Origin of the sequence: Clostridium sardiniense, from assembly GCF_050584765.1 — a bacterium.
GTDB lineage: Bacteria > Bacillota > Clostridia > Clostridiales > Clostridiaceae > Clostridium > Clostridium sardiniense_A.
The window spans coordinates 68224-125894 of record NZ_JBNOOR010000002.1 but is presented as its reverse complement, the minus strand read 5'-3'; the positions used below and the strand labels follow the sequence as shown (position 1 = coordinate 125894).

General features: G+C 27.5%; 59 protein-coding genes, 2 pseudogenes and 1 riboswitch (2 of these 62 only partly in view). Of the genes and pseudogenes, 45 read left to right on the top strand and 16 right to left on the bottom strand.

Annotation, left to right across the window (positions count from 1 at the left end; genetic code table 11):
* From ACQPUW_RS10330 to ACQPUW_RS10320, 3 genes are all read left to right on the top strand, one after another.
* On the top strand, positions 1-638 hold the final stretch of the coding sequence (locus ACQPUW_RS10330) for a Na/Pi cotransporter family protein (RefSeq protein ID WP_430837411.1). It extends 967 nt beyond the left edge of the window; 638 of the gene's 1605 nt are visible here — the last part of the coding sequence; its start codon lies beyond the left edge, outside the window; its stop codon occupies positions 636-638.
* Between the two features lie 184 nt (positions 639-822).
* Positions 823-1293, top strand: coding sequence for a GNAT family N-acetyltransferase (locus tag ACQPUW_RS10325; protein ID WP_430837410.1), 471 nt, complete (start codon positions 823-825; stop codon positions 1291-1293).
* A 185-nt stretch (positions 1294-1478) separates the two neighbouring features.
* Positions 1479-2516, top strand: coding sequence for a nucleoid-associated protein (locus ACQPUW_RS10320; RefSeq protein WP_430837409.1), 1038 nt, complete (start codon positions 1479-1481; stop codon positions 2514-2516).
* A 198-nt stretch (positions 2517-2714) separates the two neighbouring features.
* Here the strand turns inward: ACQPUW_RS10320 and argH are convergent, their stop codons facing one another.
* Together argH and ACQPUW_RS10310 are read right to left on the bottom strand one after the other, a co-directional pair.
* A complete protein-coding gene (argH, locus tag ACQPUW_RS10315; protein WP_430837408.1) occupies positions 2715-4103 on the bottom strand; it encodes an argininosuccinate lyase in 1389 nt (462 codons plus the stop codon).
* A gap of 13 nt (positions 4104-4116) precedes the next feature.
* Positions 4117-5337 carry an argininosuccinate synthase gene (locus ACQPUW_RS10310; RefSeq protein ID WP_430837407.1) on the bottom strand — a complete coding sequence of 407 codons (1221 nt, stop codon included), beginning with the start codon at positions 5335-5337 and terminating at the stop codon, positions 4117-4119.
* Positions 5338-5575: 238 nt separating this feature from the next.
* Here ACQPUW_RS10310 and ACQPUW_RS10305 point away from each other — a divergent pair, with 238 nt between their 5' ends.
* A complete protein-coding gene (locus ACQPUW_RS10305) occupies positions 5576-5911 on the top strand; it encodes a DUF1540 domain-containing protein (protein ID WP_430837406.1) in 336 nt (111 codons plus the stop codon).
* Between the two features lie 39 nt (positions 5912-5950).
* Here the strand turns inward: ACQPUW_RS10305 and ACQPUW_RS10300 are convergent, their stop codons facing one another.
* The 3 genes and pseudogenes from ACQPUW_RS10300 to ACQPUW_RS10290 form a co-directional block, all read right to left on the bottom strand.
* Positions 5951-6331 (bottom strand): DUF4363 family protein, encoded by a 381-nt coding sequence (locus tag ACQPUW_RS10300; protein WP_430837405.1) that lies wholly within the window; start codon positions 6329-6331, stop codon positions 5951-5953.
* Positions 6328-6531 (bottom strand): annotated as a pseudogene (locus tag ACQPUW_RS10295) (YetF domain-containing protein); the annotation flags it as partial. The pseudogene ACQPUW_RS10295 and the gene ACQPUW_RS10300, both read right to left, overlap by 4 nt.
* 261 nt (positions 6532-6792) lie before the next feature.
* Positions 6793-7290: pseudogene (locus ACQPUW_RS10290) on the bottom strand (DUF421 domain-containing protein); the annotation flags it as partial.
* Between the two features lie 153 nt (positions 7291-7443).
* Here ACQPUW_RS10290 and ACQPUW_RS10285 point away from each other — a divergent pair.
* On the top strand, positions 7444-9102 hold the full coding sequence (locus ACQPUW_RS10285; RefSeq protein WP_430837404.1) for a nucleoside kinase: 1659 nt from the start codon (positions 7444-7446) through the stop codon (positions 9100-9102).
* An 84-nt stretch (positions 9103-9186) separates the two neighbouring features.
* Here ACQPUW_RS10285 and ACQPUW_RS10280 read toward each other — a convergent pair whose 3' ends face one another.
* Together ACQPUW_RS10280 and ACQPUW_RS10275 are read right to left on the bottom strand one after the other, a co-directional pair.
* Positions 9187-9684 carry a hypothetical protein gene (locus ACQPUW_RS10280; protein ID WP_430837403.1) on the bottom strand — a complete coding sequence of 166 codons (498 nt, stop codon included), beginning with the start codon at positions 9682-9684 and terminating at the stop codon, positions 9187-9189.
* 137 nt (positions 9685-9821) lie between these two features.
* Positions 9822-10307 carry a DUF986 family protein gene (locus ACQPUW_RS10275; RefSeq protein WP_430837402.1) on the bottom strand — a complete coding sequence of 162 codons (486 nt, stop codon included), beginning with the start codon at positions 10305-10307 and terminating at the stop codon, positions 9822-9824.
* A 179-nt stretch (positions 10308-10486) separates the two neighbouring features.
* On the opposite strand from ACQPUW_RS10275, the gene ACQPUW_RS10270 reads away from it, so the two are divergent.
* Positions 10487-10828 (top strand): hypothetical protein, encoded by a 342-nt coding sequence (locus tag ACQPUW_RS10270; protein ID WP_430837401.1) that lies wholly within the window; start codon positions 10487-10489, stop codon positions 10826-10828.
* A 35-nt stretch (positions 10829-10863) separates the two neighbouring features.
* Here the strand turns inward: ACQPUW_RS10270 and ACQPUW_RS10265 are convergent, their stop codons facing one another.
* Entirely contained in the window at positions 10864-11346 is a 483-nt protein-coding gene (locus ACQPUW_RS10265) for a hypothetical protein (RefSeq protein ID WP_430837400.1), read from the bottom strand.
* Between the two features lie 279 nt (positions 11347-11625).
* On the opposite strand from ACQPUW_RS10265, the gene sdaAB reads away from it, so the two are divergent.
* The 12 genes from sdaAB to asrC all read left to right on the top strand — a co-directional run bounded on the left by sdaAB (position 11626) and on the right by asrC (position 23430).
* A complete protein-coding gene (sdaAB, locus tag ACQPUW_RS10260) occupies positions 11626-12309 on the top strand; it encodes an L-serine ammonia-lyase, iron-sulfur-dependent subunit beta (RefSeq protein WP_430837399.1) in 684 nt (227 codons plus the stop codon).
* On the top strand, positions 12309-13187 hold the full coding sequence (gene sdaAA / locus ACQPUW_RS10255) for an L-serine ammonia-lyase, iron-sulfur-dependent, subunit alpha (RefSeq protein ID WP_430837398.1): 879 nt from the start codon (positions 12309-12311) through the stop codon (positions 13185-13187). Before sdaAB ends, sdaAA begins: the two co-directional genes overlap by 1 nt.
* Before the next feature lie 100 nt (positions 13188-13287).
* Positions 13288-13399, top strand: a riboswitch (TPP riboswitch).
* Positions 13400-13480: 81 nt separating this feature from the next.
* Complete coding sequence (gene thiW, locus ACQPUW_RS10250; protein WP_430837397.1) at positions 13481-14014, top strand: energy coupling factor transporter S component ThiW; 534 nt, start codon at positions 13481-13483, stop codon at positions 14012-14014.
* A gap of 17 nt (positions 14015-14031) precedes the next feature.
* Positions 14032-14838: a bifunctional hydroxymethylpyrimidine kinase/phosphomethylpyrimidine kinase gene (thiD, locus tag ACQPUW_RS10245; protein ID WP_430837396.1), complete on the top strand. Its 807-nt coding sequence runs from the start codon at positions 14032-14034 to the stop codon at positions 14836-14838.
* Between the two features lie 59 nt (positions 14839-14897).
* The gene (gene thiM, locus ACQPUW_RS10240; RefSeq protein WP_430837395.1) at positions 14898-15722 is read left to right on the top strand and encodes a hydroxyethylthiazole kinase; all 825 of its coding nucleotides are present in this window, start codon (positions 14898-14900) and stop codon (positions 15720-15722) included.
* Complete coding sequence (gene thiE, locus ACQPUW_RS10235) at positions 15709-16329, top strand: thiamine phosphate synthase (protein WP_430837394.1); 621 nt, start codon at positions 15709-15711, stop codon at positions 16327-16329. Before thiM ends, thiE begins: the two co-directional genes overlap by 14 nt.
* Before the next feature lie 55 nt (positions 16330-16384).
* Positions 16385-16891, top strand: a complete 507-nt coding sequence (locus ACQPUW_RS10230) for a hypothetical protein (RefSeq protein WP_430837393.1) — start codon at positions 16385-16387, stop codon at positions 16889-16891.
* A 149-nt stretch (positions 16892-17040) separates the two neighbouring features.
* Positions 17041-19398 carry an ATP-binding protein gene (locus ACQPUW_RS10225; protein ID WP_430837392.1) on the top strand — a complete coding sequence of 786 codons (2358 nt, stop codon included), beginning with the start codon at positions 17041-17043 and terminating at the stop codon, positions 19396-19398.
* Positions 19399-19628: 230 nt separating this feature from the next.
* Entirely contained in the window at positions 19629-20336 is a 708-nt protein-coding gene (locus ACQPUW_RS10220; RefSeq protein ID WP_430837391.1) for a nitrite reductase, read from the top strand.
* Positions 20337-20539: 203 nt separating this feature from the next.
* Positions 20540-21580: an anaerobic sulfite reductase subunit AsrA gene (asrA, locus tag ACQPUW_RS10215; protein ID WP_430837390.1), complete on the top strand. Its 1041-nt coding sequence runs from the start codon at positions 20540-20542 to the stop codon at positions 21578-21580.
* A complete protein-coding gene (gene asrB, locus ACQPUW_RS10210; RefSeq protein ID WP_430837389.1) occupies positions 21573-22367 on the top strand; it encodes an anaerobic sulfite reductase subunit AsrB in 795 nt (264 codons plus the stop codon). The genes asrA and asrB overlap by 8 nt, the downstream gene beginning before the upstream one ends.
* 13 nt (positions 22368-22380) lie before the next feature.
* Entirely contained in the window at positions 22381-23430 is a 1050-nt protein-coding gene (gene asrC / locus ACQPUW_RS10205; protein WP_430837388.1) for a sulfite reductase subunit C, read from the top strand.
* Between the two features lie 312 nt (positions 23431-23742).
* On the opposite strand, the gene ACQPUW_RS10200 is transcribed toward asrC, so the two are convergent.
* Positions 23743-24408 (bottom strand): hypothetical protein, encoded by a 666-nt coding sequence (locus tag ACQPUW_RS10200; protein WP_430837387.1) that lies wholly within the window; start codon positions 24406-24408, stop codon positions 23743-23745.
* Positions 24409-24611: 203 nt separating this feature from the next.
* Between ACQPUW_RS10200 and ACQPUW_RS10195 the strand changes: the two genes are divergently transcribed.
* From ACQPUW_RS10195 to ACQPUW_RS10180, 4 genes are all read left to right on the top strand, one after another.
* Positions 24612-25385 (top strand): ABC transporter ATP-binding protein, encoded by a 774-nt coding sequence (locus tag ACQPUW_RS10195; RefSeq protein WP_430837386.1) that lies wholly within the window; start codon positions 24612-24614, stop codon positions 25383-25385.
* Between the two features lies 1 nt (position 25386).
* The gene (locus tag ACQPUW_RS10190) at positions 25387-27207 is read left to right on the top strand and encodes an ABC transporter permease (protein ID WP_430837385.1); all 1821 of its coding nucleotides are present in this window, start codon (positions 25387-25389) and stop codon (positions 27205-27207) included.
* A 159-nt stretch (positions 27208-27366) separates the two neighbouring features.
* Positions 27367-29244, top strand: coding sequence for an FUSC family protein (locus ACQPUW_RS10185; RefSeq protein ID WP_430837384.1), 1878 nt, complete (start codon positions 27367-27369; stop codon positions 29242-29244).
* A 170-nt stretch (positions 29245-29414) separates the two neighbouring features.
* Positions 29415-29978, top strand: a complete 564-nt coding sequence (locus tag ACQPUW_RS10180; protein ID WP_430837383.1) for a beta-class carbonic anhydrase — start codon at positions 29415-29417, stop codon at positions 29976-29978.
* A 52-nt stretch (positions 29979-30030) separates the two neighbouring features.
* Here ACQPUW_RS10180 and ACQPUW_RS10175 read toward each other — a convergent pair whose 3' ends face one another.
* Entirely contained in the window at positions 30031-30444 is a 414-nt protein-coding gene (locus ACQPUW_RS10175; RefSeq protein WP_430837382.1) for a hypothetical protein, read from the bottom strand.
* Between the two features lie 251 nt (positions 30445-30695).
* Between ACQPUW_RS10175 and ACQPUW_RS10170 the strand changes: the two genes are divergently transcribed.
* The 5 genes from ACQPUW_RS10170 to ACQPUW_RS10150 all read left to right on the top strand — a co-directional run bounded on the left by ACQPUW_RS10170 (position 30696) and on the right by ACQPUW_RS10150 (position 34705).
* A complete protein-coding gene (locus tag ACQPUW_RS10170; RefSeq protein WP_430837381.1) occupies positions 30696-31397 on the top strand; it encodes a response regulator transcription factor in 702 nt (233 codons plus the stop codon).
* A 108-nt stretch (positions 31398-31505) separates the two neighbouring features.
* Entirely contained in the window at positions 31506-32429 is a 924-nt protein-coding gene (locus ACQPUW_RS10165) for an ATP-binding cassette domain-containing protein (RefSeq protein ID WP_430837380.1), read from the top strand.
* Positions 32422-33156, top strand: coding sequence for an ABC transporter permease (locus tag ACQPUW_RS10160; protein ID WP_430837379.1), 735 nt, complete (start codon positions 32422-32424; stop codon positions 33154-33156). The genes ACQPUW_RS10165 and ACQPUW_RS10160 overlap by 8 nt, the downstream gene beginning before the upstream one ends.
* Positions 33157-33178: 22 nt before the next feature.
* Positions 33179-34078: a sensor histidine kinase gene (locus ACQPUW_RS10155; protein ID WP_430837378.1), complete on the top strand. Its 900-nt coding sequence runs from the start codon at positions 33179-33181 to the stop codon at positions 34076-34078.
* Between the two features lie 114 nt (positions 34079-34192).
* Positions 34193-34705 (top strand): hypothetical protein, encoded by a 513-nt coding sequence (locus tag ACQPUW_RS10150; protein WP_430837377.1) that lies wholly within the window; start codon positions 34193-34195, stop codon positions 34703-34705.
* A 30-nt stretch (positions 34706-34735) separates the two neighbouring features.
* Here ACQPUW_RS10150 and ACQPUW_RS10145 read toward each other — a convergent pair whose 3' ends face one another.
* The gene (locus tag ACQPUW_RS10145; protein ID WP_430837376.1) at positions 34736-35095 is read right to left on the bottom strand and encodes an SdpI family protein; all 360 of its coding nucleotides are present in this window, start codon (positions 35093-35095) and stop codon (positions 34736-34738) included.
* Positions 35096-35197: 102 nt separating this feature from the next.
* On the bottom strand, positions 35198-35614 hold the full coding sequence (locus tag ACQPUW_RS10140) for a hypothetical protein (protein WP_430837375.1): 417 nt from the start codon (positions 35612-35614) through the stop codon (positions 35198-35200).
* A gap of 205 nt (positions 35615-35819) precedes the next feature.
* Here ACQPUW_RS10140 and ACQPUW_RS10135 point away from each other — a divergent pair, with 205 nt between their 5' ends.
* The 4 genes from ACQPUW_RS10135 to ACQPUW_RS10120 all read left to right on the top strand — a co-directional run bounded on the left by ACQPUW_RS10135 (position 35820) and on the right by ACQPUW_RS10120 (position 38748).
* Positions 35820-36464 carry an N-acetylmannosamine-6-phosphate 2-epimerase gene (locus tag ACQPUW_RS10135; protein WP_430837374.1) on the top strand — a complete coding sequence of 215 codons (645 nt, stop codon included), beginning with the start codon at positions 35820-35822 and terminating at the stop codon, positions 36462-36464.
* Between the two features lie 171 nt (positions 36465-36635).
* Positions 36636-36947: an ArsR/SmtB family transcription factor gene (locus ACQPUW_RS10130; RefSeq protein WP_430837373.1), complete on the top strand. Its 312-nt coding sequence runs from the start codon at positions 36636-36638 to the stop codon at positions 36945-36947.
* 20 nt (positions 36948-36967) lie between these two features.
* Entirely contained in the window at positions 36968-37378 is a 411-nt protein-coding gene (locus ACQPUW_RS10125; RefSeq protein ID WP_430837372.1) for an arsenate reductase ArsC, read from the top strand.
* Positions 37379-37422: 44 nt separating this feature from the next.
* Positions 37423-38748 carry an MATE family efflux transporter gene (locus ACQPUW_RS10120; RefSeq protein ID WP_430837371.1) on the top strand — a complete coding sequence of 442 codons (1326 nt, stop codon included), beginning with the start codon at positions 37423-37425 and terminating at the stop codon, positions 38746-38748.
* Positions 38749-38817: 69 nt separating this feature from the next.
* Here the strand turns inward: ACQPUW_RS10120 and ACQPUW_RS10115 are convergent, their stop codons facing one another.
* Positions 38818-39153, bottom strand: coding sequence for an SdpI family protein (locus tag ACQPUW_RS10115; protein ID WP_430837370.1), 336 nt, complete (start codon positions 39151-39153; stop codon positions 38818-38820).
* A 128-nt stretch (positions 39154-39281) separates the two neighbouring features.
* Here ACQPUW_RS10115 and recQ point away from each other — a divergent pair, with 128 nt between their 5' ends.
* The 3 genes from recQ to ACQPUW_RS10100 all read left to right on the top strand — a co-directional run bounded on the left by recQ (position 39282) and on the right by ACQPUW_RS10100 (position 42906).
* Positions 39282-41048, top strand: a complete 1767-nt coding sequence (recQ, locus tag ACQPUW_RS10110) for a DNA helicase RecQ (RefSeq protein ID WP_430838083.1) — start codon at positions 39282-39284, stop codon at positions 41046-41048.
* An 82-nt stretch (positions 41049-41130) separates the two neighbouring features.
* Positions 41131-41790 (top strand): hypothetical protein, encoded by a 660-nt coding sequence (locus tag ACQPUW_RS10105; protein ID WP_430837369.1) that lies wholly within the window; start codon positions 41131-41133, stop codon positions 41788-41790.
* 93 nt (positions 41791-41883) lie between these two features.
* Positions 41884-42906 (top strand): serine hydrolase domain-containing protein, encoded by a 1023-nt coding sequence (locus ACQPUW_RS10100; protein WP_430837368.1) that lies wholly within the window; start codon positions 41884-41886, stop codon positions 42904-42906.
* Between the two features lie 41 nt (positions 42907-42947).
* Here the strand turns inward: ACQPUW_RS10100 and ACQPUW_RS10095 are convergent, their stop codons facing one another.
* Positions 42948-44111: a cation:dicarboxylate symporter family transporter gene (locus ACQPUW_RS10095; protein ID WP_430837367.1), complete on the bottom strand. Its 1164-nt coding sequence runs from the start codon at positions 44109-44111 to the stop codon at positions 42948-42950.
* Between the two features lie 529 nt (positions 44112-44640).
* Between ACQPUW_RS10095 and ACQPUW_RS10090 the strand changes: the two genes are divergently transcribed.
* Positions 44641-47439 carry a YfhO family protein gene (locus ACQPUW_RS10090; protein WP_430837366.1) on the top strand — a complete coding sequence of 933 codons (2799 nt, stop codon included), beginning with the start codon at positions 44641-44643 and terminating at the stop codon, positions 47437-47439.
* Positions 47440-47503: 64 nt separating this feature from the next.
* Here ACQPUW_RS10090 and ACQPUW_RS10085 read toward each other — a convergent pair whose 3' ends face one another.
* Positions 47504-48112, bottom strand: a complete 609-nt coding sequence (locus ACQPUW_RS10085; RefSeq protein WP_430837365.1) for an SAM-dependent methyltransferase — start codon at positions 48110-48112, stop codon at positions 47504-47506.
* A gap of 195 nt (positions 48113-48307) precedes the next feature.
* On the opposite strand from ACQPUW_RS10085, the gene ACQPUW_RS10080 reads away from it, so the two are divergent.
* The 10 genes from ACQPUW_RS10080 to ACQPUW_RS10035 all read left to right on the top strand — a co-directional run bounded on the left by ACQPUW_RS10080 (position 48308) and on the right by ACQPUW_RS10035 (position 57241).
* Positions 48308-48433, top strand: a complete 126-nt coding sequence (locus ACQPUW_RS10080; RefSeq protein WP_430837364.1) for a CPC_1213 family protein — start codon at positions 48308-48310, stop codon at positions 48431-48433.
* Between the two features lie 153 nt (positions 48434-48586).
* Complete coding sequence (locus ACQPUW_RS10075) at positions 48587-49123, top strand: hypothetical protein (RefSeq protein WP_430837363.1); 537 nt, start codon at positions 48587-48589, stop codon at positions 49121-49123.
* Positions 49124-49252: 129 nt separating this feature from the next.
* Entirely contained in the window at positions 49253-49756 is a 504-nt protein-coding gene (locus tag ACQPUW_RS10070; protein WP_430837362.1) for a PH domain-containing protein, read from the top strand.
* A 2-nt stretch (positions 49757-49758) separates the two neighbouring features.
* Positions 49759-51252, top strand: a complete 1494-nt coding sequence (locus ACQPUW_RS10065) for a PH domain-containing protein (RefSeq protein ID WP_430837361.1) — start codon at positions 49759-49761, stop codon at positions 51250-51252.
* Between the two features lie 135 nt (positions 51253-51387).
* Positions 51388-53310: a PrkA family serine protein kinase gene (locus ACQPUW_RS10060; protein WP_430837360.1), complete on the top strand. Its 1923-nt coding sequence runs from the start codon at positions 51388-51390 to the stop codon at positions 53308-53310.
* A gap of 10 nt (positions 53311-53320) precedes the next feature.
* Positions 53321-54502, top strand: coding sequence for a sporulation protein YhbH (gene yhbH, locus ACQPUW_RS10055; protein WP_430837359.1), 1182 nt, complete (start codon positions 53321-53323; stop codon positions 54500-54502).
* Positions 54503-54508: 6 nt separating this feature from the next.
* Entirely contained in the window at positions 54509-55894 is a 1386-nt protein-coding gene (locus ACQPUW_RS10050; protein WP_430837358.1) for a SpoVR family protein, read from the top strand.
* A gap of 45 nt (positions 55895-55939) precedes the next feature.
* Positions 55940-56476, top strand: a complete 537-nt coding sequence (locus tag ACQPUW_RS10045) for a rubrerythrin family protein (protein ID WP_430837357.1) — start codon at positions 55940-55942, stop codon at positions 56474-56476.
* 18 nt (positions 56477-56494) lie between these two features.
* Positions 56495-56743, top strand: coding sequence for a hypothetical protein (locus ACQPUW_RS10040; RefSeq protein ID WP_430837356.1), 249 nt, complete (start codon positions 56495-56497; stop codon positions 56741-56743).
* A 102-nt stretch (positions 56744-56845) separates the two neighbouring features.
* Positions 56846-57241 carry a hypothetical protein gene (locus tag ACQPUW_RS10035; protein WP_430837355.1) on the top strand — a complete coding sequence of 132 codons (396 nt, stop codon included), beginning with the start codon at positions 56846-56848 and terminating at the stop codon, positions 57239-57241.
* A gap of 42 nt (positions 57242-57283) precedes the next feature.
* Here ACQPUW_RS10035 and pssA read toward each other — a convergent pair whose 3' ends face one another.
* Positions 57284-57671 carry the 3' portion of a CDP-diacylglycerol--serine O-phosphatidyltransferase gene (gene pssA / locus ACQPUW_RS10030; protein WP_430837354.1) on the bottom strand. Its footprint extends 149 nt past the window's final position, so the window shows 388 of its 537 coding nt (coding positions 150-537); its start codon lies beyond the right edge, outside the window; the stop codon is at positions 57284-57286.

Here is a 57671-nt window from a genome sequence, read left to right as displayed (position 1 = left end):
TAGATGATAATCTACTTGAAAATCCTGTTATAGCTACAATACAAGTTCAAAAAGAAACAGTTAGAATGGCAAATAAAGCTAAAGAAAACTTTGAGCTTGCTATGAGATGTTTTAGTGAAGGTAATGAAGAATTAGCAGAACAAGTTATAAAAAATGAAACACTTATAAATACATTAGAGAGAGAAATTGCAGATTATTTAGTTAAGTTATCTCAATTAGAATTATCAGATGATATAACAAATGATGTGACATCAGCCTTTAATGTAATAAATGATATAGAGAGAATAGGAGATCATGCTAAGAATATATCAGACCTTGCAAGAGAAAAGATATATGAAAAAGTGAAATATGATAGCGAAGATATACATGATCTTCAAGTTATGTATAATAATACTTTAGAATCAATGGAAATGGCTATAAATACTTATGAAGAAAAAGACTTTAAGAATGTAAATTCTCTTAGTAATTTAGAAGATGGTATTGATGCTATGGAAAAAGAATTAAGAAGTAGCCATATAAAGAGGCTTAATAACGGAAAGACAACTGCTTATGCAAGTGTAATATTCTTAGATGTTATAAGCAATCTAGAAAGAATAGGAGACCATGCGGTAAATATAGCAGGAGCTATTTCTCAGTAATAAAAAAGAGATTAGGTTTAAATACACCACAAATGTTAGATGAAAATAACTAACATTTGGAGGTGTATTTTTTATTTAATGAATTTAATGATTATGTGAATTAAACTATTCTAAGGAAATTAAGCATATAATATTATTAAAATATTTAATAGAGAGCTTTCTCATGAAAGAAGGTATGATAATTTTGAAGCTAATAAGTAATGTATTAACCAAGGAGCAGGCAAAAGAAATAGTAAATTGGAAATATGAAGGAGTATATGAAATTTATAATTTATCAACATGGGATGAGTTGGTTAAAAATGGATGCTCCTTATGTGATGATATAAAAAGAAATAGTTTTAGAGGTTATTTAGATGAAGAGGGACAATTAGTAGGGTTTACTAATCTATTGGATGAAGGTGATGAAGTTTTCTTTGGGATAGGTTTAAACCCAAGGATGTGTGGCAAAGGTCTTGGAAAGATAATTACTAAGATGGCGATAGAAGAAAGTAAAAGAAGATTTAAAGGAAAAGATATTAAATTAGAAGTTAGAACATGGAATGATAGGGCTATTAATTGTTATAAGTCTCAAGGATTTGAGGTTATAGAGATGATTAATAATAAAACTTACATAGGTTATGGTGAATTTTATATAATGAAGTATTTCAATAGCTAAACTTAGTTATTAAAATATAATTAGGTGTTAAACTAGAATGCAATTAAAGATTATCAATTTAAAGTAGTAATAGACTTGGATTTATTACTACTTTTTCTTATTTTTGACCAATAATCTTTTTATAAAAACTATATTTTTTATGTTACAATATAAAATGTTGATAATTTGGTGGAGGTAGTTGTAGGATGGAATATATAAATGATATTAATATAAATGAAGCTGTAATACATATATTAGATAGCAATGGGGGAGAACCAGTACTTAATGAATACTCATTAGATTTAAATGAAGATATATATAAATTTGTATTTAAACATATAGAAAAGTGCTTTAAGGATGAGGAACTTAAATATGCGAAGTTTAATGAAGGAAGAAGCATAGTAAAAGAAGTAACTCAAGATTACTTAAATGGTATAGATAGTGATTTAATAGGACTTTCAAAGGAACTTGCAAGACAAATGTTTGCTATAATGAATGGGAATGTTAATATACCTTCTTGTGATCTTATAGTGGCATCAATAGTAACAGATCAAGGACCAATGATTGCTATTTTAAAGATGGATTACATAAAGAATTTTACTCATCAAGTTAACTTTGTGGATGATAAAATAGGTATAGGAATTGTTCCACAAGCTGCAGGACTTCCAGGTAGTGGACAAAAGATACAAAAAGCTGCTTTTATTAAACCGCTAAGAGAAGAAGATAGATATAATCTTATGGTTTTAGATAAGCAAAAGAAGAGTAAAAATGAAGATGAGTATGGAGCTAATTACTTTATAAATAATTTCTTAGGATGTACTATTGTAACTAATGAGAGAGATATGACAAAGAATTTCTTAAAAGCAACAGAGGCATGGACTAGAGAAAATTTTGCAGAGGATGCAGACCAAGCAGAAAAGGTTCGTTCAACTGTAAAAGCAAAGCTTAAAGAAGAAGAAATAATAAATGTTGATGAGCTTTCAGAAGAGTTATTTAAACATGAAGGAAATATAAAGAATAACTTCTCAAACTTTGTTAAAGAGCAAAGTGTTGAAGAAGTAGAAGTTGATAAGACCTGGGTAGAAAAGAAGCTTAAGAGAGTTAGACTTAAGATAGATAAGGAAATAGATCTTTACATAGATGAAGAAGTTTATAATGATTCAAGTAAATTTGAAATAGTTAGAAATGGTGATGGAAGTATAAACATGGTAATTAAGCATGTTAAAAACTATATAGAAAAATAATAAATAATAAAAACATTGAAATAAAAAGGTATTTAATCAAAAGTAAGTAATATTATAATTATCACATTGATTAAATACCTATTTTTTATATATTTATTTAGAAAAGTATAAGGGCTTCTAGACTAATCTATATGATTTGTGTCTGTTAGTACCTAGTTTAGTATGAATATTAAATATTAATAACCAAAGATACACACACTAATATTTAAGTTCATGTTCTTTAATAAAGTTTTCAAGGTATTTAAGTTGAAGATCTATAGATTCTTTTGCAGGCCCGCCAAGAACCTTTCTTCCGCTAACACAAGTTAAAAGATCAATTGCTTCATATACATCTTTTTCAAAGATCGGAGAGAAGTTTTTTAGCTCAGAAAGGGCTAGGTCTGATATACCTTTATTTTCTTTAATACAATAAAGAACAGTTTCGCCAACTATTCCATGAGCTTCTCTAAATGGAATAACCTTCTTTACAAGATAGTCTGCAAGATCAGTTGCATTAGTAAAGCCTTTAGAAGCACCTTCTTTCATAACTTCTTTATTTATTTTCATAGTATCTATCATTCCTGTAAATGTCTTAAGTGAAAGTTTTACTGTATCTAGTGCATCAAATAAAGCTTCCTTATCTTCCTGCATATCTTTATTGTATGCTAGGGGAAGACCTTTCATTAATGTAAGTAGAGTAACTAAATCTCCGTAAACTCTTCCAGTTTTTCCACGAACAAGTTCTGCAACATCAGGATTTTTCTTTTGAGGCATTATACTACTACCTGTACTATACTCATCAGATAGTTCTACAAAGTTAAATTCATTTGTACACCAAAGAATAACTTCCTCTGAGAATCTAGAAAGATGCATCATTATAATTGATAAAGTAGAGAGCAATTCTATAACATAATCCCTATCTGATACAGAGTCTAGACTATTTAATGTTATTTTTGAAAATCCAAGTTCTTTAGCAACAAACTCTCTATCAATAGGATAAGTGGAGGTAGCTAAAGCGCCACTTCCTAAAGGCATTTCATCTAATCTTACTAGATAATCATTTATTCTAGATACATCACGCTTAAACATCTCTCCATAAGCCAAAATGTGATGGGAGAAAGTAATTGGCTGAGCTTTTTGCATATGAGTGTATCCAGGCATTATTGTTTCTATATTTTCTGATGCCTTATTGTAAATTACTTTTAAAAGTTCAATAATATCTTTTGTAAGAAGGGGAACATACCCCTTTAAATAAAGTTTTAAATCAAGAGTTACTTGATCATTTCTACTTCTTCCAGTATGAAGCATCTTACCACAAGGTCCAATATAGTAAGTTAGTAAGCCTTCAATGAAACTATGGATATCTTCAGAAGTTTCATCTATATCTATAACATTATTTTCTAGTCTTTTTAAAAGATCATTTAATCCATCCTCAATTTTATTACAAGAATCCTCAGGAATTATACTTTGTTTTTTTAGCATTTTCACATGTGCTATACTTCCTAAGATATCTTCTTTATACATTCTTTCATCTATTCTTATGGATGAATTAAAATCATTTACTAGTGTATTTGTTCCTTCTTTAAATCTTCCGCCCCAAAGTTTCATTTAAATCATCTCCTTAGTTATTATTTAAATTTTGATCAAGTTTAGCTTTAACGATTATAGGCAATCCAAAAATATTTATAAATCCTTCTGAATCATTTTGGTTATAAACATCATCTTCTCCAAAAGTTGCAAACTCCTCACTATAAAGTGAGTAAGGTGATGAAAGTCCAGCATTAACTATATTTCCCTTGTATAACTTAAGCTTTACATCGCCAGTTACATTTTCTTGAGTTTTTAAAACAAAAGCTGAAAGTGCCTCTCTAAGAGGTGTATACCATTGTCCGTTATAAACTATATCAGCAAACTTTAATGCAATCATTTCTTTATAATGTGAAGTTTCTTTATCTAAGCAAATAGATTCAAGTTCTTTATGAGCATAGTTTAAAATTGTTCCACCAGGTGTTTCATATACACCCCTTGATTTCATACCAACTAAACGATTTTCAACCATATCAATTATTCCAATTGCATTTTCTCCACCAACTTTATTCAAAGCTTCAATTATTTCAACTCCATTTAAATTTTGACCATCAAGTGCAACTGGTATACCTTTTTCAAAGCTTAGAGTTATATAAGTTGCCTTATCAGGTGCATCTTCTAATGTTTTTGAAAGTTCAAGTATTTTTTTGTAGTCTGGTTCATTTGATGGATCTTCAAGGTCTAAACCCTCATGACTTAAATGCCAAATGTTTTTATCTTTACTATAATTAGTTTCATAGGTTATATTTATTGGAATTTCTTTATCAAGTGCATATTTAATTTCTTCTTCACGAGATTTTATATCCCATATTCTCCAAGGTGCGATAACTGGCATATCAGGTGCAAAAGCTTTTATTGCAAGTTCAAATCTAACTTGATCATTCCCTTTACCAGTACAACCATGACAAATAGCATCAGCCCCTTCTTTTTTTGCTATTTCAACTATTCTTTTTCCAATTATAGGTCTTGCAAATGACGTCCCAAGTAAGTATTTCCCTTCATAAGTTGCCCCAGCTTGAATAGTAGGGAAGATATAGTCATTTACAAACTCTTCCCTTAAATCTTCAATATAAATTTTTGAAGCCCCAGTATTTATAGCTTTTTCTTCTAAGCCACAAAGCTCATCTTTTTGGCCAACATTTCCTACAACTGCAATAACTTCTGTGCATCCATAAGTTTCTTTAAGCCATGGAATGATAATAGAAGTATCAAGTCCTCCTGAATATGCTAAAACCACCTTATTATATTTTTTCATAATAATTGCCCCCTTTTTGTATTACCTTAAGTTGTAATTTAATAAACATTATATTCTTAAAAGTATAATTATGCAACTATTTTTGTATAAAAATTTAAAATATAAATAAATAAACAGAAAATATGCATAAAACACTAAAATTTATGCATATAAAGTGAGACGAAAATTAGAATTAAATTTTAAAAAATACAAATACTAATAAAGGCTATAAATTTAAAATAAAAGAGGAGTGATTTTAATGGCTACATTAAGATGTGGAGTTATAGAATGTGTACATAACCAAGATAACAAGTGTTGTAACCATTCAATACATGTTGGAGGTGGAGAATCAAGGTCATCAGCTGAAACAGTATGTGATAATTTTGATGAAAAGGAGCTATCAATGCAAAGTGGAATAGGATGCGGAAGTGCTGGGCAACCAAATCCTAATATGGCAATAGGTTGTGATGTTACAAATTGTATGCACAATGAAGGTCAAAGATGTGTATCAAGCTATGTTGATATAGCAGTAGAAAGTTTAAGTAATGATGGTCATGCACAATGTCTATCATTCACTGAAAGACAAAGGAGATAATTTAAAAAGGTTCTATCTATGATATAGATAGAACCTTTTTTAAAGAATATTTTTTATTGATGGGTATTGGAGTTCTTTAATTCTTTCTGCATTATACTTAATTAGATGAAGTGTGGATAGTGATTCGCTTTCATCTTTACATTTTACAAGTACAGTTAATTTAACTGTATTATCTATAATAGCATCCACTTCTGTATGATTCACATATACAGAAGATACTGTTCCATCTTCTTGTAATTTATTAAGAAGCTTAACGCTTGCAGCATAAGATTCATCCCATTTTTTATCATTTAAAAGCTCTTCGATTTGAGCACTTTCTTTTGATATATCATCACAGAGATTTATTAGTTCTGAATTAGCAAATAGCATGAATCCCATTACTGCCAAAAATAAAATAAGAGAAATTATTGTATTTTTCATTTTTTTCTCTCCTTCTCATATCTATCGAAAAGTTGGTATTTGAAGTTACCTTGGGTATCATACAAAGCAATTAGTACTTTCTTTATACTATCTATTCCATATTCCTTTAATTTGTTTTCAATCCACGCTTTATCTTCACCTATTCTAGTTAAAGAATTTTTATTGATTTTTCCATCAGAAATTAATATTCTTGGAAGCGAAAGTGGCTGATTGGAATTAGTACTAGTATTTCCACTTGAATTACTATTTGAGCTATTACCTGAATTACTATTTGAATTCGAGTTACTATTTGAGTTATTACTTGAACTATTATTTGATTTTGAGCTATTCTTATTTTTCGATTTAGATTTTTTCTTTTTATTAGAGTTATTACTGTTGGAATTATTATTAGAACTAGCTCCGAGCTTTGGATTACTTGATTCAGATTCACTTTGACTAGTACTACTAGAAGATCCACCACTAGAGTTTGAATTACCTGATGATGTTGAAGAACCACTGCCACCAGAAGATCCAGAGGAGGAATTAGGTAATACAGAAATATGACCATTTGTTTCAAGTATTGCATATTGTATTTCTTCCAAATCAAAATATCCTAGGAGTCTAATTTCTTCCATTAGTTCATCTATATTTATCTGTTGGCCTTTTAAAGCTTTATAATTTATTCTACTTTTATAAATTAATATAGATGGTTCACCCTCTATAATTTTTCTAGTAAATTGGCTTTTAAGTTGAAGCTGTGATAGAAAAACTTTAAGTAAAAGTAGGGTAAGTATAGGAACTACCCCTAAAAGCAATGGTAACCTAGTATCTTGCATTGGAAGTGAAGCTAAGTCTGAAATCATAATAGTTATTACAAATTCATAGGGTTGAAGTTCTCCAATTTGACGTTTCCCCATAAGTCTCATTACTAAGACAACAAGAGCATATAAAATTGCAGTTCTTATAAAAACAATAAACATAAATAACACCTCTTAAAATAATATTTGTAGATTTGTTATTTAATATTCAGAATAAATTGATAAAAAGTTTCTATCTTAAAAGTTTCCAGGAAGAATAGAAAGTAATATAATGGTATTAATATAGATATATAAGAATTTAGAGGAGGCAAGAAAATGACTAACTTCAATATAACTCTTGAAGATGGAAGACAAGAAAGTGTAGCAAAAGGAACTAAATTCAAGGAATTAATGGATAAATACTATGGAGAAGATGTAAAGAATATTGCACTTTGCAAATTAAATAATGAATATTATGAACTTTCCCAAGAAATAAAGGAAAGTGGACTTTTAGAAAAAGTTCCATTTAATACTGAAGAGGGAATGAATATATATACAAGGACACTTCAATTTATTTTTATTAAGGCAGCTCTTGATATATTTAAAGATTCAAAGATAACTATAGAACATTCAATAAGTAAGGGACTTTTCGGAGAAATTCATAAAGAAAAAGTTTTAAATGCAGATGATGTTATAAAAATAAAAGAAAGAATGAAAGAAATTATAAGCAAAGATGAACCTATAAAAAAAATAGAGGTTTCAAAGAATAAGGCTATAAGTATATTTAAAGACTATGGAATGGAAGACAAGGTAATGCTTTTAGAGTATATGGAATTTGATACTGTAAAGCTTTATGAATTAGAAGGAAGATATGACTACTTCTATGGAAAAATGGCATATTCAACAGGAGTTATAAAAGCTTTTGATTTAATTTTTTATGAGCCAGGATTTATACTTAGAAGTCCTATGCCAGAAGATTTAAATAACCTTCCACCATATAAGGAACAAAAAAGATTATCAAACATTTTTTATGAAACAGAAAGATGGCTTAATATAATAGGTGTTGGAGATGTTGGTAGCTTAAATAATAAGGTTGTAAATAATGATCTTAAAGATTTAATACTTGTATCAGAAGCTCTTCATGAAAAAAAGATTGCATATATTGCAGATAAAATATCAGAAAAAAATGGGGTTAAGATGGTATTGATTGCAGGACCATCTTCATCAGGTAAAACTACTTTTGCAAATAGACTAAGTATTCAACTTAGAGTAAATGGATTTGTACCAGTACCTCTTAGTTTAGATGATTATTTTATAGATAGAGAACTTAGCCCTAGAGATGAAAATGGTGAGTATGATTTTGAATCAATATATTCACTAGACTTAAAGACTTTAAATGAACATCTAGAAAGATTATTAGATGGTGAAGAAGTTGAAATACCAACTTATAATTTCATGAAAGGAAAGAGAGAATGGCTTGGACATAAAGTTAAACTTCCTCAAAATGGAGTACTAATATTAGAAGGTATTCATGCTTTAAACCCAATACTTACTAAATCAATCTCAGATGAATATAAGCACAAAATTTATATATCAGCTTTAACTCAATTAAATCTTGATAATCATAATAGAATACCAACAACAGATGTTAGAAAGATAAGGAGAATAGTTAGAGATTTCTTATCAAGGGGATATGGTGGAGAGGAAACATTAAAGATGTGGCCTTCAATTAAGAGAGGAGAAAAGAAGAATATATTTGTATACCAAGAAGAAGCAAATGATATGTTCAATTCAACTTTAGTATATGAATTATGTGTCTTAAAACCATATGCATTAAATGAATTAAAGAAAATTAGTAAAGAAAGTTCAGTATTTAATGAGGCGCAAAGGCTTATATCATTACTTAATTTCTTTAAAGAAATTCCTATGGATAAGGTACCAGAAAACTCAATATTACGTGAATTTATTGGTGGAAGTTGCTTCTATAAATATTAGAAATTATTAAATAAAAAAACTCCTTAGAATGAAAAGCTAAGGAGTTTTTCTTATATTTTATTTAGTTATAGAATAGGTATAAACTTATGCTACATTTGAAACTTTAATTTTATATTTCTTAAAAGTTTCTTCCATAAGAATTTTATTGTTTTTACTCACCTTAAAAGTAAGTGTTTTTCTATTTGTATAAATAACTATACTATATTTATTTTTAGTCTTTGCAGTCTGAACGCTTTTAATCTTAGTATAACTAAAAAATTCGCCTAAATAGCATATACCATCTTGGCAGAATGTAAATTTTAAAGAAAGAACTACTTGATAAATAACGAATAATACAAGTATTAATATAAGTAAATTCATAGGATCAAAGAGAGAGGTTACACCACCTTTTCTAAGGGCGGTAAATGAGGTTATTATTATAAATATTACAATTAGCACATTAAATATTGCAATATAAGAAAATACTCCAATTGTTATAAATGGTCCCTTTTTTTTATGATTTCTTTCAATAGTAAAACTTCTTGCCATAAAGAAAGCTACAGATATACATAATAGTATTTCTAGTAGTATTGTGTAATTCATTAAAATTCCTCCTTCTTATTAGGATAATTACATAATAACAAATTTTTAAAGTCAAAATGTTGAGAGTATGTAAACAATTAAACAAAATATGAAGTAAAAAAATAAAGATACCTAAGAAGATATCTTTATTAAAAATTTTATTCATATATTTTTACTTTAACACGATTTTCTCTTAAAAGCTTAGATAAAGCTTCCATCTTTTTATTACCAATTCTAAAAGTTAGAGAATCATTACCAGTTCCGATTAGAACAATTGATGAATGACGCTTTTTACCAATACTTAATTTAGTTATCTTTTTATAGTCAATATATTGTCCCATACAAAGTAAGCCATGATTAAATAAAACTAATCTTGAAGCTTGGAATGTTTGGAATACAAATAATATTAATATAAAAAGTATAAATATGTATTTAAATGAAAATAGATTAATACCGTTTGCTGCTATGTATGCAAGAGGGATAATAATTAAACCTATGTTTATTAAAGCCACACCTGAAAAGATAACAAATCTTGTTTTTGTAGATGTTTTGCTAGATATGTGTTCAATATAGATTGCTTTACCAACTAAGAATATTAGAGTTAAAACAATAACTATATTAAGTGCTATAGAAAAAAAACTCATAAAAGGCCTCCTTAAAAATTTATATACTTTAAATTTTATAGCTAAAAAAAGATAATGGTATGAATAAAGTGTTAAATATTAATAAAAGAAATAACTTCTAAATATCCAAAAAACTTGTACATTTATGATAAATGTAGTTAAATTATTATGTAATGTAGACAAATAAATGAGGTGTTACTGTGGAAAACAAAGAAATTAAAGATTATTTAAAAGATATAACAAAGGCATCAGCATATTTCATATTTAGAAATGGTCCAGTTAAGAAGCTGTATGAAGAAGGGAAGTTAACTGATGAAGAAGTTAAAGATATGCAAGAATATCTTCAAAATCATTTAGCATACCTTTATAATGTTCTTCTAGAAGAAGGTAATATTAAAAAATTTGATTTAATAACATCAACTATGAATAAATTCTATGTAAATGATGAGTCAAATATAGAAATTAAGGACGATGGATTTGATAACTTTTATAAGAGTCTTTTTGAGCCAAAGACAGGAGATACAGGTATAAAGTTTAAATAAAAATACCTCGCATAATTAATGCGAGGTATTTTTTATTATTCTCTTATAACTTTTATTTTTCTATTTTTTAATACTTCATAGAAGTCATCAGCAGACAATTTATTAATTGAAAAATTAAAGGTTGTCTTTTCAAATTTTAATTTTAATAAATACCTATTTTCAGATTTCTTTTTAAATACAACAGAGTCTATTTCTTTATAGTCCACATTATAGTACATGTAATAAAGTGAGCTATGTGTAAGCAAGATTTCAGTATTAATAATAGTATTTAATATTAAAATTAAAATTATTATACTAGATAATATTTTTTCAGTAATTGAATTTTGATCTACAAAGATTAAGTAAAAACAAACTATAATAAGTAAAATTATTAATGTTATTGTAGATGATAGATTATAATTTTTTATTATTACAAATGGTCCTTCTTTCTTTAAAGCCACTCTTTTAAAGTAGTTTTTAAGCATAGCGAAGGAGTATACAAGAATAAATACTAATTCTATGATTAAGAATAAATTCATAGGTTTTCCTCCTTTTAAATTAGCATTAATAGTAAGTTAAATATAACATCATTGTGTGAACAATAAATTAATAGAATTTGAATTAAAATTGAAAGCATGGCTAAATTTAACTTAAATTAATTATTTTAGATATTTATAAATGAGAATTATTAAATAATAGTTAAATTCATTAATATTATACTCTAAAATGATTCTTTATATTGATAAAAGCTATATCAATGGATTAAACTATAACTATAAAGAATATAGAAAATTTACGCATAGGATAAGGTGAGAAGTATGAATAATGTAGGTGTTTTTGATATTTTAGGACCAATAATGATTGGCCCTTCAAGTTCACATACAGCTGGTGCTGCAAGACTTGGAAAGGTTGCAAGGTCAGTGGCAGGTGATGAGGTTATAAAAGTAACGTTTTACTTACATGGGTCATTTGCAAAAACATATAAAGGACATGGTACAGATAGAGCATTAGTTGCAGGTATTCTTGGAATGGAACCAAGTGATAAAAGGCTTAGAAATTCACTTGAAATAGCCAAAGAAAAAGGACTGAAATTTGATTTCGTTGAAGCAGACCTTGGAGATGTTCATCCGAATACAGTTAAATTTGATATGATAACAAAAAGTAGTGAAAGAAGAGAAGTAATGGGTTCATCAATAGGTGGAGGAAGTATTAAAATAACTGAAGTTAACGGAAATAAAGTTGAGTTTACTGGTGACTATCCAACACTTATAATAGCTCAAAGAGATGTTCCTGGAGTTGTATCTAAAGTTACAAGTCTTCTTTATGATGAGGGAATAAATATTGCATTTATGAGCGTATTTAGAAAACAAAGAGGACAAGGAGCTAATATGGTATTTGAATTAGACCATAGTATAGATAACAATACAATAGATAAACTAAAAACAATTGAACATATAACTAGAGTAATTATGATAAATCCTGTAAAGGAAGGTGAAGAATAATGGTTGCAAGAAGTGGAGAGGACCTTTTAAGAATATGTAGTCAAAGAGGAATATCTTTAAGTGAATATGCAATAGAAATGGAAATAGAAAAGTCAGGATCAACTAGAGAAGAAGTAATAAATAGAATGAGAACTACTTTAAAAGTTATGATTGATTCAGCTACAGAAGGAATGGAAAAAGAAGTCTACTCAGTAAGTGGTCTTATTGGAGGAGATGGATATAAGATAAATGAATATCTAAAAAAAGGTGAAACTTTAACTGGAACTACAACAGTTATGGCAATGGCAATGGCATTATCATCATCAGAAGTAAATGCTTCAATGGGAAGAATAGTTGCATGTCCAACAGCTGGTTCATGTGGAATACTTCCAGCAGTTGTATTATCAGCAGGAGCAAAGCTTGATAAGACTGAAGATGAACTTGTAATGGCTCTTTTTGCATCAGCAGCAGTTGGTACAATAATTGCAATGAATGCAACAGTTTCAGGTGCAGAAGGTGGATGTCAAGCAGAATGTGGATCAGCAGCAGCTATGGGATCAGCAGCAGTAGTTGAAATGATGGGTGGAACTCCAAAGATGAGCTTAGATGCAGCTGCAATTGTTATAAAAAATATTTTAGGATTAGTTTGTGATCCAGTTGCTGGACTTGTTGAAATTCCATGTGCTAAAAGAAATGCAGCAGGTGCTGTAAGTGCACTTTGCACAGCAGATTTAGTAATGGCAGGAGTTGAATCAAAAATTCCATTTGATGATACAGTTTCAGCTATGTATAAAGTAGGTAAGCAATTACCACCAGCTCTTAGAGAAACAGCAATGGGTGGAGTTGCAATAACTAAAACTGGACTTGAACTTAAGAAAAAAGTTTTCGGTGATAATTAGAAAATAAGCAAAGTAGATTATGTATAATTTTATTAAATTTTAAGTTAGTGTAGACTTTAAAAATTTTTTGTTATAGAATTAAGATAGAAAAGTAAATAGAATATAGAGCTAGGGGAGCTATAAGTTTTTAGCTGAGATTGAAATTTTAATTTCTAAACCCTTATTACCTGATATGGTTAGTACCATCGTAGGGATAGCATTGTTTATGAATTTTTATATTGATAGATAGAGTATAGCCTTACGAGGTTATACTCTTTTTTTATTACTTAAAATCATGTATAAAGGGGAATTTTATGAATAGGAAAAATAATCTAACCTACAAATTAGCTTTAAGTGGACTTTTAATAGGAATAGCAACTATTTTAGGGACTTTCTCAATACCTATTTTAGGTGCTAAAGTTTCACCAGTACAGCATTTTATAAATGTTATTTCTGGAATAACTCTTGGGCCAGCATTTGCAGTAGGAAATGCTTTTGTGGCATCTCTTCTTAGAAATATTTTAGGGACAGGCAGTTTACTTGCTTTTCCTGGAAGTATGATAGGAGCATTACTTGCAGGACTTATTTATAAAAAGTTTAAAAGTTCTTTAGGAGCTGTAATTGGAGAAGTTATTGGAACAGGAATTTTGGGAGCTATGCTTGCTTATCCAGTTGCTTCATTAATTCTTGGAAAAGAATCATCATTATTTCTATATATAGTGCCGTTTTCTTCAAGTTGTATAGTGGGGGCTATTATAGCTTATATGTTTATAAGTGTTCCAGCTATTAAAAGTGTACTTGGAGTTTATGATGAAGGATTAGATAAACAAGTAGAAAAAAATTATTAATTGAAAGGATGATATACATGTATAGAGCATTATCAATTGCAGGATCAGATTGTTCAGGAGGTGCTGGAATACAAGCAGATTTAAAATCTTTTTCAGCAAATGGAGTATTTGGTATGAGTGTAATTACAGCAATTACAGCACAAAATACACAAGGTGTATTTGGAATTCAAGATATAAATGAAGATATGATAAGAGATCAAATAAAAGTGATATTTGATGATATAAGGGTAGATGCTATAAAAATTGGAATGGTATCAAAAAAAGAATCAATAAGGGCAATAGGTGAAACTTTAAGAGAAATAAATAATCTTCCACCAGTTGTAGTTGATCCAGTTATGGTATCAAAAAGTGGATTTAAACTTTTATCAGAAGATGCTAAGGATACATTAATTAAAGAATTATTTCCTATAGCTACGCTTATAACTCCAAATCTTCCAGAAGCAGAAGAAATACTTGGAGTAGAAATAAAAACTTTAGATGATATGAAAGAAGCTGCAATTAGCTTGAAAAATCTTGGACCTAAGTCTATTTTGGTAAAGGGTGGACATTTAGAAGATGATGCAACGGATCTTCTATATGATGGAGAAAACTTTATTTATTTAAAACAAGAAAGAATAAATAGCAAAAATACACATGGGACAGGCTGTACATTATCATCAGCTATAGCTGCAAATATTGCAAAGGGCATGATTATAGAAGATGCAGTGAGAGAAGCTAAGAGATATATAACAGTAGCAATAGAACATGGTATAGAGCTTGGTGGTGGAGTTGGACCTACGCATCATTTTTATGAGTTATATAAAGCAGCAGGTATAGAAAAATAGTTATTATATTTTAAAAAATGTAATTTAGTAATTAAATAATATTAATGGGGAGTAGTGTTATGGAAATAAGAGAAATTTTAAAGAGAGCTAATAGATATGTGGTAGGAAGTCCACTTGTAGATTCAATAACTAATAATGTAACTATGAATGATGTAGCACAAACTATACTTTCATACGGTGGTAAGCCAATGATGATTGACGATTTAAAAGAAATAAGAGAGGGGGTAGCTATATCAAACTGTCTGCATATAAATATTGGAACAATGGGATATGAAAAGGGCAATAGTATGGTACTAGGAACACAAGTAGCAAAAGAAAATAATATTCCGGTAGTATTGGATCCTGTTGGTGTACATGTTACAGAGCTTAGAAAGGCAGTAGTTAGAAATATTCTAGATGTTGGTGTAAGCTTAATTAAAGGAAATTTAACTGAAATAAAGAGTCTTATAGGTGTTAAGAGTAATTTTATAGGAATAGACTCACTAGATAATGGAGAATTTACAGACAACTTGAGAAGTACTTTAAGAACATATGCAAGAAATAATAATTGCATTATAGTTATAACAGGCAAAGTAGATTATATTACAGATGGAAAAAGAGAAATTACAATAGATAATGGAGTATCAGAGCTTTCATTAGTAACTGGAACAGGATGTATGCTTGGTGGAATGATTGCAGTAGAATGTGGTAAAAATCTAGGGGATAACACTATATTTGGAGTAGCTAAAGCACTTCTTACAATGAATATTTCTGGGGAAATAGCTATGGAAAATAATGAAGGAGAAGGAATACTTTCATTTAAACATAAAACATTAGATAAAATATCTTGTTTGAAAGATGAAGAGATAATAGAAAGAGGAAAGATAACTTATGAAGAGTTTTAGTGATAAAAAAGTATATTTAGTGACAGATTATAGAATACCTTTTGAGGAGTTATTAGAAAAAACAGAAGAAGCGTTAAAAGCAGGTGTAAAACTTGTCCAATATAGAGATAAAGATATTTCAACTAAATTAATGTGTGACAGAGCAGAGAGGTTGTCTAATCTTTGCAAAAATTATAATGCTATATTTTTAGTAAATGATAGAGTAGATGTAGCTATAGCTATTGATGCCGATGGAGTACATGTAGGGCAAGATGATATGGATTGCAGTTTAGCTAGAAATTTACTTGGAGCAGATAAAATAATAGGAGTATCTACTAAGACACTAGAAGAGAGCAAAAAAGCTTTAGATGATGGAGCAGATTATTTAGGTTGTGGTGCTATATATAGTACAAGCACTAAAGATACAAGTGTTTTAAGTATAAGTGCCCTTAAACAAATAAAAGACAATATAAATCTTCCTATATACGGAATCGGAGGAATAAATACAGAGAATATAACGGATGAATTAAAAGACTTATTAGATGGAGTAGCTATTATAACAGCCATATTAAATTCAGATAATATAAAAGAAAGTATTAAAAAATTTAAAAGCACACTAGAGGAATAAGATTATATCATAAGAATAATATAATAATTGAAGCACTATTTTTAAGGAGATGTAAATGAAATCTGATGGAATGAATGATTTTAATGATTTTATGAAACAGTTTGGTTTTAATTTTGGAGATAATAACTGTAATAACGGATGTAACACAGATGAATTTGATCCAAGAGAAAGATGTGAAGATATACCAGGTGGATTTCAAGATTTACATCCTCAGTTATTTGTATTAATTGGTGATATAATAGGACAAATTATGGTAGGAGAGATGCCTTTTAACGTTCAAAATGCTATAGGTAATTGGATTGAATTAGTGGGGCAAGCAATTTTAACATATAGTGCTCAGCAACAATATTTTCAAAATGGACCGGGAAGATTCTATAATAGAAAGTATAAAAATGTAGGAAATCCATTTTGTGAGACAAATCCAACACCTGACAATGTAAGTGAGGGAATAGGTCGAAATATTAATTATGATAGAGAAATTGAAAGTTTAAAAAGTAGTATGGAATCTCTTGCTGAAGAAATTGAAATTTTAAAAGATATGATAAGAGATATAAAAAAATAGTATATAAAGTTTTAAAACAGTATGATTAATCATACTGTTTTTCTATTTTAATCGATAACATTAAATATAATTAACAGAAATTACACAAAAAGATACAAATTAGTAACAAAAGATGTTATTATAAAGGTGATTTGGTATGGAGGGGAAAAATGTTATATTTAGCTAATAAAGAGAAAAATTTGTTGAGAGAAAAGAAGATTATAACATTGGTTTTAGCGATAATTTTTGTTGCAAGTGTAATAATATTTCTATATATATTTAAAGATTTATTATATAAGAGAGATATTCTGGTTAGTAATAAAACAGTATACTCATATGGGGTAGTACAACTAAATTTAATAATTGGAATTATGGCATACATAAGCTCCTTGATTTACTATTTTAGTAATAAAAAGTATAATTTCTTTGTAATATCTTTATTTTATTTGAATTTATTTATAAGTTCATTAATGGGGTTAAATAATGATGTTGTCAATCATTCATTTATTCAAATAATTAATCCAGCATTTAGATTATTTCTTTTAACTAGAGTAATAAGCAAAAATAAGGCTTTTTTTATAGAGAATGAAATTAAAAGTAGCATAATAGTCTCTATATTAACTATTATATTTTCAATATTAGATATTAAAATAAGTAAGTTACTTATGAGCGATGAGACATTAGGTTATCTAAATATAATTGTACCTATAATTATAATAATTATAATTATAGGATATATAATATCTAATATATTATTAGCTAAAAAAAGCCTAAAAGAAGTTGAAATAGTATATACTTGTGTAATTGCAAGTATGTGTTTATTAATTTTAAGAGGAATGTATTTTTTATATTCTGCTAGATATCCAAGCATACATTATATTCAAGAAAATTACTATTCGCTAACTTACTTAACTACGATAGCAAATATAGTAATTATATCGGGATTATTTATAGAGATAATAAAAGAAATAAATAGAAACAAAAGATTAGAAAATGAATTAAATATATTTTATTATATAACAGAATTTGATTACACAAATAATATTTTGTTATTTGATAGTGAGTGGAAGGTAGCTTATGCAAATAAAACAATAATAAATAATTATTGTAGTGAAAGTGAGATAGAGTATCAATACAAAGAATTAAATAAAATATTTTGTAAATATGCAGAAGAGCTTAATTTTACTGATGTATATAAAAGCATAAAAGATATTGGGTTCTGGAAAGGGAATATTATATTAAAAGAACTAGATAAAGTTATGGACGTGTATATAAAGCAAATTGTATATAATAAAGAAGTATATTTTTTTATAGCCTTTAATGATATAACTAAAGAATATAAATTAACAGAAGAATTAAGAAAGAAAGAAGAGCTTTTAAGAACAATAAATGATAATATACAAGATATTATTATTGGATTATCTGCTGATGGTTCTATAGAATATGCAAATAAAGCTGCAATAAGAACTTTTAAATATAGGTATGATGACTTAATTAATAAAAATTATAGTGAATTAGTTTCTTCATATGATAAAGATAATATATTTAAAGAAGTAAATAGAAGGTTTAACTGCATAGGAATTGATTCTAGAGATAATGCGATAGAGCTTCAGTCTATATGTAGAAATATAAGTGAGGATAATGAGTTAGATGTAAAGAATATAATAATTTCTAAGGATTTAACTCAAAAAAATAAATATGATAAATTAAACGATAAGTATAATGAAATAAAGGCATATGAGAAGTCTAAAAATGAGTTTTTTGCAAATTTATCACATGAACTTCGAACACCAATAAATATAATATATTCAACGCTGCAGCTACTTGATGGAATGGAAAATAGTGATGTAAATGCTTTTAAGGAGTACTATATAAAATATAAAAAGGTATTAAAATTGAACTGTTATAGAATGCTTAGACTTGTTAATAATCTTATTGATGTTACAAAGTTTGAGGTTGGATCAGTTGAAGGAGAGTTCGTAAATTTAAATATAGTGGATCTTATTGAAAGTGTTACTTTATCTGTATTATCCTATGCTAAGATAAAAAACATAAATATAATTTTTGATACAGATATTGAGGAATTAATCATAAAGTGTGATGCAGAAAAAATAGAAAGAATAATGTTAAATTTACTTTCTAATTCTATAAAATTTACTGATGAGAATAAAACTATTTTTGTAAATATAACATCAAATGATGAGTGGGTAGATATAAAGGTAAGAGATGAGGGAAGAGGAATTCCAGAGACTATGAAAAATCTTATTTTTAAAAGATTTGTACAAGTTGATAAATCGTTAAATAGAAAGACTGAAGGAAGTGGCATTGGACTTAGCATTGTTAAATCATTAGTTGAAATACATGATGGAAATATATTAGTAGAGAGTGAAGTTAACAAAGGAACTACATTTAATATATTTTTACCTAATGTTAAATTAGACAATGAAGAGATTGTAATAATACCTTCCTTTAACTCAGGTATGCAAAAAGTTGAATTAGAATTATCAGATATATATGAGCTGTATTAATAGTTTATATATAAAGATTATTAAATGAAGTTAGGTAAACGCTAAATTTACCTAACTTTATTTTTATTTATAATAGCTATATAAATAATATTAGTATAGTATATAGAAATTCACTTATATAAACATATAGGTAAATTTTATTATTAATATAAAAAAACTATATATTACTTATATAAATTTGAATTGTATAATTAAGTTAAGAATTATAGTATTACGAAGGAGAAGTTAATATGAGTAATAATTTAACGGTTGAAGAAAAAGCATTACTTAAAGCAAGAGGAATAATAGCTCAAAAACAAGATGGGTATTTTACTATAAGATTTTTAAGTAAAGTTGGATATTTTAAAGCTAATGAAATGATAGAGCTAGCAAATTTATCTGAAGAATATGGAAATGGGGAGCTCAGTCTTACAAGTAGATTAACTTTAGAGATTCCGTATATAAAGGCAAAAGATATAGAGAAAGTGATTAAAGAAGCAAAAGAGAAGAAACTCAGAATTGGAGGAGGAGGCCCGAGTGTTAGGGCTGTAATTGCATGTAAAGGGTCTGTTTGTACACATGGTCTTATAGATACAAATAAACTTGCTATTGAAATAGAGGATAGATTCTTTGGAAGAATACTTCCAGGAAAATTTAAAATTGGAGTATTCGGATGTGTAAATAGTTATGGAAAGGCTCAAAGTAATGATTTATCAATACTTCCAGTTAGAAACTTATCAAACTTAGAGGTAGAATATATGATATTTTTAGGTGGTAGACTTGGAAGACAAGCAAGATTAGCTTTACCTATGAAAAGAAGATTTAAAGAAAATGAATTAATTGAAGTAGTAGAAAAAGTAATAAGCTACTATGAAAAAAACGCAAGCACAAAAGAGAGATTTGCAGAAGTTATAGATAGAATTGGTCTTGCGAAAGTTGAAAGTGAAATAATTAAATAGAGAATATAGAAAACTATCAAATTTTTAGGTTGAAGAATTTGATAGTTTTTTTATAAAATTCTCTAATAGGTTTTTACTTATCATTATTATAAAAAATAAGGATTGGAATTATAAGCATCACGGTAGTATTATCAAAGTATAAGATTGTCAAAAAAAAGACAATTGTGTGTTTAGATTAAATAAGATAGTTCGGAGGGAAAAATATGGGATACAAGTTAGAATTCCAAAAAGTTAATGATTTGTTTGAAAAATTAAAAAAAGAGTACAAAATTTATGCACCAAAAAGATTTGAAAAACAAGGAAGGTATTCAGATACTGATATAATTCGTTACGCAGAAGTAAACTCAGTAGAAGAAATAGTTTATAAGGAAAAATCTACATATCCTGTAAAAGAAGTAATAACGCCAATAAATCAAACTTTATACTATTTTACAGAAGATGAATTTAGAGAAAGCAAAAATCCGCATAATAAAAAAATATTAATATTTGCAAGACCTTGTGATATTAACGCTCAAGAAAGACAAGATAAAATATATCTTGAAAATGGTAATTTTGAAGATGTGTTTTATAAGAGAGTGAGAGATAAGGTTAAATTTGTATGTATGGAATGTGTTGAAGGTTGGGATACATGTTTCTGTACAACTATGGGAAGTAATAAAACAGATAATTATAGCTTAGCAGTTAGATTTTTAGAAGATGCTATTTTATTTAATGTAAATGATGAAGAATTTAAAGATTACTTTAAAGATGAAAAACAAGAAGAATTTATACTTGAGTTTATAAAAGAAAATAAAGCAAAAGTAACACTACCAGATATAAAAGATAAAGAAGTTATTGAAAAGCTAAAGAAACATCCAATGTGGGAAGAATACAACAAGAGATGCATAGGATGTGGAAGTTGTACATTAGCTTGTAGTACTTGTACATGCTTTACAACTAGAGATATTGTATACAATGAAAATGCAAATGTTGGAGAAAGAAGAAGGGTACAAGCTTCATGTCATGTAGATGGGTTTGATGAAATGGCTGGAGGACATAAATTTAGAAATACTTTAGGAGACAAAATGAGATATAAAGTACTTCATAAGATTCATGATTATAAAGAAAAATTTGGAAACAGCCATATGTGTGTTGGTTGTGGAAGATGTACAGATAGATGTCCTGAAAATATATCAATTACAGCAACAATAAATAAAGTTACAAAAGCAGTTAATGAAATTTGTGGAGGTAATGATAATGAGTAATAATGTATTAACACCAAAACCATGTAAAATTATTAGCATAAATAAAGAAAGCAATTCAGAATATACATTTAGAGTAGAAACTGATATTGTTCCAGAACATGGGCAATTTTTACAATTATCAATACCTAAAATAGGAGAAGCTCCAATATCAGTTAGTGGATTTGGAGATGGGTATCTAGATTTCACAATACGTGCAGTTGGTAAAGTTACAGACGCTATCTTTAATTTACAGCCAGGAGACACTCTATTTTTAAGAGGGGCTTATGGAGTAGGCTGGCCAATAGAAAAGTTTAAAAATAAAAATATTGTTATAGTTGCTGGTGGTACAGGAGTTGCACCAGTTAGAAGTATGATAAATAAATTCTACAATACTCCAAGCTATGTTAAGAGCTTAAACTTAATATTCGGATTTAAAGATGAAAGTGGAATATTATTTAAAAATGAATTGGAGCTATGGAAAGAAGCATTTAATACTATCTATACTTTAGATTCAGGAGTTAAAAAGGATTGGGAAACTGGTCTGGTTACAACTCACTTAGAAAAACTTCCACTTAATAAATTTGCTGATAACTATGAAGTAGTTATAGTTGGACCTCCAATAATGATGCACTTTACAGCATTAGGATTCTTAAAACTTGGAGTTCCTGAAGAAAAAATATGGGTATCATTTGAAAGAAAGATGTCATGTGCCGTTGGTAAATGTGGACATTGCAGAATAGATGAAACTTATGTTTGTCTTGAAGGACCTGTATTTAATTATACTAAAGCGAAAGCATTATTAGATTAGAGGAGTGTTATATATGAATCATGATATAGATATTAAAAAAGTAAGAATTAATTGTTATCGTCAATCTAAAGTACCTGGCGAATTCATGCTTCAAATGCGTATTCCAGGAGGAACGGTAAATGCTAAATATTTAACTACTGTTCAAGAGATAGCAGAAACATGGGGAAATGGTACTTTCCACGTTGGTATGAGACAAACTTTTAATATTCCAGGAATAAAGTATGAAAATATAGAAGCAGTAAATGCATATATTGAAAATTACTTAAAAGAAGTTGAAGTAGATGAATGTAACTGTGATATGGAAGTCGATAAAAATGGTTATCCAACAATAGGTGCTAGAAATGTTATGGCATGTATTGGTAATACACATTGTATAAAAGCAAATGTTAATACAAAGGAATTAGCTACAAAAATTGAAAAGCTAGTATTCCCCTCACATTATCATATAAAGGTATCAGTTTCAGGATGCCCAAATGACTGTGGTAAAGGACATTTCCAAGATTTTGGTGTTATAGGACAGGCCAGAATGGAATATCATCCAGAAAGATGTATTGGATGTGGAGCTTGTGTTAGAGCATGTGAACATCATGCAACTAGAGTATTAAGCATGAATAAGAATGGAACTGTAGATAAAGATCCTTGTTGTTGTGTAGGTTGTGGAGAATGTGTTCTTGCATGTCCAGCAAGTGCATGGACTAGAAAGCCAGAAAAGTTCTACAGAATAGTTATTGGAGGAAGATCAGGAAAGCAAACTCCAAGAATGGGTAAGACATTCATTAACTTTGCAACAGAGGAAGTTGTACTTGGAATATTCGGAAATTGGCAAAAGTTCTCTGCATGGGCTTTGGATTATAAACCGGAATATTTACATGGTGGACATTTAATAGACAGAGCAGGATATCATAAGTTTAAGGAAATAATTTTAGACGGAGTAAAATTAAATCCAGAAGCTTTAGTTGCTGATAATATATTCTGGGCAGAAACAGAATATAGATCAAACTTTAATGTTAGACCAATTAGTCAACATAAGACTATAGATACAAGTAGAGAAATTAGAGAATAATTTTATTAGTATACTAGACTATATTACTTAAGTAATATAGTCTTTTTTTCATATAAATTAATATACTTGTATTACTTTAAATGGTAAAATTGAGATTGATGGGAAAATGTAAGGGAGGGAATTTTATGAATAGTATGATTTTATTAATACAATTATTAGTAATGTTAACAGTGTGGGGAATTGGGATATATGCACTTATTTTAGTTATTAAGGCATTAAGAATATATATAAAGAAAAATCAATAAGTATACAATAAAGAATATATAGTCAATAAGATAAGATGGCATACCATCTTATCTTATTTTATTATTTTTAATAAACATTAGATTGTTTTCTTTTAGGCTTTTTAGGCTTTTTAGGATTATAGGTAAGTAAAAAAATATTAATATCGGTGGTATCTAATGTGAACTCCCTAGAAAGTTTAAAGCCATAGCTTCTATATAAGTTAACCATTTCTTCAGTTTCAGTCTCAACAATAAGTGGAGCCTGTTTATCATAAGATTCCTTAGTTAAATAATCTAACATATCTCTTAAAAAACTATCCTTGTTATCCTTATTAGATGAAGCAATACTAGATATAAATATATAACTATTTTTAAAATTAATATAATCTTTCACTTTAAGTAACGTATCTTTTGCTTTAATTAATCTACTTATTGTCTCAGCTATATCAATATTTAAAGTGGCTTTTAGTATATTAGGGAGAGCGCTAACTAAAGATTCATAATAAATACTATTTTTTTTATCAAAATTAACTAAAGAAAAAGTACCTTCCATATCAATTGATGTTACATATGTAACTCCAATATCTTTATAAAGTTTAAGGAGTCTATCAAAAATAAGAGGAAGAACTATATTTTTATCATATTCATTAGGAAATATATAGCTAACAACAGGAGATGAGGAAAATTCTTTCGAAAGTATAGAGGAAAGTTCGGAAATCATACTATCATTTATTTTAATAAATTTATCTGTCAATAAAATCACTCCAATCTTAATGTTAGTTTTGGTTATAATATAAGATTTTAGTCATTTCAAATTAACTTAAACTACGGAATAGACTGTATCTAAAGAGAATGATTACAAAACTGTAAGATAAGTGAAAGATTAATCAATATGTAATAAAAAGTGAAGGTGATAACATGAGATAGAAATGAAAAGCAAAAAAAGGAGGCGTTAAAATGGGGAAACCTGTAGTTGACGTAAGAGATTTAAAAAAAGTATATGGAAAAACAAATGATAATAAATTTTATGCCTTAAATGGTATTTCACTTTCAGTGGAAAAAGGAGAATTTGTTGGAATCATGGGACCATCTGGTTCAGGTAAGACAACTCTTTTAAATATTTTATCTACATTAGATAGTCCGACAAGTGGTGTAGTTAGAATTGATGGGACAGATATAACTCATATGAATGCAGATGCATTATCAGACTTTAGATCACAAAATTTAGGATTTATATTTCAAGATTTTAATCTTTTAGAGAATCTATCACTTTATGAAAATATAGCATTGCCACTATATCTTCAAGGAATGTCATCAAAGAGAATTGGAAAGAGAGTAAACGAAGTTGCAAAAACTTTAGATATTTTAGATATACTAAAAAAATATCCAACAGAGGTGTCAGGTGGACAAAAGCAACGTACAGCAGCTGCAAGAGCACTTGTACATAATCCAGCTATAATATTAGGGGATGAGCCAACAGGAGCACTTGACTCTAAAAATGCAACAAGTATGCTTGAAGCTATGACAAATTTAAATAAAGAGCAAGAAGTATCTATATTAATGGTTACTCATGATGCTTATAGTGCAAGTTATTGCAATAGAATTTTATTTATTAGAGATGGGAAAATCTTTAATGAATTAAAGAAGGAATCAAGTCAAGATGAATTTTATAAAGAAATTTTAGATATAGTAGCTAACATGGATACTACTATAAAGCATGGGGAGGAGTAATATGTTATTAAAACTCTCAATGTCAGGAGTAAAAAGTAAGTTTAAAGATTACTTAGTCTTACTTTTTGGTCTTGTAATGGCAATTTCAATATTTTATATGTTTCAGACACTTGCATTAAATGAGGAATTTGTTAAATCAAATTCTATCATTAATTCAATAATGTCAGTATTTCAAATAGGTTCTGTATTACTTGCTATAATTACAATATTTTATATAATTTATGCAAACTCATTCCTTCTTTTATTAAGGCAAAAAGAATTTGGAATGTACATGATGTTAGGTGCAAAAAAGAAGAAAGTTACACTTATAATGTTTATAGAAACATTAGTAATTGGAGTAGTATCATTAGTTATTGGTATTATAATTGGAGCTGTACTTTCTAAGATAATTAGTTATATGTTAATAACACAACTAAATTTTGAAGGTGGAAAGTACTATCCATTTTATATGCCATCTATATCAATTACATGTATTTTCTTTATAATATTATTTTTAATTGCAGCAATATTTAATTCAATTAAGTTATTTAAATCCTCTGTTCTTCAATTATTACATGCAGAAGATGAATCAGATAATGTAAAAGTCAAACCAATGAATTCAGTGGTTAAAGCTATTTTAGCTATTATACTTTTAGTTATTGGATATGCAGCTATAATTAATATTAAAGTAACTATGATAGCAGGATTATTTATAGGAATGATAACTATAACAGCAGGAACATATTTATTATTTATGGCATTTGTTCCTATACTTATTGATACATTACTTAAAAATAAACATATAAAAGAAAAAGGATTAAATGTATTTACTCTTTCTCAATTAAGTTTCCGTGTAAAAGAACTTACTAAAGTGTTAGCAACTGTTGCAATGTTAATAGCATTATCTGCTGGAGCAATTTCTAGTGGTATGGCATTTAAAAACAACGCAAAATTTATAGCTGAGGAATCTGAGTATTATGATGTAGTTTTAAATAATCCAACATCACAAGAAAATGATATATTAAGCAAATTAGATACTAAAGAAAAATTAGAATATAGGTATAAGAAAGATAAGGAATTTGTATATTATCTTTCAAATGATTTATTAAAGAATAAGCCAATTATATTAGAAAGAGATATGATGGGTAATATCACATATAGTGGTAAAATAAAGTCAGAATTAATTATAAATAATGGTGTTTATGATAAAAGTAAAAAAGATAATCAGTGGTTAAATTTTTTCTATAATATAGAGAATAGATATACTGATTCAGATTTGAAAATAAAAGTAGTTGACGAGAAGAAATTTAATTCAATAAAAGGTAATGTAAATAAAGCTGTTATTGTAAAAACTAATGACTTTATTAAAGACTTAGATAATTTTAAGAAAATAGATGATATTGAAAAATTAAGATATAAGACTAATGATATATTTAGTAAATATGAGTTTTATACTCAATATTATGCAATGACAAGTGGAATGGTCTTTATGGGTCTATTCTTAGGTGTTGCATTCCTTGGTATGATGGCAAGCTGCTTAATGTTTAAAATATTAACAGGGGCATCAAAAGATATTAAACGTTATGAAATGCTTAGAAAAATAGGCGTTCGTAAAAAATTACTAATCAAATCAATATATAAAGAAATATTATTTATATATGCAATTCCAGCCATAGTTGGTATAGCACATGTATTAATAGGTATGCAGATGTTTAAAATATTATTATTACATCCTTACTATCATATATGGATATCATTATCAATATTTGGAGCAATATATTTATTGTATTATTTTATTACAGTTCAATTATATAAAGGTATTGTTCTGCCAAAGAAAAAATAAAGTATTTAAGAGACGAAATTGTTAACAATTTCGTCTTTATTATTTGAAATAATATGAACTTTGTAAAAAATATAATCCTTTTAATTGAAAAGTATATATTTTAGGAGTAAAATTGCTTCTTGTATAAGTTGTACTATACATGGAAAGGGTGTATGAACTATGAATAAAAAGTTAGTTATATCAAAAACTATAATATTTGTATTTATTGTAGCTTTTGTTATTGCTTTTAAAAGTATATTTGGAGATGAGAATACTCTAATAGGTGTAACAACTGCAACAGCAATGCTCATGTTACTACAAAAGGATTTGACTTTATCACCAATTAAAAATACTGCATTGCTGATTATATTAAATGTATGTATAGGATTAGCTGCAACAATTGCCAGCATGAATATGTGGATAGCTATTCCAGTTAATTTTATTATGATGTTTGTTTTAAGTTATTCTTTATGTTATAACCTAAGGAGTCCAGTATATTTACCATTCTCACTTCAGTATCTATTTTTATTAGTAAATCCAGTTAGTGATGATAAACTTCCTATGAGATTTTTATCACTTGTTGTTGGTGCTATTATAATTATGATAGTTCAATTAATAGCTAATAGAGATAATGTACTAAAAAAGGGAAACAAGCTATTAGTAAAAGCTTGTGATGATATGATAGAAAAAATAAAAGATGGTCTTTTAAATAAGAAAGATGAAAACTTAGATGAGAATATAAGGACTAGCTTAGGTGCTTTTAGAAATATTATATATAATAAAAGAGAGCAAAATTTTTATTTAACAGAAGAGAGTAGAATAAAATTAAATATATCAGTGGCTTTAGAGAAAATATCTATATTACTAGAAGAATTAGATTATTCTAATAATGAAAAGATTATATCAGATATAGAAACATCTTTAATAAAATTTAGAGGGTATCTAAATGATGAAAACACTATAAATGATGATGTTATTAATTCAATAAAAAATGATGATGGACAGGATATAGAAGATTTAACTACCCTTAAGATATTAAATAATATTTCGTTTATATATGAAGCATTAGGCGAACTTAAAGAGCTAGGTAAAGATCACTATAATCTAATAAATAAGATAGAAAAAATACCTAATAACTTTAAGTTAAAACATAACATAGAATCTGATTATAAATCAAGATCAGCAAAATTTTCTTATGCAGTACGTATTGCAATAGGTATAACAATAGGTGCATTTATAATGGATTACTTCCATTTTAAAGAGGGAAGATGGATTGTATTTACAGTTTTATCATTAGTAAATCCTATTTATGAAGTATCAAAGACAAAAACAAAGGATAGAATAATTGCTACAATTATTGGTGCTATTATAGTAGAAATACTTTTCTATGTATTTAAAGGTGTTGTAGAGAGAACTTTAATTCTTATGATAAGTGGTTATATAAGCGGATATATGAAAGAGTATAAATATAATATGATATGTGTAACTGTATCTGCAATAGGTTCAGCAGCTATTTTAGGGGATGCTAATACTCTGGCTATAAATAGAATATTATTTGTTATTTTAGGTGCTATACTTGCTATCTTAATAAATAAATTTATACTGCCATATAGCATTAAAAAAGATATAGAGAGTTTAAGACTTATGTATATGAATGTAGTACAAGAAATGATAGATAGTCTTAAAGATGCATATAGAGATAAAAGAGGAGACAAAATGAATAATTTATTCATAGTTACTTCTTTTATAGAAGAAAGATTAAAAGCCAATAACATAAGAAAAGATGATAATATTGCAGAACTTATTATAAATGAGAGGAATTTAGTTTGTAGTATACACGAGTTATATATAAGACTTACTGAATTCAATGGAAATAATAAGGATTTAGAAATTGCATTTAAGGGGCTAAGGGAAGAGCAAGAAAGAGATGGGAAAGAATATGAAAGTAAATTAAAAGATTATATTCATAGCTCTCATAGTTTGGATGAAAAGTTAATACTAAGTAATATAATAGAGGTATATAATGGGGTAAGCAAAATGAAAAGTCTAACATTATAGTAAGGAGAAGATGCAGGATTTATAATTTTGCATCTTTTATTATTTTGTTGCTTTAATATTTTTAATAAGGTAATAAAAGGATTTGAATATTGGAATTTTTAAGAAATATATAATATATAACATGTATATTGTGATATAATATTTAAAAATATAAAGGGTAGGTAATATGTATGAGTAAATTAGATGAGATATTAGAATATAATAAAGCTTTTGTAGAGAATAAAGAATATGAAGAATATATAACATCAAAAAATCCAAAAAAGAAGTTAGTAATATTATCTTGCATGGATACAAGACTTACAGAGTTACTTCCAAAGGCTATGAATCTTAAAAATGGAGATGCAAAGATAATAAAGAATGCAGGTGCAACAGTAATGCAACCTTTTGGTAGTATTTCAAGAAGTATAATAGTAGCTATATATGAATTTTTGGCAGATGAAGTTATTGTAGCAGGGCATTATGGTTGTGGTATGTGCAACTTAGATACTAATAATTTATTAGATAAAATAGAAAATAGAGGTATATCTAAAGAGGTTATAAGCACTATCTCTAATTCAGGAATTAATATAAAGAAATGGTTACATGGATTTGACTCAATAGAAGAATCAATTAAGAATAGTGTAAAAGTTATTAAAAATCATCCACTAATGCCAGAGGGCGTTGTAGTACATGGAATTGCAATTAGTCCTGAGACTGGAAAAATTGATGTAATAGTAAATGGATATGAAAAATAGTATAAGAAAAATTAAACCTAGATAAAATATTTTTATCTAGGTTTAATTTATATCATTTGACTTTAATTATTGCTGATTTAAGTTCAATTAAACCATCATTACTTATAGGAGCTTTTGCAATCCCTTTAATTGCAACAAAAGATCCAACTTTTAGCCCACTTAAATCTTGATTTTTTTGGAGTTTAACTTTTATATTTTTAACCATTCCCTTTATTATTAGCTGATTCTCTTCAGGAATAACCATATTAACTTCACCTGTAATTTCAAATACTTTCCCATTATAGTCACTACCATTATCCTTACTTAGCAATGAACTAAATTCTGTTGATGTCATATAAGTTATATCCTTTGATGTAGAAGAGTTTACTAATTTATCTGGTTTTTGAATTTGCTCAAATACAAAAAATAATCCTATTATTGAAACTAAGAGCCCTATAACTATTGCAACAATCCATGATCTTCTCATAATATTATAAATCCTCCTTTAAAGAAGCATATAAATATAAATTTAACTTTAGGATTATTATTTGCAGATATATAAACAATATATACTATAGGGATTGAAGTTATATAATTATAAGATAAATAGGGTTATAATATTAGTAGTATATTATTTTAATTATATAAGATATACATATTGAAATATATTGTGAAACTTTTTTATAAAGAAAAAATTTGATATTATATTACTAATTATTGAGTAGATGAGGTGTTATTATGGATGAAAATAAAAAAGGAAAAATTTTAATTGTTGAGGATGACTTAGATATAAATGGATTAATATATAGAATATTAACTAAAGAAGGATATGATGTAACACAGGCCTTTTCAGGTTCAGAAGGAAGAATGTGTATAGAACTATATGAATTTGATTTGCTTTTGCTTGATTTAATGCTTCCAGGTATGAGCGGAGAAGAAATTATTGAAAAGGTAAGGAAATCAAAGGATATGCCTATTATAGTAATTTCAGCAAAGACAGGGCAAGATGATAAAATAAATACTCTAGATATAGGTGCAGATGATTTTGTATCAAAACCATTTGATGTAAATGAAATTGTTGCTAGAGTTAATGCACAGCTTAGAAGGTATAAACGTTTTTCAAGTGGTCATAAAGAAGGGAGTAAGATTTTAAAACATAAAAATATAACTTTAAATAAAGAACTTATAGAAGTTAGGGTAAATGATGAGCTTATAGCACTTACAGCAAAAGAATATCTAATACTGGAACTTTTAATGAGTAATACAAATAAAGTTTTTACTAGAGCTAACCTTTTTGAATCAGTTTGGAAGGATGAATTCTTAGGGGATGATAATACTATAAATGTACATATTAGTAATATACGTTCTAAGATTGCTGCTGTAGATAAAGAAAATGATTATATAAAAACTATCTGGGGAATAGGTTTTAAAATGGAATAATTTAATGCTTTCTTAAGATTTTCTTTAATTTATATTGGTGTTTATATCTTACAATAATGTAAGAATAAAATTTAGATTAGAATGAGAGTTTAAGAAAGGATGAAGAAAGTGAATGAAATTGTACTTAAAACAAGAAATTTAAGTAAGAATTATATAAATAAATCAGCTGTAAGCAACATAAATATGACCATAAAAAAAGGTGATATTTATGGCTTAGTTGGTAAGAATGGTTCAGGTAAAACTACGTTAATAAGAATGATTTTATCATTAACAAATGAAAGTGATGGAGAGATTGAATTATTTGATAAGGTCAGAGTAGAAGATAGAATAAAAGAGCATTCAAGAATTGGAGCAATAGTTGAGACTCCATCTTTTATGCCAAAGCTTACTGCAAGACAAAACTTAGAGTATTATAGAATTCAAAAAGGTATACCTAATAAAGAATGTATAGAGGAGCTATTGAATTTAGTTGGATTAAATGAAGTAAAAGATAAAAAGGTAAAAGGATTCTCCCTAGGGATGAAACAAAGACTTGGAATAGCACTAGCAATGCTTGGAGATCCAGAATTTTTAATTTTAGATGAGCCTATAAATGGAATAGACCCTATGGGAATCAAAGAAATTAGAGATGTACTTAAGAAATTAAATAAAGTGAAAAATACAACAATACTTATTTCAAGTCATATACTTGGAGAATTATCTCAACTTGCAACATGTTATGGCTTTATAAATGATGGTATATTAATTGAGGAAATTTCAGCTAAATATCTAAATGATAAATGTAAAAATTATATATCAGTAAAAGTTGATAATGTAGAGAAATCATGCGTTATATTAGAATCACTAAATTGTTCCTCTTATGATGTTTTAAATAATGGATTTATAAGAGTATATGATTTTTTAGATGAGCCATATATAATAAATCAAGAATTAATTAAAAATGGAATAAGGGTTTATTCATTACAAACCATGGGTACTAGCCTAGAAGAGTACTTTATAAATCTAATTGGAGGTGGTGATAATAATGCTTAATTTTATTAAAGCTGAGCTATATAAGCAATTTAAGTTACCTCTAATTTATGTAATTAATACGGTCTTAGCAACGGGGTTAATTTTACTTTGTTTATCATTTAATAGTGTTGAAAGTGATATGGCGACTAAAGGATTTATTTTAGATAGAATTGGTGGAGTATTCCCTGTTATAGCTATGTTTTTAACTGTATTTACTTCAGTATTTTTAGATGATTATAGATATGGAACCTTGAAAAATATAATGTCATCAGATATATCAAGAAGTAAGTATTATATAGGAAAACTTATAGTTCAAACAATAATGGGATTAATTACATCAGCAGTATGCTTAATAGCACTATTTATAGGATTATTTTTATTGCCATCAGGAGATAATTTAGGAGTATATGTTAAGAGCTTTTTATTAAGATGTCTATGTGTCATTCCTATATATATAGCTTTATTATCTTTTATAGATTTATTAGTAGTTATGCTTAGAAAAGGAAGCGTATATCTAGCATACTATCTTGTGCCAGTTGCTCTTTCAATAGCATTTGGTATATTAAGTTCATTTTCAAGTATATTTGAAAATTTAAAATATTTATCAATACAATATGCACTTATTCCATTAGTTGATATGTCAGCAACTAATGAGCAAATGATTTATGCTATTGTTTTAGGTGTATTTTGGACTATAGTCTTTACAGGACTAGGATTAACTATATTTAAAAATAGAGAAATAAAATAGATTAAGATAGAGGGGAGATATGATGAAAGATTTAATAATTATAATATTAGTAATTTTATTATGTATTATATTTGCCCTTTATAGATTAAAGATAAGCAATATAAAATCAGTAACAGAAAAACTTAAAGATTTAAATAGTATGGAGAGTAATACAAGGCTTAAAATACCAGCACCTGATAAGTATATTGAAGAACTTGTACTTCAAATTAATAAGACTATAGATGATAGAAGAAAAACAGATGAAAAGCATAGGGAACTTGATTTAGAACTTAGACAGGCGATTGCAAATATGTCCCATGATTTAAGAACTCCATTAACATCTATAATGGGATATATACAACTTCTACAAGATTCCAATATATCAAATGAAGATAAGGCAGAATATTTAGATATAGTAGAAAAGAGAGCTGAGGTTTTAAAGGAGTTAATTTCAAGTTTTTATGATTTATCAAGATTACAGGCAAATGAGTATACTTTAGATATGGAAAAAGTTAATATAGGTAATATACTTTGTGAACTTATAGCAGCTTTTTATGATGAGATAAGCAAAAAAGGACTTGAACCAATTGTAGAAATAGATGAAAATATCCCATTAATATATGGGGATAAGAAAGCAATAAATCGTATTTTTACAAATATGATTCAAAACATATTAAAGCACTCAAAAGGGCAAGTTAAAATCAACTTAAAAAAACATGATGATTATATTATTACTGAATTTTCAAATAAGGCACCAGACCTTGATGCAGATGATGCAAAGAGGATATTTGATAGGTTCTTTACTGGAGATAGAATGAGAACGGGGCAAAATACAGGTCTTGGTCTTGCAATAACAAAAATATTAGTAGAAAGACAAGGTCATGAGATTACATCAGAGAAAATAGATGATGTTCTTAGCATAAAAATAAAGTGGAAAGTTTAATATAAGAATTATAGAAAATAGTTAATAATTAATAGGTAAACTTTATATAATTATACAAAGGACTACTAAACTATTATTAGTGATCTTTAAATTAATTATAAAGGAGCCTATTAAGTGAAAAAAATTATTTTAAATATAATGTTATTAATTATACTTTTTACAGTTCCTTTTCTTCCGTACAAAAAAGAGTTTACTTTAAAAAACTTTGATGAGACTAAAGTGAATTTAATAATTCAATATAAAGAAGGTTCTGATATACCAAGTGTTGTTAAAGGTGCAGCTTATATAAAATCATATGCAAGTGTAAATGGAATAAAAGATATAAATTATTCTGAAATAAATCTTATAGGAAATGTTCCGTATAAGGAGATATCAACGTTTGAACTAGGAAATAAAAAATATATTGACTTTGTAGTTATAGGAGAATTCATTGAAGATGAAGTAAGAAATGATGTATTAACATTAAAAGTAATTGACTGGTATCATATTGGGGCGAATATTAGATTAATGGATACAGTATTTTGGCATAGATATAATTTTAGTTTATGGCTTACATATTTTGTTGTAATAGTAACAATATATTTATTATATGAATTAAATAAAGTGTTATTAAGAAAGCTAGAGTAGCAAATCACTATTCTAGCTTTTTATATTTAATTAATTTTTAAATTTTCCTGAGCTGGTGAAATTAATTTTAAGCTCTCTATCTACTAATACTAGAGGTATAAACATATCAAATAAAGATATAATCATACATATAATTGACGTAAGTTCTGAATTTAGAGTTAAAGAGTTCTTTAAAGCAATAATAAATATAAAGGAAATTATACCAAATATAAGCCAAAGTTTACCGAAGCGGTTATTAGCAAATTCAAAAGCTTCTTTAGACTTCATGGAATATGTGGTTCTATATCCGTAAAATTCATTAAATTTTGGTGGTTTAATTATAAAAATTAAGCCAACTAAAATCATAGTTATAGAAATTAAAAAGTCAGTAAAAGAATTTATAATATTCATAAAATCTCCCCCTTACCAATTAAACAATTACTTTCTATATATTTATATTATAGTATATAAATGTTAATATTTAGAGGATGTTTTTTAAACTTTAAAGAACATTTATTTATATGTCTGATATACAGTTAATACATTATTATCTAATGAAAGTGCAATCATATCATCTTTTTCTCTTTTATAAAAGTATCTAGAATTTTCATTATCACTTTCTATAACTTCCATAATATCTACAGGTATAAATTCTTCAGTATCATCTTTAAATACCCAATTAAAAGATGTCTTAATTTTTTCTAAATCAGATTCACTATTATAGGTAAGCTTGTATAAGGATTTTTCGCTGTTATTACCTTCTTTTGAACTTTCAATTTGAGATTCCTCGGATGGAGCAGGTATCTCCATTCCCCATTTCTTATCAATAGACTCAGTAAAATTTGGGAAGAAAATAGGACGAGCAAATTTAAGTCCAAATAGTGCAATGAAAATTAGAGTTATATTTATAATAGCAGTTTTTTTATTCATAATAACCTCCTTGTATTATCAATATATGTAAAATTATAACATAAAATTAAATGAAAAGTGTAATTATTTAGGAGAATTTAAATATTGTAAAAAATAACTTATTATGGTATTATGTGATTAAGAAAATAATTTTCTTTAATGATTTAAAAATAAAAATAATTTTCAAATATACTATTTATAAGAAAAAATATAAGGTGGGGTTTTTGTGAATTCAGGATTAATAGTATCATGTCAAGCATTAAAAGATGAGCCTCTACATAGCTCGTTTATTATGAGTAGAATGGCTGTAGCAGCAGAAATTGGAGGCGCTGTAGGTATTAGAGCAAATAGTGTGGAAGATATAAAAGCTATTAAGGAGGTTGTAAATCTACCTATAATAGGAATTATAAAAAAAGATTATGAAGGTATGAAATCTTATATAACACCTACTATGAAAGAAGTTGATGCATTAGTAGACGTAGGAGTTGATGTTGTAGCACTTGATGCTACAATAAATCAAGATGTTGAATTTTTAAAACAAGTATTAGCAAAGTATAAAAATCAAAAGTTTATGGCTGATATTTCAACTGTAGAAGAAGGGATAAGAGCTGGGGAATTAGGATTTGATTTTGTTGGAACTACTCTTACTGGATATAATGAGCACTCAAAAGGGATGAATAACTTTGATGTATTAAAAGGATTATTAGAGTCATGTAATGCGAAAATAATTGCAGAAGGTAACTTTGATACTCCAGAAAAAGCAAGAAAAGCGATAGAGATTGGAGCTTATGCTGTAGTTGTTGGGGGAGCTATCACAAGGCCACAGCTTATAACTAAAAAATTTGCAGAGGAAGTAAGTAAGGTTATTTAGGAATTATAAAAACTATATATTATATAAAAAAGAGGCAAAAATAATTGTCTCTTTTTTATAGTTATCAATATATGATATGTAAAGAGATTGATATTAAAGAAATATAGTGACAAAACATAGATAATAATCTATATTATATATAGATAGTTATCTATATAAGGAGTGATGAAAATGGAAAAGGATTATGAAGTTAATTCAAAAATATTTAAGGCATTAAGCGATCCAAATAGGCTTAAGATAATTGATATATTATCATGCGGAGAAAAATGTGCTTGTGAGATATTAGAAAATTTTAATTTTACTCAGCCAACATTATCACATCATATGAAAGTTTTAATTGAGTGTGATCTTGTAGTAGCAAGAAAAGAGGGTACATGGAATTATTATACTTTAAATTCTGTAAATACAAATAGATTAGCACTATTTCTAATGAATATAATAACTGATACAGAAGAATGTATTTGTAAGATACAAAAAAATTAATTGTTTAAGGAGTAAATTATATGAAACCAAAAGTAGCATTTATATGTGTTCATAATTCATGTAGATCTCAAATGGCAGAGGCTTTAGGAAATTTATATGGTAAAGATATATTTTTAAGTTACTCAGCAGGAACTGAGACTAGACCTAACATAAACCAAGATGCGGTTTATGCGATTAAGAAGCTATATGATATTGATATGGAAAAAAGTCAGTATTCAAAATTATTAAGTGATATTCCAGAAGTTGATATAGTTATAAAAATGGGATGTAATGTTATATGTCCATATCTTCCTTCAAGACATGTTGAAGATTGGGGACTAGATGATCCAACTGGAAAAAGCAAAGAAGAATTTATAAAAACTGCAAGATTAATAGAAGAGAAAATTAGAGATTTGACAAATAGAATTAGAAATAATGAAATAAAATTTTAGTTAAGAGTTGAACTTCAATATATAGAAAATATTATGGAGGAAATATGAAAGGTGTAGATTTGACAAAAGGAAATGTAATATCTGTTTTGGCAGTTTTAGCATTACCAATAATGGGAAGTTCACTATTGCAATTTGCATATAATTTGGTTGATATGTTATGGGTAGGAGGACTTGGAAGTGATGCTGTTGCAAGTATTGGATCAGCTAGTTTTTATATAGGACTAGGATATTCGATAAATGCACTAGTTGTCATTGGTACTGGAATAAAGGTTTCTCATTCATTAGGAAAGAATGAGACTGAGAATGTTAAAAGGTATATAAATTCAGGAATATTTATAAATGCAGTAATTGGAATAGTTTATGTATTAGCTCTTTTATTTTTAGGTAAAAATTTTATAGGATTTTTAGGGCTTGATAATTCCTATGTTGAAAGACAATCCTATTTATATTTAGCAGTTAGTGCGCCTATGATGTTTTTTACATTTTTTAATTCATTATATACAAGAATATTTGGTAGCTTTGGGAATAATAAAACTGCATTAAAAATAAATGCAGTAGGAATAGGTATAAATATAATATTAGATCCAATATTTATTTATATATTAAAGTTTGGAGTGGTAGGTGCAGCACTTGCTACATTAGTTGCAAATATTATAATGTTTTTTATGTATAAGATAAAATCTAATGGATTATTTAAATTTGATTTTAAATTAGGAGTAGAGAGAAAAAGAGTTTTAGAAATAATAAGACTTGGTTTTCCAATGGCTTTTCAAAGAATTTTATTTACTCTTGTTAATATAATTATTGCTAAAATAATTGCTATATTTGGAGCGGATGCAATAGCTGCTCAGAAGATAGGGCTTCAAATTGAATCTATAACTTATATGGTAATAGGTGGATTAAATGGAGCTGTTTCAAGCTTTATTGGACAAAATTTTGGGGCTAAAAGATATGACAGAATAGAAGAAGGATATAAATCAGCAGTAAAAATAGGAGTAATATATTCTGCTATAATTGCTATTGCATTTATTTTATGGCCAAGTTATTTAGTAAAATTATTTATTAGATCTGAAAGCACTATAAAAATAGCAAGCACATATCTTCAAATAATAGGATTTTCTCAAGTTTTTAGTGCTATAGAAATGGTATCAAATGGTCTTTTTACAGGGCTTGGAATGCCCAAAATACCAGCTATTATAAGTATAGGATTTACGCTTCTTAGAATTCCTATGTCTTTATTTTTTATAAGATATATGGGGGTAAATGGAATATGGCTAAGTATTGCGTTATCAAGTGCTTTAAAAGGAATTACATCTTATTTAGTATATAAAGTTAAAGTTTCTAAAGGGCTTCTTAAAATAAGTGTCTAATGAAAATTGTTTAAATTAAGTCAAAACGATAATAGAAATATTTCTATTATCGTTTTTAATTATAGTATTTTATTTCCTTGTTCCATCTTTATTAAATAATTTATTTAAGTGAAGCTCATCTAAATATATCATCAATACTGAAGTTATAATGAAAAAAATTAATTGAAATTTATCGGCATTTATGGATATAGGAAGTATATAAAACCAAAGAGCGAAGATTATATTTAGTATTCCGAAAAAGCTCATACTCATACCACTATATTTTTGAGCTTCATTCCATGTATCTTGATTAAGCATAGACATAGAAGTTCTATAACCTAGAACACCATTTCTGTTTCTTGGTGGATTAAGTGTTAAAAGAATTCCAGTTATAAGAAAAATAAAACCGCATAGTAAAGATATCAAAAAATCACCCCCTATAAATATTATGCATTACAAAATGATAAATTTACTTTAAGGTAATTTATATATTTTATCCTTATGAGGAAATAATGTATAATAATCTTAAATTAAAAGAAAGAGAGAGTAGGGTTATGAATAACACTCAAAAAGCATACCATGCCCTTAAGAAGTTTTATGGATATGAAAGCTTTAGAGAAGGACAATTAGATATTATAAATACAATTTTAAATAAAAGAGATGTTTTTTGCCTTATGCCAACAGGCGGAGGAAAATCCATTTGTTATCAAATTCCTGCAATTCTTTTTGAAGGGATTACATTAGTTATTTCTCCACTTATTTCTCTTATGAAAGATCAAGTTGATGCTTTAAGAGAAAATGGTATAACAGGCGTTTATATAAATAGTAGTTTGAAAAATGACGAAATAAAAGAAATATTAAAGGATGCTTCCCTTGGAATGTATAAACATATATATATTGCACCTGAAAGGCTTGAATCAAACTATTTTAAAAATATGATTTTAGATTTAAATATTTCTCATATAGCAATAGATGAAGCACATTGTGTATCAGAATGGGGACATGATTTTAGAAAGAGTTATAGATATATTAAGCCTTTTTATGAAGGATTTAAAAATAAACCAGTTATTTCGGCATTTACAGCAACGGCAACAGATGAGGTTAGAAAAGACTCTATAAGTTTATTAGGTCTTAGAAACCCATACATATATTTAGGTGATGTTAATAGAGCAAATTTAAGCATAGAAGTTTTAAAGGAAATTGACAAAGAGGAAGAGCTTAAAGATATTATAAGAAGTCATGAAGATGAATCAGGGATAGTTTATTGCTCATCAAGAAAAGAAGTTGAAATTATTTATCAAAGACTAGAGGATTTAGGATATAGTGTTCTTAAATATCATGCTGGTATGAAAGATAGTGATAAAGAGATTGCACAGGAAGATTTCCTTTTTGAAAGAAAAAATGTAATGATAGCAACTAATGCTTTTGGGATGGGAATAGATAAATCAAATATAAGGTTTATAGTACACGCAACTCTTCCTAAAAATTTAGAGACTTACTATCAAGAGATTGGCAGAGGGGGAAGAGATGGAGAGAATTGTGATTGCTATCTTTTCTATTCAAGGGATGATATTAAGAGAGTAGAATTTTTAATAAATAAAAGCAGTGGAATGAATAGAAGAGAGATAGCACTTCGCAAGCTTCAATCTATGGTTGACTATGCAGAAACTGATGATTGCTATAGAGAGTTTATATTAAAATATTTTAATAATAAGTATGTAACGAGCTTCTGCAATAACTGCAATAACTGTTTAAATAGTGATGATATTCAAGACTTCACAAGAGAGGCTCAGATAATTTTATCAACTGTATTTAGAACTAGGGAAAGGTTTGGTATCTCAGTTTTAGTTGATATATTAAGAGGGATTAAAGGACCTAAGATACTTCAATATGAATTAGATAAAGTCACAACATTTGCTCTTATGAAGGAATTTAGTTCTAAGTTCATAAGAGATTTTATAAAAAGTCTTATAGATTTAGGATATATTGAATTAAAGCCAGGTACGTATTCTATGCTTATACTAAACAATAGATCTATAAAAGTTTTAAAATCAGAAGAGAAGGTTCTTATGAAGCTTCAAAAGAGTGAAGATGAAATAATAAATAAAGAACTTTATAATGCATTAAAATCATGGAGAAAGATTAAAGCAACTAAAGAAAATATTCGTCCATATATAATTTTCTCAGATTCAACATTAATTGAAATAGCAAACAATAAACCTAGAACTGAAGAGGAGATTATGAATATAAGGGGAATGGGTGAAAAGAAGCTTGAAAAGTATGGAGATGAATTACTAAAAGTAATAAACTCGTTTTTGTAGTTTAGATGATTAATTAGAAAAGTAAGATTTTATTAAATATATAAAATTTAATAGATATACATTAAAAAGAGGAGATGGGAATATGTCAATAATAGCAACAGTATTTCTGCCAGAAGGAATTGCAATGGCAGCAGATAGTAGACTAACAGGTATTACAGAGCATGAAGATGGTACAAGAGATAGACGTATTTTAAGTGATAATTCTCAAAAGCTATTTCTTATAAAGAAAAATACAATAGGAATTTCTTGTTGTGGAGATGCGACTATAGGTGGAAAGTCTGTAGGAGATTTTATAAGAAGTTTTGAAATAGATGAGGTTACAGAAGAGGATAATATTAAAGATGTAGTTAGAAAGTTAGTAAATTACACTCAAGAAAAACATGGTAATGGAGTAATTTATCATGTTTGTGGATATTACGAAGATGAGCAGTATGTCTATAATATTAAAAATAATGAAGTCATTAGGCCAAATCTAAATAATAATACAATTGTTGCCGGTGCATCATGGGATGGAGAAACTGATGCATTAGTTAATTTAATGGCATCAAGTAAAAGCATGAAAGTAGATTGGAAGTTTATGCAACTAAAAGATGGCATGGATTTTGCAGAATTTATGGTTGATTTAACTATAAAAGCTCAGAGGTTTAATGTTGGTATTGCAACTTGTGGAGGTGCAATAGATCTTTTAGTTATAACTAAAGATTATGCTAAATTTATAAAACATAAGATATTACATCCGTAAATATTATTTAGACTAAACAAAAGATGAATGAGATTTAAATAATTTTATAAAGATATAGTTTGTTATATTCTTATATTATAAGGGGATGAGGTTATGAGAGAAGATATATCTAATAATATTAGAAAAAAGATAAGTGAGATAAAAGATTTTTCAGGAGTAGTTTCAATTAGATGTAAAGACAAAGATGTATATAATGAAGCTTTCGGATTTGCAGATTTAAATAATGAAAGAAAAAATAATAAAGACACAAGGTTTGGAATAGCATCGGGAGCTAAGATATTTACTTCTATAAGTATATGTAAACTTATAGAAGAAGGAAAACTATCATTTGAAAGTTTGCTAATAGATATTCTAGGATATGAATTTAATAATTTTAATAAGGAAGTTAAAATTAAGCACTTACTAACACATACATCAGGTATACCAGATTACTTTGATGAAGAAGTTATGAGCGATTTCAGTGAACTTTGGATAGAGAATCCTATGTATTTATTAAGAGAACCTAAAGATTTTATACCGTTACTTAAAAAGGGAAGAACTATGTTTAAGCCAGGAGATAAATTTCACTATAATAATGGAGCATTCATTGTATTAGGTTTAGTTGTAGAAAAGGTAAGTGGTAAATCATTTGTAGATTTTGTTCAGGAAAATATATTTGATATAGCTAATATGAAAGATTCAGGATATTTTGCAATGGATAACCTTCCAAAGAATTCTGCATATGGATATTTAGAAAACAAAGAAGGTAAGCTTATTACTAATATATACTCTATACCAGTAGTAGGAGGCCCTGATGGAGGCATATTTGTAACATCAAGAGATATGAATAAATTGTGGAATAGCTTATTTAACTATAAACTACTTAGTAAGAAAATGACAGATAATTTATTAAAACCTCAAGTAGATGTTAATAAAGATGTTTATTATGGATATGGAATATGGATTATAAAAAATGAAGATGAGATTTTTAAATATTATTTAACTGGATCAGACCCAGGAGTGGATTTTATCTCAGCAATATATCCAAAATCAAATTTAGAAGTGACTATTTTATGCAATAGAGAATTTGGAGCTTATGAAATATCTTCATTTATAGAATCTATGGATATTCAATAAAAAAATAGAGTAGGATTAATTCCTACTCTATTTTTTATAATTTATAAATTTCTCTTTTTAGCTATACCTGTAAGCATAAGAGAAATTGCTCCGTCTCCAGTAACATTACAAGCTGTTCCAAAACTATCTTGAAGAGCAAATATAGTTAAAATAAGAGCTGTTCCAGCTTCATCAAAAGCTAATATACTAATTATTATACCTAAAGATGCCATAACAGTACCACCAGGAACTCCAGGTGCACCTATTGCAAATATTCCTAATAATAAAATAAATAATATCATTGTTGTAAGATTAGGTAGCTTACCATAAAGTATTTGAGATACTGTCATTAAGAAGAATACTTCTGTAAGAACTGAACCGCATAAATGTATATTAGAACAAAGTGGTATAGCAAAATCAACAATATCTTCCCTAAGTGCTTTAGACTTTTTAGCACATTCTAAAGCAACAGGTAAAGTTGCAGCGCTTGACATAGTACCAACAGCAGTAAGGTATGCAGGTCCATAGTATTTAACAACTTCCCATGGATTTTCTTTTGATATAAACCCGCCTATTATGTATAAAACAGAAAGCCAAATGAAGTGACCTATTAAAACAATTAATATTACCTTAAAGAATATTGGTAGTTGAGTCTTAAGTCCACCTTCATATGCTAAAGCAGCAAAATTTGTTGCAATGAAAAATGGAAGTATTGGAATAATTATTTTGTTTACAATACTTAGTACTATGTTTTGGAATTGATCTAATAGTTTTTCAACTAAATCAGCTTTTGTCCAACCAGTTGCAAGACCTATAAGTAGAGCTAATGCAAGTGCACTCATAACACTCATAATAGGTGGTATGTCTAGCTTAAATAGTAATTCTGGAAGTTCTTTTAAACCAGAAGTATTTGAAGCTATTGAAAGCTTAGGAATTAAGTTATATCCAGCTACCATAGATAATAATGCAGCAAATACTGATGAGAGATAAGCTATAAGTACAGTATATATTACTAGCTTACCAGCATTCTCCCTAAGTTTTGCTATAGATGGAGTAATAAATCCTAAAATAATTAATGGCACTGAGAAAAAGATAATTTGTCCTAGTACATACTTGATGGTAACAACTACTCCGATTACTGAAATAGAAGCAACATTTCCGATTATAATACCGATAATAACTCCTAAAAGTAGTTTGAAAATTAGATTGTTAAAAAGTTTTTTCAAAAAAAGTCCCCCTTTTTATAAATGTATTTATAAGCATAAAAAAACTCCTGCCTCTAAAATACAGAGGCAGAAGTAATAGCTTCCACGGTTCCACTCTGTTTATATGCAAAGTATTAATTGCATATAACTCTAAAATTTAGGTACTAACATACCCTAACGCTGTAACGTGCGTACACGCTTTAATCTATTCTTTAAAAATTTCGAAAAAAGAGCTCATAGATGCACTAAATTGATAGACTATCTTAAAGTCTCTTTCAGCCTAAGGAGACTATTCTCTGTGTAAGTTAGATATATCATACTTTTCTACTCATAGCTTTTAAGGTGATTATTTAAATAATATTAAAATAAATTTGGATTTATAACCAAATTATACAAGAAAAATTTTACAAAATCAATAATATAAGTTAATATATTTTAAAAAGGTTAAAATGGAAAATAATTGAATAAGTTTTAATTTTTAGTATTCAAATAGATTATTTGGACATCATTATTAATGGTAGAACTTAAATAACGAGGGGAGGAGAAGTTTATGAAAAACTTAGATAGAATAAAGAAATCACCGATAATTATTTATACGATGATATTTATTATAATTTTTTCTTTATATTATATTGTATTCTTACAAGACGGTAAAACATTAATATGGAGTGGGGATGGTATTAATCAGCATTTCTCTATTTTGTATGACTTTAATGAAATGATAAGAAGTTTTATTAAAAATCCTTCCTCTGGATTTCCAGAATGGTCATGGAATATAGCTTATGGAAGTGATGTTATAGGAGCATACTCTTATTATGTTATAGGGGACCCCTTTTCATATTTATCATTATTATTCCCACTTAATAAATTAGAGTTTGCATATAATTTACTAATAGTACTTAGATTATATTGCGCTGGATTAGCTTTTATTTATTACAGTAGAAGAATGGGATTCTCAAATTATGGAGGTGTTTTAGGAAGTATTTCATATGCTTTTTCAGGGTTTATATTAATGTCAGCGATTAGGCATCCATATTTTATAAATCCATTAATAATACTACCTCTTGCATTTATTTGCATAGAAAATATATTAGAAAATAAGAGAAAATATCTATTTTCAATTATTGTTGCCGTATCAATGATTTCTAATTTTTATTTTTCATATATGATTGCAATTATAAGTATAATATATGCTTTTTTAAGATACATTGATGTAAGCAAGATACGAGATATAAAGTTTAAAAAGTATTTTGGAAGCTTATTTATCTATTTTTTTATAGGAATTTTAATATCTTGTATTATTTTACTTCCAACACTATATTCAATAGTTACATCATCTAGAATTTCATCTGATAATTCACAGAGAACAATATTACTTTATCCAATTGGATATTATATTAATTTATTATATTCATCTATATCAAGTGGAAGTTATCCATTTTGGACAGTTCTTACACTACCAATATTGACATTTATTTTACTTCCTGTATTTATTAAGGTTAGAAAAAGATATAAAACATATTTTTATATGACAATTATTTTTTCTATAATGATTTTAATACCCATTTTTGGGTCAATGATGAATGGATTTTCATCAATATCAAATAGATGGACATTTGTATTTGCATTTCTTTCAAGTGTAATAATAGCATTAGGCTTTGATAATCTAAAGGAAATAAGTAAGAAGGAAATATTTCTTACTATACTTATACTTCTATCTTTTGTAGGACTTGGAGTTTTAAATATATTATTTAAAAAGGTTAGTAACAATGTATTTCCTAGCATTTTTTTAGGTAGCATAATGGTTATATTTATTCTTTGTTATATAAAAAGATTGAAAAATAATATATCAAAAAACAATGGAACAGTTTTTATAATCTTGTTAGTAGCACTTTCATTAAATATAGTATTTAATAATTATTATAGATACAGCGCTTCAGGAAATAATTATATTAAAGAGTTTTTAAGTAGAGATAAGGCTTTCTTATATTATGGAGATTCTTTTGATGGGGCAGAAAACTATATTAAAGAGAAGGATAAAACTTTTTATAGAATAGGAAAAGCTGATAATATATCTCGTGATAAAACTAGAAATAATTCATTTGTATTAAACTATAATGGAATAGATTCATTTTTATCAATAAATAATGGATATTTAGCTGAGTTTTCTAGAGCATTAAATAACAGAGCATTTACTCCAAATAGTCCAATAATTAATTTTGATAATAGACCTATAGTTAGCAATATAATGGGTGTTAAATACTATATAAGCAGAAAAGATAAAGATCCAAGATTTGATCCATCAGTAAAGAAAATTTACGATAAAGGAAAGTTCTCAATATATGAAAAAGAGGATGTATTACCCTTCGGATATGTTTATTCAAATATATTAGATAAAGATATTTTTGAAGATTTAAATGGTTTAGAAAAAGAGGAAGCATTAGTTAATTCTGCAAGTGTTGATTCAAAATATTTAAAAAGTAATATAGATGATGTACCACCTTCAAGTTTAGAGAGTATATCTTTTGACACTAAAAATAGTACAGCAGAAATTATAGATAAAAAAATTATAGTTACAGAGCCTAACCAAAAAGTTATTTTAAATATTAATCCTATGGAAACTAAGACAGGAAATTTATTTGTTAATATAGAAAATTTACAATATACAAAACTTCCAAAAGGATTAAAAACACAAAAAGAAGTAGAAAAATTTAATAATGGTAACTTTAAGGATAAGGTAAAGTTTATTATAAAGGGACTTTGTGAAATAAATGAAGGGGATGGTTTCCTTATAAATGTCTCATATAGAAATATGAATAAAAATTTTAGTAAGCCTGATATGTTAGATGCTTCAGGATATTTTGAGATGGATGATTTAACTTATAACTTAGGATATTACAAAGATATTAAAAGTGGAGATTCTATTGTTTTAACATTTAATAAAGCTGGAGAATATAGCTATGAATCATTAGATGTAGTTAATTTACCAATTGAAAAATACAATAATCAATTTGAGAATCTTAGAGAAAATGATTTTGAGATATCAAGTATTTCTAATGACAAGGTAATAGGTAATATAAACTCATCTACAGATGGAGTACTTACTTTCCAAATACCATATTCTAAGGGATGGAAAGTAAAATTAGATGGAGAGGAAGTAGAAGCATTTCCTGTAAATGAAGCTTTTCTAGGTGTAAATTTAAAGTCTGGTAACCATTATGTAGAGCTAGTGTATAAAACTCCTTTCTTAAGATTAGGTATGATACTTAGTATTATAGGAATAACTCTACTCATATCTATAATTATTGCACAAAAGAAATCTTTAAAGAAAAAAGTTATAGAGAAATAATAAATGAATATATAACTTATTTAATATTAAGAAAGTCCCTTATAGTTAGTATAAGGGACTTTTTTTAGATATAAGCTAATCTATATATAAGAAATCTTTCTCTATTATCATTATCAAAATTTTCAAGTCTAACTTCTTTAATTAGCATAAAGAATGTATAGTTTTCTAAGAAGAATATATAATCATCAGAAGGATAATAAAGGATAAGTTCAACTATTCTTTTATTTTCTTCAACAGAAACTAAAATATTTTCTAATACTTTCATAAATATTTGAACTGAAAAAGGATTAAAGAAATAAAACTTATTATCATGAGGCTTTATTTTATAGTCTTCTGCAAGACAACAATAAAAATTTATATTTTCTAAGTTCTTTTTATGTTTATTTAAATAATTAGTTCTGTTATGTAGAGATTCTTCATAGAAGTAATGATTCATTTCTATACCAGTAACATTTGAATCAAAAAAATGATTTATGTAAAAATTAAGTCGTCCTTTTCCACATCCAAAATCTATTATAGAATCTTTATCAGTAATTTTATATTCTTTAAAAAGCTTATCTAAAGCTGAATATTCAGTTGGTTCATACCTATTATAGTGAATTGAAGTTTCATCTAAATCTTGCTTCCCACTTGTTTTTATATTAAGTAAAGCTTCATAGTCTTGTTCGTTCATTAATTTACCTCTTTAGTTTATTTAGTTATTTCATAATAAGAAAATCATAATAGTAATTAACTTATAAGTCAAATCACAGAATAGGTATAGATAATATTTTCAAATGAAAATAGATAATATAAAGAAAATTTAAGTTAAAATATGTTATGAATAAGGCATAACAAGATTGTACAAACTATTTTTGAGGTGATAGTTATGGGTGATAAAAAAAATAATAAGAAAAAACACATAGACCATGATCCACAATCAGAAAGTTCAAAAGCAGTTTTTGGAGAACCAAAAGCTAAGGGTGACGAATTTATTCCTCGTACTTTTAAGTAAAAATAAATAGACTAATTAAATGCAATTAGGATTTAGGTTCTAATTGCATTTAGTTTTATAGATTTAAAAATATATTATAAATTGAAAAATAAGGTAATAAATGTTAATATATATTATGTAATTAAAAAATAAAATATTTTTAAAGGGTGATATATGAAAAAAGTATTAAAAGGGGCATTATGGACACTTATAATTTTATATATACTACTTATAATTTATGGATGGGTTCCAGCTAGATTATCAAAGCCAATAGCCTTAGATAGTGATAGTATAAGTGTTGAAATAAAGCGTTTAAGTGGAAATACGGGAGAGGCAACCTATATAAGTAATTCAAAGGATATAGAAAAAGTAATAAAATCACTTAACAAAAATTACGATAAAGAAGATATATACTATATACGTTTAAAAGGTAATACTCCATATTCTTACGTAGATGATCCTGCAATTTTACCACAAGAATATACAGCATATGGAAAGCCAGTAGAGGTAATTAATGGTGATGAGGGACTAGCGGTAATTTTTGATATAGCCTTTACTGATGCTAAGTTAGAGAGGGTATTTGTAAAAGGAGAGTTAGGAGATACTTTATATGGTCTTTCACTTGCTTTATTTCCAGTTCCTATAATTTGTGTTATTGCATTATCTAGTATTTATATAACAGATTATAAAAATAAAAAATTTAAAGTGTAAAAGTCTCTTAATATTATAAGGGACTTTTAGTTTTGACATTATTTAATAGTATATAAATATATATGGAAAATTGACCATATATATCTTTTATGATATGTTGAAAATGAATACATATAAGGGGGAGCGTACGTGGAAAACAAATTAAGCAGTAATGCAATAAAATCATGGATTATAGCACGAACTATATTCTTGGCAATCTTAATAGCTATATATATAATAGTTACCTATATAGTTCCTAGATTAAATATTTCTTGGGTAAGTAATTTTGTTTCTAGCAATAATAAAATTATAAACATAATATTTTTAATTCTAATATTTATATCAATTGTAAGTGCATTCATTGAACCATTTTTTGAGTACAAGCAATGGAGTTATAAAATTAATGAAGAAGAAATTGTTTTTAGAGAAGGAATATATTTTACTAAAAGTGTTACAATTCCAATTGTAAGAATACAACACATAGAATTAAAAGAAGGACCTATAAATAAAAACTTCAATCTTGCATCTGTAAGCATAGGAACAGCAGGAGGCCGATTTGAAATTCCTAATTTAGATAAAGATGAGGTTTTAAGAATCATAGAATTCTTAAGAGAAAAGATAAATGAGAATGTTAGAGAGGAGTTGTTTTCATAAAGGTGGAAGATAAAATAATTTCTCCTGATAATTTAAATAATGATAAGAAGATTAGAAATAACATAAGAAGCATAGTCTATAAGATTTTATCAAATATAATAAATAGCATAGTAGCGTTTATACCTATTATTATATTTGCAGGTAAATTAGTATTTATTTTAATTCCAGCGTTTATAATTTTAGAACTAATATATACATATTTAAACTGGTTTAACGAGTACATATTATTAAAAGAAGATGAAGTTCGGTATTGTTTTGGAATACTATCTAAAACAATGATTATAATTCCTAGAAGTAATTTAAAATCAATGGATATTTCTAGAGGAATAGTAGATAAGTTATTAAGATATAATGCAGTAAAGATAGAAAGTCCATCAATGAATTCAGAAATTAAAGAGATAAAAATGTACCTAACAATAGATGATATAGAGAGTCTTAAAAAATTTGCATTCTTAGAAAGTAATGTGAATCTAGAAAAGGAAGAAAAAACTAAAGCCATATGTAACGAAAGCTCTAATGAATATATTAAAATAGAAGAAAAAAGCAATGAAATAAATATTTATAGAAAAGTTATAGATAAGAAAACTCTATTTATGTATGGATTAACAAGCTTCAATATAGTAATAATTTTTATAGGATTAGCTAAAGGATATGATATTTTAGAAAGTGTTATAAGTAAAAATAGAATAAGTAGTATTATTTCAAGTGTTACACCAGAGTATTCAAATGAATTAAATATATTTTATGCTATATTTGGAATAGTAGCATTAATCATTATTTTAAAGATAATTGCAATAGCATATAATATGATAAAGTATTATAATTTTACTATTTCAAAGGAAAATAAAAATATAAAAATAAGTTATGGATTAATAAGCAATAAGGAATTTTCCTTTAATGAAAGTAGCGTTAAAATAATAAAACTGAAGGCAAATGTTTTAAGGCAATTATTAAAGTTATATGAGATGCAAGTTGTAGTAAAAGGTTATAGTGGAAATAATGATGAGAAGATAATTCTTTGTCCTTTAGGAAAAGAAGAGGATCATATTAAAATATTAAAAGATATACTTCCTGATTGGAATATTGGATTAGAAAAAGGAGAAGGTATGAAGAGGGGAAAATTTATAATAGTATTAAAGCCTATTATAAATATATTTATTATTTCAATAATAGCTTATATTATTTTAAGGAATAAGTACGTGTTTTTAATAAATTTATTTATTATATTTACAATTCCGTATTCAATACTTAAAGGGAAAAATATAAATTTAAGAATCAAAAATAATAAAATTAGGGCAACTAATGGAGGATTCTTTAAAAAAATAAATATATTAAATAAAAGAGATATACAAGCAGTTGAATTTATAACTACACCATTTCAAAAAAGATATGGATTAGGAAAGATAAAAATTCACTATTATAGTGAGATAGGTGAAGAGATAAATCTTATTTTTATGGAAAATTACTTGGTAGATAAATTGATAAAAACAAAATAGTTTACATTATAAAATTTAAGGTATTACAGGATTATAAAGAGTAAGAATTAGAAATTTAATATTTCTAATTCTTTTTTTTTGTCATAGATTAGGTATTTCATTGAATATATTTTAATTAAAGGGAGGGAGTGTAATATGAATTTTAAGGAATTTATTCAAAGCGATAGAGAGAGTAGAGAAAAGGAAAAGTTTAACGGTAGCTTTTTAGATTATTTAGAAATAGTCAAAGAAAATCCTGATATTGCAAAGCTATCTCACAAGAGACTTTATGATACTATCATAAAAGATGGTGTTGAAGTATTAAAAGGAGAAGATCATTATAGGGTAAAAAGAATATATGGAAATGACATTATAAGAGAATATGGATTCTTTAAAGATAATTTCTTTGGTATTGATAAAGTATTAATGAAATTAGTGAATTATTTCCATTCAGCTGCAATGCAAGGTGAGGAAGCTAGACAAGTACTTTATCTTGTTGGTCCTGTTGGTGCTGGTAAATCATCACTTGTTGAATCATTAAAGAAAGCTTTAGAAAGCTGTGAGCCAATTTATAGTATTAAAGGATGCCCAATGCACGAAGAACCACTTCATTTAATTCCTAAGCATTTAAGACCAGAGTTTGAAGAACTTTTAGGAGTTAAGATAGAAGGTGATCTTTGTCCTGTATGTAAGTATAGATTATTGCACGAATATGGTGGAAGATATGAAGAGATTCCTATAGAGACAAAAGGTTTCTCTATTAGATCAAGAAAAGGAATTGGAGTTGTGCCACCAGTTGATCCAAATAATCAAGATACATCTATTCTTACTGGTTCAATTGATATTTCAAAAATGGATATGTATCCAGAAGATGATCCAAGAATATTCTCATTAAATGGAGCATTTAATGTTGGTAATAGAGGAATGGTTGAATTTATAGAAGTATTCAAAAATGATGTTGAATATCTTCATACAATTATTACAGCAACACAAGAGAAGTCAGTTCCATCACCAGGTAAAGGTTCAATGATCTATTTTGATGGAGTAATTGTTGCTCACTCAAATGAAGCAGAATGGAATAAGTTTAAGGCAGATCATACTAATGAAGCTATACTAGATAGAATTGTTAAAATAGAAGTACCATATTGTTTAGAGCTTGATGAAGAAGTGAAAATTTATCAAAAAATATTAAAGAAGAGTAGTTTTAATGCTCATATTGCACCTCATACAATTGATATAGCTGCAATGTTTGCTATTTTATCAAGACTTACAGCATCAAACAAAGTAGATCCAATAACTAAGCTTAAGATCTATAATGGAGAAGAAATTGTTGAAAAAGGTTCAACTAAGAGAATTGATATAAGCGAGCTTAGAGAAGAAGCAGGTTCATATGAAGGTATGAAGGGTATTTCAACAAGATTTATAATAAAAGCTATTGATAATGCTCTTTCAAATTCAGAGCATAATTGTATAAATCCACTTAGTATTATGGAAAGCATAATAAAATCTGTTAAGGAAATGGATATTGGTTCAGATGATAAGAAGAGATATCTAGGATTTATTCAAGATACAATAAGAAAAGAGTATAACAAGATTTTAGAAAAAGAAATTACTAAAGCCTTTATACATTCATTTAGAGAGCAAGCTGAAAGTTTATTTAATAACTATATTGACAACGCAGAGGCATTTGTAAATAAGAGTAAAATAAAGGATAGTTCAACTGGAGAGGAATTAAATCCAGATGAAGAATTCATGAGAAGTATAGAAGAGCAAATAGGAGTCTCAGAATCATCAGCTAAAGGCTTTAGAGCAGATGTTACATCTTATATGTTCTACTTAGTTAGAAATGGTGGAATGATGGATTACACATCTTACGAGCCTATAAAAGAAGCTATTGAAAAGAAACTTATTGCATCAGTTAAGGACCTTTCAAGAATAATTACAAAATCAAGAGTTAGAGATAAAGAGCAAACTGAAAAATATAATGCTATGGTAGAAGAAATGCAAAGAAATGGTTATTGTCTACATTGCTGTGATGTAATATTAAAGTATGCTGCTAATAATCTGTGGAAGGATTAATTAAAAGCTTATGGCAATCTTTAGAGATAATACAATAAATCCAGTAGATCATGATAGATCTATTGAAGATAGAAGAAGGCATAGGCAATTAGTAGAAAAGTCCATTAAAGAGAATTTAGGAGATATTTTATCAGAAGAAAGCATTATTGGAGAAGGTAAAAATAAAAAGTTTAAAATCCCTATAAGAGGGATTAAAGAATATCAGTTTGTTTATGGAAGGAACTCCAAAGGGGTTGCAACAGGGACTGGAGAAGAGAAACGTGGAGATAAGATAGGTTCTGGAAGGCCAGGACAAGGAAAAGGTAATAAGGGAGCAGGTAATTCAGAAGGTGATGATATCTATGATACAGAAATAACATTAGATGAATTACTTGATTATATTGCAGAGGATTTAGATCTTCCAAATTTAGATAGAAAAAAATATTCTGAGATAATATCAGAAAGTGCAGGTAGAAGAAGCGGATATCAAAGGTATGGTATAAGGCCAAGACTTGCAAAAAAGAAAACTGTTATGTCTAAAATTGCAAGAAAGCAAGGCAAGAAGCGTGCATTACTTGAAGCTGGAGCAGGAAAAGAAGATGTTAAAATTGAAAGATTTCCATTTAGAGAAGATGATTTAAGATTTTATAGAGTTAAGCAAAAGCCAAAGAGAGAAAGTAATGCTGTAATGATATTTATAATGGATGTATCAGGTTCAATGGATAGTACAAAGAAATACCTTGCAAGGTCCTTCTTCTTTGTATTATCTAGATTCTTAAGAAGAAAATATAATAATTTAGCCTTTGAATTTGTATCTCATACAACAGTTGCGAAAAGAGTTAGCGAGTATGAATTCTTCCATAAAGCAGAATCAGGAGGAACTTATATATCAAGTGGTCTTAATGTTGCTTTAGATGTAATAAAAGAGCATTATCCAAAGGATATGTGGAACATTTACCCAGTGTATGCAAGTGATGGTGATAACTGGACTGAGGATAATGAAAAGGCAATGCAAGCAGTTAAGGATTTATGCGAAATTAGTAATATGTTTGGGTATGCGGAGTTACTTCCATCAACATATTCAACAACAATGTACTATAGATTTAAGAAGGAAATTAAAGAGGATAACTTTATTCCTGTTATAGTTAAAGAAAAGAAAGATTTATGGGAAGCATTAAAGCTTATGCTTAGCAAGGAGATGAAGGAGGAGTAGATTGTTTTGGAATATAATTTAAAAGATTTAGAAATCTGGAATGAAAGAATAGAAGAAAAAGCCAAAGCTCTAGGATTAAACTACTATCCTCAAGAATTCGAGGTAATAGGCTTTAATGAAATGATAGGATATGAGGCCTATGTTGGAATGCCATCAAAATATCCTCATTGGAGCTATGGTAAATCCTATGAAAAAAATAAAACTCTATATTCATTAAATTTAACAGGTCTACCTTATGAAATGGTAATAAATTGTAATCCTTGTTTAGCTTATCTAATGAAGGATAATACTTTATTACTTCAGATATTAACAATGGCTCATGTTTATGGTCATAATGATTTCTTCAAAAATAATAGATTATTTAAAGAAGGAACAAATGCAGATAGAGCTCTTGAAATGTTTAAATTAGACTCAGAAATAATAAGAGGATATATAAACAATCCTAACATAGGATATGAGAAGGTGGAAAAGATTTTAGATGCAGCTCATGCTATAAGATATAGCATAGGTAGAAGCATTGGAGTAAAAGAGTTAAATGATGAAGAAATAAGAGAGAGAAGAATAGAAGATTATAAAAATAAAATAGTAAATAGAGATTTTTTAGATAGAGATGAAGAGATAGAACCACCAGAAGTAGATAAGATACCATTAGAGCCTAGAGATGATGTAGTTGGATTTATAATAAAGTATGGGAAGTTAGAAGAGTGGGAAAAGAATATACTAAGAATAGTTAAGAGAGAGACAGCGTATTTCATTCCTCAAATAGAAACAAAGACTATGAATGAAGGATGGGCATGTTTCTGTCATTATAACATTTTAAAGAGTCTTGGATTATCAGAAGATCTTTATCTTGAATTCCTAAAAAGGCATAATGATGTAGTATCACCTATACCAGGAGGACTTAATCCATATTATATTGGATTTAAGATATTTATGGATTTAGATAAAAGGTATGGTAGAGAAAAAATATTTGAAGTTAGGGAATTAGAAAGAGATGCTTCTTTTATAAGAAGATATTTAACCAAAGAACTTTGTGAGGAACTTAATTTATTCCAATATGGAAAGAGAAGTTTTGATTTTGTGGTAGAAGAAGTATCTGATGATAGAGGCTGGGAAAGTATTAGAGATAATTTATCATTCTCATCAGGAATTGGGGGAATACCTCATATAAGAGTTATAGATTTAAATAAGAAAGATTACACTTTAACTTTAGAACATGTCTATGATGGAAGGGAACTAGAATTATCTTATGCAAAAGAAACATTAAGGTATTTAGGAAAGCTTTGGGGATATAAAGTTAGATTAAATACAACAGATAGAAATGGAGAAAGTTTTATTTTATTATGTGATAATGGAAAAGTTGCCATCTCTGAAGGTAACAAAATACGCTAGGTAAGAATAAATTAAAATATAACAAGTATTACTTAGGAGTATAAAGTGAAATTAGAGGGAAGCAAAACAGAAAAAAATCTTTACAAAACTTTTTCAGGTGAATCCAGAGCAAGAGGTAAATATAATCTTTATGCAGAAAAAGCAAGGGAAGAAGGATACAGATGGGTTGGAGAAATATTTGATGAAACAGCAGCAAATGAATATGCCCATTCAAGAGAGGCTCTTAAAAGATATCTTGGTAAAGTAAACAGTACTGAGGATAACTTAGTAAATTCCGCTTACTTTGAAAATGAAGAAAGTAAAAGTATTTATAAAGAATTCGAAAATGTTGCTATGGATGAAGGCTTTGAAGAAATAGCACAATTCTATAAAGAATTACAAGAGGTTGAGGAATCTCATAAGAAGAGATTTTTAACTCTTTGTGAAAAAATAAGAACTGATACCATGTTTAAATCAAATACGGAAACCTACTGGCAATGTATGAATTGTGGGTATATTCATGAAGGTATGGAGGCTCCTGCAATATGTCCACTATGTAAGTATGAAAGATCTTACTTTAAACCATACTGTAAAGTTAAGTAGCCTAGGAGGAAAACATGTATGTATTATAGATATCCGGAAGGAGACTTCTTTTTTGAAGTTAATGTAAGAGAAGATTTAGAGTTTGATGAATTTATAGAATTAGACACGTGCTATAGAAATAAAAAAGAAAAATGCAAAGATGGATGTCAGAGCAATAAAAGCTGTAGTTGTGAAACGATTATGAATTCTAATAAAGAATATCCTGTAGATTTTGCAAAATGGATAAAGACAGATGATGAGTATTCGGAAGAAATGACTTGTAAATGAAAAGATAACTGGTACTTTTGATAGTGCCAGTTATTTTTTGTAATAAAAGAATATAAGAATTAATATTATTAAATATAATAATTTATTTTAGAAGGTATTATTATGAATGAAAAAGTAATGACATCTCATTATGATGATTTAGTAAAGCTTACTAATCTGCTTAGTTCATATGTAAACTCATATAGACTTCTTGTTGCAGGTGCATCAGAACTTAACACTATATATGGTAGAAAATCTAGGGAAGTACAAAAAGCTATAGATAGGGCTGATGATGTTGGTGGAGAAATAGATGAATTACTTAAGGTGATAGATTTATATCAAGATAGTTATCTAAACTATAGTAAGCTTAAAAATGAAATAGTATCAATAAACTATAAAAATGGAAAGGTTAAAGAGGAACTTAAAGGTGTAATACAAACAGAGATAGATAAAGAACTTAAATTTTTTAATCAACCACTACCTAATCAATCATCACCTATAAGAGATGATGAAGATTAAAAAAATATCCCAGACTAGACTTAGTCTGGGATACGAAATATATTATAATTTCTTTAATTTCAAATTGCTTACCATTAGGTAAGATCCTAGAATCATTAATATTACTGGTATTATTACATTTACATTTTCAACTTTAATATAAAATACTATAATTGCAAAGAACGCTATAAAGCAACCGGCGATTGTGATTGGTATTCCTCTAAATACACCATCAAATTCCGTAGCATTATATCTTGCTAATCTATATGCACCACAAATTGGGAAGACTAGAAGTATTATGTAACCTAAAATTCCAAATGGACCAAAGTTCTTTAAATTGAATAATGCAAAGATTAGTAGTGAAGGCGCAACTCCAAATGACACAAGGTCAGCTAAGGAATCTAATTCCTTTCCTAGATCACTTGATACTTGTAAATATCTAGCGATTCTT

Bases quoted from the DNA above. Each gene is read 5' to 3' on its own strand.
- ACQPUW_RS10090 (WP_430837366.1), top strand. From the start codon at position 44,641: ATGAAAAACTTAGATAGAATAAAGAAATCACCGATAATTATTTATACG.
- sdaAB (WP_430837399.1), top strand. From the start codon at position 11,626: ATGAATAATGTAGGTGTTTTTGATATTTTAGGACCAATAATGATTGGC.
- ACQPUW_RS10130 (WP_430837373.1), top strand. From the start codon at position 36,636: ATGGAAAAGGATTATGAAGTTAATTCAAAAATATTTAAGGCATTAAGC.
- ACQPUW_RS10155 (WP_430837378.1), top strand. From the start codon at position 33,179: ATGAAAGATTTAATAATTATAATATTAGTAATTTTATTATGTATTATA.
- ACQPUW_RS10075 (WP_430837363.1), top strand. From the start codon at position 48,587: ATGAAAAAAGTATTAAAAGGGGCATTATGGACACTTATAATTTTATAT.
- asrC (WP_430837388.1), top strand. From the start codon at position 22,381: ATGAATCATGATATAGATATTAAAAAAGTAAGAATTAATTGTTATCGT.
- ACQPUW_RS10145 (WP_430837376.1), bottom strand. From the start codon at position 35,095: ATGAATATTATAAATTCTTTTACTGACTTTTTAATTTCTATAACTATG.
- ACQPUW_RS10185 (WP_430837384.1), top strand. From the start codon at position 27,367: ATGAATAAAAAGTTAGTTATATCAAAAACTATAATATTTGTATTTATT.
- thiM (WP_430837395.1), top strand. From the start codon at position 14,898: ATGGAAATAAGAGAAATTTTAAAGAGAGCTAATAGATATGTGGTAGGA.
- ACQPUW_RS10080 (WP_430837364.1), top strand. From the start codon at position 48,308: ATGGGTGATAAAAAAAATAATAAGAAAAAACACATAGACCATGATCCA.
- ACQPUW_RS10190 (WP_430837385.1), top strand. From the start codon at position 25,387: ATGTTATTAAAACTCTCAATGTCAGGAGTAAAAAGTAAGTTTAAAGAT.
- thiD (WP_430837396.1), top strand. From the start codon at position 14,032: ATGTATAGAGCATTATCAATTGCAGGATCAGATTGTTCAGGAGGTGCT.
- asrA (WP_430837390.1), top strand. From the start codon at position 20,540: ATGGGATACAAGTTAGAATTCCAAAAAGTTAATGATTTGTTTGAAAAA.
- asrB (WP_430837389.1), top strand. From the start codon at position 21,573: ATGAGTAATAATGTATTAACACCAAAACCATGTAAAATTATTAGCATA.
- ACQPUW_RS10120 (WP_430837371.1), top strand. From the start codon at position 37,423: ATGAAAGGTGTAGATTTGACAAAAGGAAATGTAATATCTGTTTTGGCA.
- yhbH (WP_430837359.1), top strand. From the start codon at position 53,321: ATGGCAATCTTTAGAGATAATACAATAAATCCAGTAGATCATGATAGA.
- ACQPUW_RS10140 (WP_430837375.1), bottom strand. From the start codon at position 35,614: ATGAATAAAAAAACTGCTATTATAAATATAACTCTAATTTTCATTGCA.
- ACQPUW_RS10160 (WP_430837379.1), top strand. From the start codon at position 32,422: ATGCTTAATTTTATTAAAGCTGAGCTATATAAGCAATTTAAGTTACCT.
- recQ (WP_430838083.1), top strand. From the start codon at position 39,282: ATGAATAACACTCAAAAAGCATACCATGCCCTTAAGAAGTTTTATGGA.
- ACQPUW_RS10105 (WP_430837369.1), top strand. From the start codon at position 41,131: ATGTCAATAATAGCAACAGTATTTCTGCCAGAAGGAATTGCAATGGCA.
- ACQPUW_RS10040 (WP_430837356.1), top strand. From the start codon at position 56,495: ATGTATTATAGATATCCGGAAGGAGACTTCTTTTTTGAAGTTAATGTA.
- ACQPUW_RS10180 (WP_430837383.1), top strand. From the start codon at position 29,415: ATGAGTAAATTAGATGAGATATTAGAATATAATAAAGCTTTTGTAGAG.
- thiE (WP_430837394.1), top strand. From the start codon at position 15,709: ATGAAGAGTTTTAGTGATAAAAAAGTATATTTAGTGACAGATTATAGA.
- ACQPUW_RS10265 (WP_430837400.1), bottom strand. From the start codon at position 11,346: ATGAATTTATTCTTAATCATAGAATTAGTATTTATTCTTGTATACTCC.
- ACQPUW_RS10125 (WP_430837372.1), top strand. From the start codon at position 36,968: ATGAAACCAAAAGTAGCATTTATATGTGTTCATAATTCATGTAGATCT.
- argH (WP_430837408.1), bottom strand. From the start codon at position 4,103: ATGAAACTTTGGGGCGGAAGATTTAAAGAAGGAACAAATACACTAGTA.
- ACQPUW_RS10230 (WP_430837393.1), top strand. From the start codon at position 16,385: ATGAAATCTGATGGAATGAATGATTTTAATGATTTTATGAAACAGTTT.
- ACQPUW_RS10170 (WP_430837381.1), top strand. From the start codon at position 30,696: ATGGATGAAAATAAAAAAGGAAAAATTTTAATTGTTGAGGATGACTTA.
- ACQPUW_RS10285 (WP_430837404.1), top strand. From the start codon at position 7,444: ATGACTAACTTCAATATAACTCTTGAAGATGGAAGACAAGAAAGTGTA.
- ACQPUW_RS10035 (WP_430837355.1), top strand. From the start codon at position 56,846: ATGAATGAAAAAGTAATGACATCTCATTATGATGATTTAGTAAAGCTT.
- sdaAA (WP_430837398.1), top strand. From the start codon at position 12,309: ATGGTTGCAAGAAGTGGAGAGGACCTTTTAAGAATATGTAGTCAAAGA.
- ACQPUW_RS10275 (WP_430837402.1), bottom strand. From the start codon at position 10,307: ATGAGTTTTTTTTCTATAGCACTTAATATAGTTATTGTTTTAACTCTA.
- ACQPUW_RS10305 (WP_430837406.1), top strand. From the start codon at position 5,576: ATGGCTACATTAAGATGTGGAGTTATAGAATGTGTACATAACCAAGAT.
- ACQPUW_RS10085 (WP_430837365.1), bottom strand. From the start codon at position 48,112: ATGAACGAACAAGACTATGAAGCTTTACTTAATATAAAAACAAGTGGG.
- ACQPUW_RS10280 (WP_430837403.1), bottom strand. From the start codon at position 9,684: ATGAATTACACAATACTACTAGAAATACTATTATGTATATCTGTAGCT.
- ACQPUW_RS10175 (WP_430837382.1), bottom strand. From the start codon at position 30,444: ATGAGAAGATCATGGATTGTTGCAATAGTTATAGGGCTCTTAGTTTCA.
- ACQPUW_RS10320 (WP_430837409.1), top strand. From the start codon at position 1,479: ATGGAATATATAAATGATATTAATATAAATGAAGCTGTAATACATATA.
- ACQPUW_RS10195 (WP_430837386.1), top strand. From the start codon at position 24,612: ATGGGGAAACCTGTAGTTGACGTAAGAGATTTAAAAAAAGTATATGGA.
- ACQPUW_RS10300 (WP_430837405.1), bottom strand. From the start codon at position 6,331: ATGAAAAATACAATAATTTCTCTTATTTTATTTTTGGCAGTAATGGGA.
- ACQPUW_RS10220 (WP_430837391.1), top strand. From the start codon at position 19,629: ATGAGTAATAATTTAACGGTTGAAGAAAAAGCATTACTTAAAGCAAGA.
- thiW (WP_430837397.1), top strand. From the start codon at position 13,481: ATGAATAGGAAAAATAATCTAACCTACAAATTAGCTTTAAGTGGACTT.
- ACQPUW_RS10060 (WP_430837360.1), top strand. From the start codon at position 51,388: ATGAATTTTAAGGAATTTATTCAAAGCGATAGAGAGAGTAGAGAAAAG.
- ACQPUW_RS10100 (WP_430837368.1), top strand. From the start codon at position 41,884: ATGAGAGAAGATATATCTAATAATATTAGAAAAAAGATAAGTGAGATA.
- ACQPUW_RS10225 (WP_430837392.1), top strand. From the start codon at position 17,041: ATGTTATATTTAGCTAATAAAGAGAAAAATTTGTTGAGAGAAAAGAAG.
- ACQPUW_RS10310 (WP_430837407.1), bottom strand. From the start codon at position 5,337: ATGAAAAAATATAATAAGGTGGTTTTAGCATATTCAGGAGGACTTGAT.